This is a genomic window from Streptomyces hyderabadensis (genome assembly GCF_020404845.1).
Lineage (GTDB): Bacteria > Actinomycetota > Actinomycetes > Streptomycetales > Streptomycetaceae > Streptomyces > Streptomyces hyderabadensis.
Genome location: NZ_JAIOJZ010000042.1, coordinates 1 through 56,007 on the forward strand (window position 1 = coordinate 1; position 56,007 = coordinate 56,007).

53 protein-coding genes (1 of these 53 only partly in view) are annotated in these 56,007 nt (G+C 74.5%); 30 read left to right on the forward strand and 23 right to left on the reverse strand.

Going from position 1 to position 56,007, the window contains the following annotated elements; translation table 11 throughout:
* Together K7854_RS27015 and K7854_RS27020 are read right to left on the reverse strand one after the other, a co-directional pair.
* The coding region (locus tag K7854_RS27015) for a beta-1,3-glucanase family protein (protein ID WP_226029149.1) at positions 1-1,165 on the reverse strand (1,165 nt) is incomplete at its 3' end.
* A 257-nt stretch (positions 1,166-1,422) separates the two neighbouring features.
* Entirely contained in the window at positions 1,423-2,304 is an 882-nt protein-coding gene (locus K7854_RS27020; protein WP_226029150.1) for a Gfo/Idh/MocA family protein, read from the reverse strand.
* 810 nt (positions 2,305-3,114) lie between these two features.
* Between K7854_RS27020 and bdeA the strand changes: the two genes are divergently transcribed.
* From bdeA to K7854_RS27065, 9 genes are all read left to right on the forward strand, one after another.
* Positions 3,115-4,044 carry a bis(hydroxyethyl) terephthalate hydrolase gene (gene bdeA / locus K7854_RS27025; RefSeq protein WP_226029151.1) on the forward strand — a complete coding sequence of 310 codons (930 nt, stop codon included), beginning with the start codon at positions 3,115-3,117 and terminating at the stop codon, positions 4,042-4,044.
* A gap of 170 nt (positions 4,045-4,214) precedes the next feature.
* On the forward strand, positions 4,215-7,040 hold the full coding sequence (locus K7854_RS27030) for a helix-turn-helix domain-containing protein (RefSeq protein ID WP_226029152.1): 2,826 nt from the start codon (positions 4,215-4,217) through the stop codon (positions 7,038-7,040).
* 120 nt (positions 7,041-7,160) lie between these two features.
* Positions 7,161-8,444 carry a PucR family transcriptional regulator gene (locus tag K7854_RS27035; protein WP_226029153.1) on the forward strand — a complete coding sequence of 428 codons (1,284 nt, stop codon included), beginning with the start codon at positions 7,161-7,163 and terminating at the stop codon, positions 8,442-8,444.
* A gap of 799 nt (positions 8,445-9,243) precedes the next feature.
* A complete protein-coding gene (locus K7854_RS27040) occupies positions 9,244-10,035 on the forward strand; it encodes an ABC transporter ATP-binding protein (RefSeq protein ID WP_226029154.1) in 792 nt (263 codons plus the stop codon).
* Positions 10,032-10,829 (forward strand): ABC transporter ATP-binding protein, encoded by a 798-nt coding sequence (locus K7854_RS27045; protein ID WP_226029155.1) that lies wholly within the window; start codon positions 10,032-10,034, stop codon positions 10,827-10,829. Before K7854_RS27040 ends, K7854_RS27045 begins: the two co-directional genes overlap by 4 nt.
* Positions 10,826-11,725, forward strand: coding sequence for a branched-chain amino acid ABC transporter permease (locus K7854_RS27050; RefSeq protein ID WP_226029156.1), 900 nt, complete (start codon positions 10,826-10,828; stop codon positions 11,723-11,725). Before K7854_RS27045 ends, K7854_RS27050 begins: the two co-directional genes overlap by 4 nt.
* A complete protein-coding gene (locus tag K7854_RS27055) occupies positions 11,718-12,872 on the forward strand; it encodes a branched-chain amino acid ABC transporter permease (RefSeq protein WP_226029157.1) in 1,155 nt (384 codons plus the stop codon). Before K7854_RS27050 ends, K7854_RS27055 begins: the two co-directional genes overlap by 8 nt.
* Entirely contained in the window at positions 12,869-14,149 is a 1,281-nt protein-coding gene (locus K7854_RS27060) for an ABC transporter substrate-binding protein (RefSeq protein WP_226029158.1), read from the forward strand. The genes K7854_RS27055 and K7854_RS27060 overlap by 4 nt, the downstream gene beginning before the upstream one ends.
* Before the next feature lie 147 nt (positions 14,150-14,296).
* Positions 14,297-15,115 carry an SAM-dependent methyltransferase gene (locus K7854_RS27065; RefSeq protein ID WP_226029159.1) on the forward strand — a complete coding sequence of 273 codons (819 nt, stop codon included), beginning with the start codon at positions 14,297-14,299 and terminating at the stop codon, positions 15,113-15,115.
* A 3-nt stretch (positions 15,116-15,118) separates the two neighbouring features.
* On the opposite strand, the gene K7854_RS27070 is transcribed toward K7854_RS27065, so the two are convergent.
* Both K7854_RS27070 and K7854_RS27075 read right to left on the reverse strand, forming a co-directional pair.
* Positions 15,119-16,039: a helix-turn-helix domain-containing protein gene (locus tag K7854_RS27070; RefSeq protein WP_226029160.1), complete on the reverse strand. Its 921-nt coding sequence runs from the start codon at positions 16,037-16,039 to the stop codon at positions 15,119-15,121.
* 123 nt (positions 16,040-16,162) lie between these two features.
* Positions 16,163-16,390, reverse strand: a complete 228-nt coding sequence (locus K7854_RS27075) for a DUF397 domain-containing protein (protein WP_055421265.1) — start codon at positions 16,388-16,390, stop codon at positions 16,163-16,165.
* Between the two features lie 180 nt (positions 16,391-16,570).
* On the opposite strand from K7854_RS27075, the gene K7854_RS27080 reads away from it, so the two are divergent.
* The 3 genes from K7854_RS27080 to K7854_RS27090 all read left to right on the forward strand — a co-directional run bounded on the left by K7854_RS27080 (position 16,571) and on the right by K7854_RS27090 (position 19,652).
* Positions 16,571-17,098: an ATP-binding protein gene (locus K7854_RS27080; protein WP_226029161.1), complete on the forward strand. Its 528-nt coding sequence runs from the start codon at positions 16,571-16,573 to the stop codon at positions 17,096-17,098.
* A gap of 28 nt (positions 17,099-17,126) precedes the next feature.
* Positions 17,127-17,672, forward strand: coding sequence for a hypothetical protein (locus K7854_RS27085; protein WP_226029162.1), 546 nt, complete (start codon positions 17,127-17,129; stop codon positions 17,670-17,672).
* Between the two features lie 210 nt (positions 17,673-17,882).
* Complete coding sequence (locus K7854_RS27090; protein ID WP_226029163.1) at positions 17,883-19,652, forward strand: ABC transporter ATP-binding protein; 1,770 nt, start codon at positions 17,883-17,885, stop codon at positions 19,650-19,652.
* Positions 19,653-19,706: 54 nt separating this feature from the next.
* Here K7854_RS27090 and K7854_RS27095 read toward each other — a convergent pair whose 3' ends face one another.
* A complete protein-coding gene (locus K7854_RS27095) occupies positions 19,707-20,300 on the reverse strand; it encodes a TetR family transcriptional regulator (protein WP_226029164.1) in 594 nt (197 codons plus the stop codon).
* Between the two features lie 132 nt (positions 20,301-20,432).
* Between K7854_RS27095 and K7854_RS27100 the strand changes: the two genes are divergently transcribed.
* The 5 genes from K7854_RS27100 to K7854_RS27120 all read left to right on the forward strand — a co-directional run bounded on the left by K7854_RS27100 (position 20,433) and on the right by K7854_RS27120 (position 23,104).
* Positions 20,433-20,894, forward strand: a complete 462-nt coding sequence (locus K7854_RS27100; protein ID WP_226029165.1) for a nuclear transport factor 2 family protein — start codon at positions 20,433-20,435, stop codon at positions 20,892-20,894.
* A complete protein-coding gene (locus K7854_RS27105; protein ID WP_226029166.1) occupies positions 20,891-21,736 on the forward strand; it encodes an NAD(P)H-binding protein in 846 nt (281 codons plus the stop codon). The genes K7854_RS27100 and K7854_RS27105 overlap by 4 nt, the downstream gene beginning before the upstream one ends.
* A gap of 115 nt (positions 21,737-21,851) precedes the next feature.
* Positions 21,852-22,115 carry a DUF5133 domain-containing protein gene (locus K7854_RS27110; RefSeq protein WP_226029167.1) on the forward strand — a complete coding sequence of 88 codons (264 nt, stop codon included), beginning with the start codon at positions 21,852-21,854 and terminating at the stop codon, positions 22,113-22,115.
* Positions 22,116-22,282: 167 nt separating this feature from the next.
* Positions 22,283-22,780, forward strand: a complete 498-nt coding sequence (locus K7854_RS27115; protein ID WP_226029168.1) for a hypothetical protein — start codon at positions 22,283-22,285, stop codon at positions 22,778-22,780.
* Positions 22,781-22,888: 108 nt separating this feature from the next.
* Positions 22,889-23,104 (forward strand): hypothetical protein, encoded by a 216-nt coding sequence (locus tag K7854_RS27120; RefSeq protein ID WP_226029169.1) that lies wholly within the window; start codon positions 22,889-22,891, stop codon positions 23,102-23,104.
* Positions 23,105-23,119: 15 nt separating this feature from the next.
* Here the strand turns inward: K7854_RS27120 and tgmB are convergent, their stop codons facing one another.
* From tgmB to K7854_RS27135, 3 genes are all read right to left on the reverse strand, one after another.
* Positions 23,120-24,106 (reverse strand): ATP-grasp ribosomal peptide maturase, encoded by a 987-nt coding sequence (gene tgmB / locus K7854_RS27125; RefSeq protein WP_226029170.1) that lies wholly within the window; start codon positions 24,104-24,106, stop codon positions 23,120-23,122.
* 16 nt (positions 24,107-24,122) lie between these two features.
* Positions 24,123-24,314, reverse strand: coding sequence for a putative ATP-grasp-modified RiPP (tgmA, locus tag K7854_RS27130; protein WP_003978169.1), 192 nt, complete (start codon positions 24,312-24,314; stop codon positions 24,123-24,125).
* 119 nt (positions 24,315-24,433) lie between these two features.
* Positions 24,434-24,754, reverse strand: coding sequence for a YkvA family protein (locus tag K7854_RS27135; protein WP_226029171.1), 321 nt, complete (start codon positions 24,752-24,754; stop codon positions 24,434-24,436).
* Positions 24,755-24,958: 204 nt separating this feature from the next.
* Between K7854_RS27135 and K7854_RS27140 the strand changes: the two genes are divergently transcribed.
* Positions 24,959-26,407, forward strand: a complete 1,449-nt coding sequence (locus tag K7854_RS27140; protein ID WP_226029172.1) for a hypothetical protein — start codon at positions 24,959-24,961, stop codon at positions 26,405-26,407.
* A gap of 76 nt (positions 26,408-26,483) precedes the next feature.
* Here the strand turns inward: K7854_RS27140 and K7854_RS27145 are convergent, their stop codons facing one another.
* From K7854_RS27145 to K7854_RS27160, 4 genes are all read right to left on the reverse strand, one after another.
* The gene (locus tag K7854_RS27145; protein WP_226029173.1) at positions 26,484-28,613 is read right to left on the reverse strand and encodes a xanthine dehydrogenase family protein molybdopterin-binding subunit; all 2,130 of its coding nucleotides are present in this window, start codon (positions 28,611-28,613) and stop codon (positions 26,484-26,486) included.
* A gap of 39 nt (positions 28,614-28,652) precedes the next feature.
* Entirely contained in the window at positions 28,653-29,645 is a 993-nt protein-coding gene (locus K7854_RS27150; RefSeq protein WP_226029174.1) for an FAD binding domain-containing protein, read from the reverse strand.
* The gene (locus K7854_RS27155) at positions 29,642-30,205 is read right to left on the reverse strand and encodes a 2Fe-2S iron-sulfur cluster-binding protein (protein WP_226029175.1); all 564 of its coding nucleotides are present in this window, start codon (positions 30,203-30,205) and stop codon (positions 29,642-29,644) included. The genes K7854_RS27150 and K7854_RS27155 overlap by 4 nt, the downstream gene beginning before the upstream one ends.
* A 115-nt stretch (positions 30,206-30,320) precedes the next feature.
* Positions 30,321-31,481, reverse strand: coding sequence for a hypothetical protein (locus tag K7854_RS27160; RefSeq protein WP_226029176.1), 1,161 nt, complete (start codon positions 31,479-31,481; stop codon positions 30,321-30,323).
* A 195-nt stretch (positions 31,482-31,676) separates the two neighbouring features.
* Between K7854_RS27160 and K7854_RS27165 the strand changes: the two genes are divergently transcribed.
* Positions 31,677-32,471: an SDR family NAD(P)-dependent oxidoreductase gene (locus K7854_RS27165; RefSeq protein ID WP_226029177.1), complete on the forward strand. Its 795-nt coding sequence runs from the start codon at positions 31,677-31,679 to the stop codon at positions 32,469-32,471.
* Positions 32,472-32,482: 11 nt separating this feature from the next.
* Here K7854_RS27165 and K7854_RS27170 read toward each other — a convergent pair whose 3' ends face one another.
* The gene (locus K7854_RS27170; protein ID WP_226029178.1) at positions 32,483-33,541 is read right to left on the reverse strand and encodes a YihY/virulence factor BrkB family protein; all 1,059 of its coding nucleotides are present in this window, start codon (positions 33,539-33,541) and stop codon (positions 32,483-32,485) included.
* A gap of 186 nt (positions 33,542-33,727) precedes the next feature.
* On the opposite strand from K7854_RS27170, the gene K7854_RS27175 reads away from it, so the two are divergent.
* The 4 genes from K7854_RS27175 to K7854_RS27190 are packed head-to-tail and all read left to right on the forward strand — an operon-like array spanning position 33,728 to position 35,911.
* Complete coding sequence (locus K7854_RS27175) at positions 33,728-34,135, forward strand: hypothetical protein (protein ID WP_226029179.1); 408 nt, start codon at positions 33,728-33,730, stop codon at positions 34,133-34,135.
* Positions 34,132-34,917 (forward strand): hypothetical protein, encoded by a 786-nt coding sequence (locus tag K7854_RS27180; protein ID WP_226029180.1) that lies wholly within the window; start codon positions 34,132-34,134, stop codon positions 34,915-34,917. Before K7854_RS27175 ends, K7854_RS27180 begins: the two co-directional genes overlap by 4 nt.
* Before the next feature lie 38 nt (positions 34,918-34,955).
* The gene (locus K7854_RS27185) at positions 34,956-35,480 is read left to right on the forward strand and encodes a roadblock/LC7 domain-containing protein (RefSeq protein ID WP_226029181.1); all 525 of its coding nucleotides are present in this window, start codon (positions 34,956-34,958) and stop codon (positions 35,478-35,480) included.
* Between the two features lie 56 nt (positions 35,481-35,536).
* The gene (locus K7854_RS27190) at positions 35,537-35,911 is read left to right on the forward strand and encodes a roadblock/LC7 domain-containing protein (protein ID WP_226029182.1); all 375 of its coding nucleotides are present in this window, start codon (positions 35,537-35,539) and stop codon (positions 35,909-35,911) included.
* A 67-nt stretch (positions 35,912-35,978) separates the two neighbouring features.
* Here the strand turns inward: K7854_RS27190 and K7854_RS27195 are convergent, their stop codons facing one another.
* Positions 35,979-37,343, reverse strand: a complete 1,365-nt coding sequence (locus tag K7854_RS27195) for an FAD-dependent oxidoreductase (protein ID WP_226029183.1) — start codon at positions 37,341-37,343, stop codon at positions 35,979-35,981.
* A gap of 241 nt (positions 37,344-37,584) precedes the next feature.
* On the opposite strand from K7854_RS27195, the gene K7854_RS27200 reads away from it, so the two are divergent.
* A complete protein-coding gene (locus K7854_RS27200; RefSeq protein WP_226029184.1) occupies positions 37,585-39,054 on the forward strand; it encodes an MFS transporter in 1,470 nt (489 codons plus the stop codon).
* 25 nt (positions 39,055-39,079) lie between these two features.
* On the opposite strand, the gene K7854_RS27205 is transcribed toward K7854_RS27200, so the two are convergent.
* Positions 39,080-39,226 carry a hypothetical protein gene (locus K7854_RS27205; protein WP_226029185.1) on the reverse strand — a complete coding sequence of 49 codons (147 nt, stop codon included), beginning with the start codon at positions 39,224-39,226 and terminating at the stop codon, positions 39,080-39,082.
* 153 nt (positions 39,227-39,379) lie between these two features.
* Here K7854_RS27205 and K7854_RS27210 point away from each other — a divergent pair, with 153 nt between their 5' ends.
* Entirely contained in the window at positions 39,380-39,553 is a 174-nt protein-coding gene (locus K7854_RS27210; RefSeq protein WP_226029186.1) for a CsbD family protein, read from the forward strand.
* Positions 39,554-39,647: 94 nt separating this feature from the next.
* Here the strand turns inward: K7854_RS27210 and csnA are convergent, their stop codons facing one another.
* The gene (gene csnA, locus K7854_RS27215) at positions 39,648-40,490 is read right to left on the reverse strand and encodes a chitosanase CsnA (protein ID WP_226029187.1); all 843 of its coding nucleotides are present in this window, start codon (positions 40,488-40,490) and stop codon (positions 39,648-39,650) included.
* 134 nt (positions 40,491-40,624) lie between these two features.
* A complete protein-coding gene (locus tag K7854_RS27220; protein WP_226029188.1) occupies positions 40,625-43,372 on the reverse strand; it encodes a SpoIIE family protein phosphatase in 2,748 nt (915 codons plus the stop codon).
* A 268-nt stretch (positions 43,373-43,640) separates the two neighbouring features.
* Between K7854_RS27220 and K7854_RS27225 the strand changes: the two genes are divergently transcribed.
* Together K7854_RS27225 and K7854_RS27230 are read left to right on the forward strand one after the other, a co-directional pair.
* Positions 43,641-44,981 (forward strand): glycoside hydrolase family 10 protein, encoded by a 1,341-nt coding sequence (locus tag K7854_RS27225; protein WP_226029189.1) that lies wholly within the window; start codon positions 43,641-43,643, stop codon positions 44,979-44,981.
* 189 nt (positions 44,982-45,170) lie between these two features.
* The gene (locus K7854_RS27230; protein ID WP_226029190.1) at positions 45,171-45,599 is read left to right on the forward strand and encodes an ATP-binding protein; all 429 of its coding nucleotides are present in this window, start codon (positions 45,171-45,173) and stop codon (positions 45,597-45,599) included.
* An 8-nt stretch (positions 45,600-45,607) separates the two neighbouring features.
* On the opposite strand, the gene K7854_RS27235 is transcribed toward K7854_RS27230, so the two are convergent.
* On the reverse strand, positions 45,608-45,973 hold the full coding sequence (locus K7854_RS27235) for an STAS domain-containing protein (protein WP_226029191.1): 366 nt from the start codon (positions 45,971-45,973) through the stop codon (positions 45,608-45,610).
* Positions 45,974-46,148: 175 nt separating this feature from the next.
* Between K7854_RS27235 and K7854_RS27240 the strand changes: the two genes are divergently transcribed.
* Positions 46,149-46,427, forward strand: a complete 279-nt coding sequence (locus tag K7854_RS27240; protein ID WP_226029217.1) for a hypothetical protein — start codon at positions 46,149-46,151, stop codon at positions 46,425-46,427.
* A gap of 42 nt (positions 46,428-46,469) precedes the next feature.
* Here K7854_RS27240 and K7854_RS27245 read toward each other — a convergent pair whose 3' ends face one another.
* Both K7854_RS27245 and K7854_RS27250 read right to left on the reverse strand, forming a co-directional pair.
* Positions 46,470-48,053 (reverse strand): glycerol-3-phosphate dehydrogenase/oxidase, encoded by a 1,584-nt coding sequence (locus tag K7854_RS27245; RefSeq protein WP_226029192.1) that lies wholly within the window; start codon positions 48,051-48,053, stop codon positions 46,470-46,472.
* Positions 48,050-48,667 carry a TetR/AcrR family transcriptional regulator gene (locus tag K7854_RS27250; RefSeq protein WP_226029193.1) on the reverse strand — a complete coding sequence of 206 codons (618 nt, stop codon included), beginning with the start codon at positions 48,665-48,667 and terminating at the stop codon, positions 48,050-48,052. Before K7854_RS27250 ends, K7854_RS27245 begins: the two co-directional genes overlap by 4 nt.
* A 71-nt stretch (positions 48,668-48,738) precedes the next feature.
* Between K7854_RS27250 and K7854_RS27255 the strand changes: the two genes are divergently transcribed.
* Together K7854_RS27255 and K7854_RS27260 are read left to right on the forward strand one after the other, a co-directional pair.
* Positions 48,739-50,337 carry an FAD-binding oxidoreductase gene (locus tag K7854_RS27255; RefSeq protein ID WP_226029194.1) on the forward strand — a complete coding sequence of 533 codons (1,599 nt, stop codon included), beginning with the start codon at positions 48,739-48,741 and terminating at the stop codon, positions 50,335-50,337.
* 70 nt (positions 50,338-50,407) lie between these two features.
* Entirely contained in the window at positions 50,408-51,289 is an 882-nt protein-coding gene (locus K7854_RS27260; protein WP_226029195.1) for a diacylglycerol kinase family protein, read from the forward strand.
* 54 nt (positions 51,290-51,343) lie between these two features.
* Here K7854_RS27260 and catB read toward each other — a convergent pair whose 3' ends face one another.
* From catB to K7854_RS27275, 3 genes are all read right to left on the reverse strand, one after another.
* Complete coding sequence (gene catB, locus K7854_RS27265; protein WP_226029196.1) at positions 51,344-53,623, reverse strand: catalase CatB; 2,280 nt, start codon at positions 53,621-53,623, stop codon at positions 51,344-51,346.
* Positions 53,624-53,757: 134 nt separating this feature from the next.
* Entirely contained in the window at positions 53,758-53,985 is a 228-nt protein-coding gene (locus K7854_RS27270) for a hypothetical protein (RefSeq protein WP_226029197.1), read from the reverse strand.
* A 164-nt stretch (positions 53,986-54,149) separates the two neighbouring features.
* On the reverse strand, positions 54,150-56,007 hold the 3' portion of the coding sequence (locus tag K7854_RS27275; RefSeq protein ID WP_226029198.1) for a DUF2264 domain-containing protein. 35 nt of this gene lie beyond the right edge of the window; only the last 1,858 of its 1,893 coding nucleotides appear in the window; its start codon lies beyond the right edge, outside the window — the gene reads right to left on this strand; it ends in the stop codon at positions 54,150-54,152.

Consider the following 56,007-nt stretch of genomic DNA (forward strand, 5'->3'; position numbering starts at 1 on the left):
CCGTGTCCTGGATGTAGGAGGCGAAGTCGGCCACGTCGTCGAAGGCGAAGCCGTACGCCCTGCCGTCCTCGGTGGCCGCGTGCACCGCCTTGGAGTAGTGGTTGGTCAGCGCGGTCCCGTAGAACGCCGCCGGGTCGGTCGTGGGCTGGTCGGCGGAGGAGACGAGCGTGGACCGGTTGAAGCCCGCGCCGAGGACCGCGGCGACGGGACCGGTCGTGCCGTCGTTGGGGGCGGCGAGGTTGCCGTCGCAGAAGAGCACGTCCCGGGTGGACGGCTTGGCGAAGGACACCTGGGCGGGTCCGTCGAAGGTCAGCCGGTCCCCGCGCACCCGGCCGGTGAAGGTCCCGGCGTTGGTGGTGATCCTCAGGTCCTTGCCGGTGTAGGTGCTCCACACCTCGTCGATGTACGGGGCGAGGTAGTCCTTGGGGAACAGCCCGGCGTCCAGCCCGTGGCCGGGGGCGATCACCCGGGTGTCGTCCACGGCCAGCGGCGCGAACTCCTCGACCTTGCGGACCGCGTCGAAGACGGCCGCCCGGCCGCCCGGACGTATGGTGCCGGTGGTCTGGTCCTGGGCCCCGGTCAGGCGGAGGGCGAGCGGCACGCTGAACATGTCGACCATGGTGGTGTTGCAGAACATCCCGGCGGAGTTGAAGGTGAACTCCGCGCAGTCGTGCAGCACCCCGTAGTTCGGGTCGGACTCGACCCAGCCCGCCGGGTACTGCAGGGCGGCGTTCCCCGCGCCGTCCGCGACGACCTTGAACTTCAGCTTCTCGCCCAGGGACACGTAGATCCGGCCGGAGAGGCGGGGCAGGTTCAGCCTGGTCTCGCCGCTGCCGGCGAGGCCGATCGCGTAGTCGGTGTAGCCGTCCGCGCCGTTGTCGGAGAGGGCCACGGGGGCGACGGTGCCGTCGGGGGTGACCCGCACCTGGCGGCCGTCCACGTTGCCGACGATGTAGACGTGCACGTCGGCGTTGCCGAAGGAGCCGGTGTCGTTGACGACGGTCAGCGGCAGGGCGTCGGCGGCCTCGGCGGCGGGGGCGTCCGAGCCGACGCCCGCGAGGGCGTGCGGGGCGACGGCGGCGGCGACCGGCGCGGCCACCACCGCTCCGCCGAGGGCGACGAGCAGCTTGCGGCGGGCGAGCGGGCGCTGGTGACGAGGAGTCATGTGGGGGGTCTCCAGTGATCGGGGCCGGACAAGGTCTGAGAGCGCTCTCAGGCGTGCGGCGATGGTACGCACCACGGCCGGCCGGGCCAACCCTCCGCGTCCTGCTCCAAAACCGTTGCCCCAGCTGGGACTTGGGGTGCGCGACGTCGTGCGGGAAACGTTTAAGCGGCTTTTAAGGCGCGCTTAAGCAGCGGGACCGGCCGCCCCGCGACACGTCCCGGCCGGTCAGTGCGTCAATGCGTCAATGCGTCAATGGGTCAGCGTGTCAGTACGTCCTCGGCCTCGGCGAGGATCTCGGTGACCCGCAGGCCGAACGCGGCGTCGCACGGATGCGGGCGCCCGCCACCGGCCGCGGAGATCAGGGCGTCCGCGGCCCGCCGCAGCGCGGGCACCGGACCTTCCGTGGTCTCCGGGAGCAGCGTCACCCCGGACCGCCCGCGCAGCTCCACCGTGGCGCCCGCCGCGGCGGGCGGCGCCGTCAGGCTGAGCGTGAGCGTGCTGGAGGCCCCGCCCGTGTGGTCGAGGACCAGATGGACGGTGTCCCCGGGCCCCGGCGCGGCGGCCGACACGCGCACGGCGTCTCCGAGGACCGGCAGCAGCACGGACAGGGCGTGCGGCCCCACGTCCCACAGGGCGCCCTTCTCCCGCCGCCACGGCGAGGCGGCGAACGGACTGTCGCCGCCCCCGAACACCGCGCCCAGCCACTGCGCCCGTGCCGTGAACCAGCCGTCGCCCGCGGCCTGCTCGGTGATCCACGCCTCCGTCTCGGGCTGGAACCGGGCGGTGAAGAAGACCACCGAGGCGACGCCCGCCGCCCGCACCGCCTCCGCCACGGCCCGACCCTGCGCCACCGTCGTCGCGAGCGGCTTGTCGAGCAGCAGCTGGCGCCCGGCCCGCGCCGCGCGCACCGCCAGATCGGCCTGCACCGCCGGGGGCAGGGCGACGGCGACGGCCTCCACGTCGGCCAGCAGCGCGTCGACGTCGTCGTAGGCCCGAGTGCCGTGCCGCTCCGCCAACTCCTTGGCCGCGTCCGGGCGGCGTCCCCACACGCCCACGAAGTCCAGCTCGCCGTGCCCGGCCAGGGCGGGGGCGTGCGCCATGTCCGCCCAGGGTCCGGTGCCCAGCAGTCCGATGCGCATCCCGTCACCTCTCCACGGTGCCGACCCGATGGGGCCCGCCGACGATCCTCCACGACGACCGGCGCGCGACAGCCCGGCCGACGCCGAGCGTGTCACATCGGCGGGGGTCCGGACAGGGCCGGGGCGTCGTCCGGCAGCGGAGCCGGCAGGCCTGGAGGGCGGCCCGGCGGATCGGTGGCACCCCGGCCGGGGGCGGGTTCCCCGGCGGCTCGGGAGCCGGGGACCGGGGTGGGGCGGGCGCTCGGCAGGGACCGGGGTGGGCTTCCGCGTCGTCGAAGGAGTGGCGCGTGCCCGTGCCCCGGCGTCGGGCGCGTGCCCTGTGTGGTGAGGCGGGCTGCCTGCCGTCGGCGTTCCGGCGGATCGGTGGCACTCCGACCGGGAGAGGGTTCCCCGGCGGCTCGGGGCCGGGCGCTCGAGAGGGACCGGAGGCGGGCCCCGAGCCTTCGGAGGGATTGCGCGGGCCCGTGTTCAGGCGTCGCGGGCGGGGCTGCCTGGTCCCGGACGCTGCGCCGGGTCCGTCGTTCCGCCGTGGAGTCTCCTGGCCGTGCCCCGGGCCAGGTCGGCCTCGCGTCCCGTCTCGCGCGGGTGCCGCGGTCCCGAATCCGGCGCTCCGCCCAGGGCCCGTGCCCCCGGCGTCGTACGAGACCGGTGATTCTGCCGATCCCCGCGCCCCTCCCGCCGCTCGACAGTGGCACCGCCAACACATCGGCGAGGCCCGCCCGGTGGATGTCCCGGAGCGCGACCCCACGCGTTCCGGGCCGTGTGCGACCACCGGCCGGCCGCCCGCCACGACCGAGAGGACCACCCCTCGTGCAGCAGAACCCCCACACCCACGCCGCCCCCGGGTCCGCCACCCCCTTCCCCGGCACCCGTCGGCGACTCGCCGGTCTGACGGCCGCCGTGGCCGCCGTCGTCGCGCTCGCCACCCTCAGCAGCCCGAACGCCCAGGCCGCCGACAACCCGTACGAGCGCGGTCCGGCGCCCACCGAGTCGAGCATCGAGGCGCTGCGCGGCCCCTACGCGGTGGCCGACACCAGCGTCTCCTCGCTCGCGGTCACCGGCTTCGGCGGCGGCACCATCTACTACCCGACCAGCACGAGCGACGGCACGTTCGGCGCCGTCGCGATCGCGCCCGGCTTCACCGCGTACCAGTCCTCCATGGCCTGGCTCGGACCGCGGCTGGCCTCCCAGGGCTTCGTCGTCTTCACCATCGACACCAACACCACGCTGGACCAGCCCGACTCACGCGGCCGGCAACTGCTGGCCGCCCTGGACTACCTCACCGAGCGCAGCTCCGTCCGCGGCCGGATCGACAGCAGCCGCCTCGGCGTCATGGGCCACTCCATGGGCGGCGGCGGCACCCTGGAGGCCGCCAAGTCCCGGCCGTCGCTGCAGGCGGCGATCCCCCTCACCCCCTGGAACCTGGACAAGAGCTGGCCCGAGGTCAGCACCCCGACGCTGATCGTGGGGGCCGACGGCGACACCATCGCCCCGGTGGCCTCGCACGCCGAGCCGTTCTACTCCAGCCTGCCCTCCGCGACCGACCGGGCCTATTTGGAGCTGAACGCCGCGACCCACTTCTCGCCCAACACGTCGAACACGACGATCGCGAAGTACAGCGTCTCCTGGCTCAAGCGGTTCATCGACAACGACACCCGCTACGAGCAGTTCCTGTGCCCGCTGCCCCGGCCGAGCCTGACGATCGAGGAGTACCGGGGCAACTGCCCGCACGGCTCCTGACACCGGTTCACTGTGCCGGCGCACGACCGGGACCCGGCCCGGTTGGGCGCCGGCACAGGGCCCGCGCCGCCTGCCCGGGACACAGCCGCAGGTGACAGCGCCGATACCCGGGCGGGCGCCGGCGGACCGATGGCTTCCGCCCCGGGTTACGCGCGCGTAACCTCCGCGGCATGACCGCAGAGACGACCGTACGCTCGGCCGTGCGAGTCCACGGCCAGAGCGACCAACGCAAGGCGCTGCGCGCGCTGTTGGACGCGCTGCCCACCCATGGCGGCCAACTCCTGCTGGCCGGTGAGCCCGGGCTCGGCCGCACCACCCTGCTCCAGTGGGCCGCCCGCTCCTTCCGGGCCGGTCCGGTACTCCACCTCCGCCCCGACGCACGCACGCGCGGCAGCGTCGGGCACCTGCTGGACACCCTGCGCACGGCGGCCGCCGCGGCGCCCGTGCTGGTCTGTGCGGACGACGCCCACCTGTGGGACGCGCCGGCCCGGACCGCGCTCGGCCGCGCGGCGCGGCGCCTGCACAGCGCCGACCGGGTCGGCCTGCTGCTCTCCGTCGCCTCGGACCGCGCGGTCGCCCCGGAGTTCGCCCCGCTGCCCGTGGTCCTCCTGGACCCGCTGAGCCCGCCGAGGGCCGCCGCCCTGCTCGACGACCTGACCGACGGCGCCGCCGCCCCGGCCGTCCGCGAGCAGCTCCTGGCCGAGGCGGAGGGGAACCCGGCCCTCCTCGTCGCCCTCGTACGCCGGCTGTCACCCGCCGAACTGCGCGGCCACCGGCCGCTGCCGCGTCCGCTGGCCGACGCGACGGCCCTCGCCGAGGCCGCGGGCGGCGCGCCGAACGGCCAGTCCGCCCACGCACGGGACCTGCTGCTGACGGTGGCGGCGGCCGGAGAGGCCGCGGACGGCGCGGACGTCGATGCCGGCCTGGTCCACGACGCGCTGCGGCGCCTGCGGCCGGCCCCGGAACCCGACCCCCGTGCGGAACCGCTGCCCGGGCAACTCGTGCTGGCCGGCGACCGGATCCGCTTCCGCAGCCCGCTGGTCCGGCGTACGGTGCACGCCACCGCCGACCCGGAGCGGCGCCGTACCGTGCACCGCGCGCTGGCCGACGTGCGGGAGAGCGGGGGCGACCGGCTCACCGGGCTGCTGCACCACTCGTGGTCCCTGGGCGGCCCGGAGCCCGCTTCCACGTCGGCGGACCGGCACGCGGCGGTGACCGCGGACCGGCTCGCGGCGGTGGCGGCCGACGGTGCGGTGCCCGCCTCGCACCGGCTGCGCGCCACCGCCTACGCCCGTGCCGCCGAGCTGACGGCCGACGGTGCCCGGCGGGCCGAACGGTACACCGCCGCGGCCGAGCAGGCCCTGCTCGCCGGGTGCCCCGAACGGGCCCGCCCGCTGCTCGCCGCGGCCCGTGACCGCGCCCTCCCCGCCGCCGTGCGGGGGCGGGCCGAACTGGTGCGCGGCGTCGCCGAACTGCGGGACGGCCCGGTCGGCGACGCCCACCAGTCCCTGCTGCTGGCCGCGTCCCTGCTCGCCGTGGACGCGCCCGCCGACGCCGCGGCCGCCGCACTGGCCGCCGCCGACGCGGTCTGGGCGGCGGGCGACCTGCCGGCGTGCCTGGCCACGCTGGCCCCCGACCCGCCGCCCCGGGCCGGGAACCCGGCGCACGGGAGCGACGGGCCCGCCGGCACAAGCGCTCCCGCGTCGCACCCGGCCGCCGTCGTACGCGACCACCGGATCGGCATGCGGGCGCTGCTCGAAGGACGGCTGGACCGGGCCGGGGCCCCGCTCCGGCAGGTGGTCGAGCGGGGCAGGACCGAGGTGCGGCCGGAGGCGCTGCTGAGGTCGGCGGCGGCCGCGCTGCTGCTCGGGGACGTGGCGGCCGCCCGCAGCGGCGGAGCCCGCGCCCTGGCCGCCGCGCGGCAGCTCGGGTCGGAGGCGCTGGTGCCGCAGGCACTGGAGTACCTCGCCTACGCCGAACTGCGGGCCGGCCGGCACCCGCAGGCCCGCACCCACGCGGAGGAGGGGCTGCGCACCGCACTGCGGGCGGGGCAGCGCAACACGGCGGCCCACCACCGGGCGGTGCTGGCGCTGGCCGCGTCGATCGAGGAGGAACCGGACGTCGTCGCCCGGCACGTCACGGCCGCGCTGGACACCGCACTTCGGCACGGACTGGCCCAGGCGGCCACCCTTGCCCAGTGGGCGGCGGCCCGCGCCGACCTCGGCCGGGGGCGTCCCTTCGACGCCGCCGACCGGCTCGGACTCCTGGTCCTGCCCGGGCCCGGACGGGGCCACTTCGCGGTGTGGCGGCTGGCCGTGCCCTGCTTCGTGGAGGCCGCGGTGCTCGCCGGACGCCACGAGGACGCCCGTGCGGTCCTCACGGAGTTCGCGGGCTGGGCGGCGTTCGGCGCCGACCCGCAGGCCGCCGCCCAACTGGCCCGCTGCCACGCCCTCCTCGCCCCTGCCGAGCAGGCGGACGACCTCTACCGCCGCGCCCTCGACCGGCACGCCGAGGCGGGCGGCGACTTCGAACGGGCCCGCACCGCGCTGCTGTACGGCAAGTGGCTGCGGCGGCGACGCAGACCGCGCGAGGCCCGCGGCCGGCTCGGTGCCGCGCTGGCCGGCTTCGAGCGCTGCGGAGCCGGTGTCTGGGCCGCACAGGCACGCGACGAACTGCGCGCCCTCGGGGCGGCCCCGCCGGGCACCGGCACCGCGGCGCCGACCCTGCTCGGCCGCCTGACCCCGCAGCAACTGCGCATCGCGCGGCACGTCGCCGAGGGTGCCACCAACCGGGAGGTGGCGCTGGCCCTGGGCGTGAGCACCCGCACCGTCGACTACCACCTGCGCAAGGTCTTCGCCGCGCTCGGCGTACGGTCCCGCCTGGAGCTGGCCCGCGTGGTGGGACAGGCCGAACAGGCCCAGGAGACGCAGGAGGCGCTGGGGGCCCGGGCGGCCCGGCGGGTCGAACAGCATGAAAAGACCGGTGCACAACACTAGGGACCGACCGGACGGTATGCCATCCTTCGGGGCAGGACGAGTCAGGGGGCAGGCCCGGCGCGGCGGGACGGCCCGCCGCGGCGCGGCGCCTCCACAAGCCCTGCCCCGGGGAGGACCGCGATGCAGCACGCCGTACGGTCACGAGCAGCGATCCGCACCGGGCTGACGCCCGTTCCACGCCCGCGGACACCCGGCGTCACGTCGTTGATCGACGCCGACGCCCTGCGGGTCCTGCACCGGGCCGCCCGCGCCCTGCTCGACGACCTTCCCGACCTGACCGACCGGCTGACGGCCCTGCTGCGGGAGCAGGAGCCCGCCTACCGGGCCGCCCTCGCGAAGGACCCCACCGCCACCTGGCAGGAGGCCCACCGTTCCCTGCGGCACAGTGTGGCCTCGCTGCTCGACCCGCGCGGCGCCCGGGACGCGGCCCGCCGCTGCACCTGGCGGATCGGCGCCGCCCGCGCCGAGCAGGGGCTCCCCCTGGACGCCCTGCTGCACGCCTTCCGCCTGGGCGGCTCGCTGGTGTGGCAGCGGCTGGTCGAGGAGACCTCCCGGGCCGCCCCGGAGGACGTACGGCTCCTCGTGCACGTGGCCGCCGACGTGTGGAACTTCGTCGACGAGCACTGCACCCTCGTCGCGGACGCCTACCGGCAGACCGAGTGGCAGCTCGGCCGGCGCCGCGAGAACCGGGCCCGGCTGCTGGCGGCCGGCCTGCTCGACGGCACCGGCCGCATCGCCGACCTGCCCGAGGCCGCCCGGGCCCTCGGCCTCCCGGAACAGGGCCGGTACGTCGTCGTCGCCGTCACCGGCGGGCCGCCGGGCCGGTCCGCGGCCGCCCGCGCCGCCGCCGTACCGGCCGGGAGCCGCGTCCACTGGCACGCCGGGGCGGAGGCCGACTACGGCATCGTCCTGGTCGGCGCCGGCGAGGGGCTCCCGGACCCGCACGAGCCCGGGAGCGAGCCCCCCGTCCCCGTCCCGGGGCTCCGGATCGGGGTCGGCAGCCCGGTCGACGGACTCGCCGCCGTCGGCGACGCCCGCGGGCTCGCGGACACCGCGCTGGCCATCTGCCCCGTGACGGGCGGCACCGTGCGACTGGCCGACCAGCTCCCCGCCGCCCTCGTCGTCTCCAGCCCCGAGCTGGGCCGGGCCCTCGCCGAGAAGGTGCTCGGCCCGCTGCTCCGCCTGGAGCCCGCCGACCGCGAGGTGCTGCTCGACACCCTCACCACGTGGCTCGACTGCGACGGTTCGGCCCAGCGCGCCGGTGAGCGCCTGTACTGCCATCGCAACACGGTCCTCAACCGCCTGCGCCGCTGCGAACAGCTCACCGGCCGCTCCCTCGCCCGCCCGGCCGACGTGGTCGAAATCAGCCTGGCCCTGACGGCCCGACGGGTCCTGTCCGGCTGATCCGGGCGGGGGCGCGCGGGGCCGTGTCCGTGCGGACCCGGGGGTCAGTGGCCGGCCACGGTGTGGCCTCGCCTTTCCCGGCGGCGGGGCCGCGCCCGGCTGCGTCGTCGGGTATGGCTCGGCTCTGACTGGCCGGGCGGGTCCCGTCCGGCTGATCCGGGCGTGGTGGGTGGGGAGCCGCGGGTCGGTGTCTGCGCGGGCGCGGTGGTGCCTGGGGGAGTGCGGGGCGCCGTGTGCACGGGTGCCGGGGGCGGTGGCCTGCCACCGTATGACCTCGACGCAGCCCCGTGTCGCCCCTGCGCCGTTGTGTCGTCGGGTGCGGCTCGGCCCTGACGACTCGGCCTTGTCGCGGGCGGGCTGGGCGCCGAGTCCGGCGCGTGGCGTGTGGGCGGGTGATGTGCGAGGGCGGCGAGGCCCTTGTCGGGCGGGACAGCGCTGCCCTGCCGTCTCCTCCCGTCCTGGGTTCCGGCTGCCCGGGGCCGGGGATCGTCTGTGTCCCGGGGGCGACGTTGCCGGGCGCCGTGCGGCGACGTTCCGTGCCGGAGTCGGTGATTCCCGGATGCCGGTGGGACGAACGGGGCGCGGGGGCCGGGTGGGAACCCGGCGCTCCGCGAGGCGGACGCCCGGGAGCCGGTCCGGCGCCGTCCTCCTGGGCATCCGCACAGACTCACCGCCGCCGGACTGGGACACCGCAGCGTCCCTGCCCGACCACCCTGTACGGCCCCCGGCGTACGTGCTGTCGTGAGCTGCCCCCGTCACCCGTCACCGTGCCCCACCGGCCCGGTACCAAGGAGCCGCGATGCCCGCAGCACCACCGGACGGCGCGCCCGCGCTGCACGTCGAGAGCCTCGACGTGACGTACGGGCGCGCACTGTCCGCCCTCCGCTCCGTGTCCCTGACCGTCCCGCACGGCGCCGTCGTCGCCCTGCTCGGAGCCAACGGCGCCGGCAAGACGACGCTGCTGCGGGCCGTCTCGGGCACCCTGCGCCTGCACCGCGGCGCGATCACGGCCGGCCGGGTCCGCTACGGCGACGCGGTCCTGGACGGCCGGGACCCGGTCGCCGCCGTACGCGCCGGGGTCGTCCAGGTGCCCGAGGGCAGGCGGGTGTTCGCCGGACTCACCGTCGACGAGAACCTGCGGGCCGGCGGGCTCGGCCTCAACCGGCGGGCCCCCGCCCAGGTCCGCGAGGCCAGGGAGCGCGTCTTCACCCTGTTCCCGCGACTCGCCGAGCGCACCCGCCAGGCCGCCGGGCTGCTGTCCGGCGGCGAGCAGCAGATGCTGGCCATCGGCCGCGCCCTGATGGCCGCCCCGCGCCTGCTCCTTCTCGACGAACCCTCGCTCGGCCTGGCCCCGATGATGGTCGACCGCATCGCCGAGGTCGTCCGCGAGATCAACGCCCAGGGCACCGCGGTCCTCCTGGTCGAGCAGAACGCCGGCATGGCGCTCTCCCTCGCCCAGCACGCCCACGTCCTGGAGGTCGGCGAGATCCGGCTCTCCGGCGACGCCGCCGACCTCGCGCGCACGGACGCCGTACGCCGCCTGTACCTGGGCGAGACCACCGACGCCGCCGACGGCAAGGGGGCCGCGTGACCGCCCCCGCCGCCGCACCGCCCGCCCTCGACGTAGCGGGCGTCACCGTGCGCTTCGCCGGTCTCCTCGCCCTCGACGACGTCTCCTTCACCGTCGCCCCCGGCACGGTGCACGCCGTCATCGGCCCCAACGGCGCCGGCAAGTCCACCTGCTTCAACGTCCTGTCCGGCCTGTACCGCCCGACCGCCGGTTCCGTGCGGCTGGGCGCCGCCGAACTGACCCGGCTCGCCCCGCACCGGATCGCCGCCCTGGGCGTCGCCCGCACCTTCCAGAACATCGTCACCACCCAGGGCACCGTCGCCGACAACCTGATGCTCGGCCGGCACGCGCTGTCCCACGCCGGTTTCGCCGCCAGCGCCCTGCGGCTGCCGCGCGCCGTGCGCGAACAGCGCGCCCACCTCGCCAAGGCCCGCGAGATCGCCGAACTCACCGGCCTCGGCGCCCACTTCGACGCACCCGTCGCGCTGCTGTCGTACGGCGACCGCAAGCGCGTCGAACTCGCCCGCGCCCTGTGTCTGGAGCCCCGTGTCCTGCTGCTCGACGAACCCGTGGCCGGCATGAACGCCGCCGAACGCATCCGCATGACCGAGGTGGTCCGGGAGATCCGCGCCGAACTCGGCCTCTCCGTCGTGCTGGTCGAGCACGACATGGGCCTGGTCATGCGGCTCGCCGACGAGGTCACCGTCCTCGACTTCGGCCGGGCCATCGCCCACGGCACCCCCGACGAGGTCCGGCGCGATCCCGAGGTGCTGCGCGCCTACCTCGGCACCACCACGGGGGAGGACGCGGCATGACCGGCTTCCTCGACAGTCTCCTCAACGGGCTGGCCCTGGGCTCCGTGTACGCCCTGATCGCCCTCGGCTTCGTCACCATCTTCAAGGCCTCCGGCGTCCTGAGCTTCACCCACGGCTCACTGCTGCTGCTCGGCGGATACCTCGTCGCCGTCCTCCACGACGACATCGACTTCGCCGGGGCGCTGGCCGTGGCGGTCCTGGTGACGGCGGCCGTGGCCGGGGCGCTGGACCGGCTGGTGCTGCAACGTGTCGGCGGCACCGACCCGCACGCCGCCCACGTCCAGACCATCGTCACCATCGGCATCGACATCGTCCTGGTCACCGACCTCGCCCGGCGCATCGGCGGCGACCTGCTGCCGCTCGGCGACCCCTGGGGCTCCGCCGTGACCGACCTCGGCCCGGTGACCGTGGCCGACAGCCGCATCGCCGCGATCCTGGTGTCCGCCGTCGCCATCGGCGGCGCCTTCGCCCTCTTCCGGTTCACGCCCTGGGGCCTGTCGCTGCGCGCGGCGGCGGAGGACCGCGAGGCCGCCGCCCTCATGGGCGTACGGCTCACCCGCGTACGCACCGCCGCCTGGTGCCTGGCCGGCGCGCTGGCCGCACTCGCCGCCGTCTTCCTGGTCGCCTTCCCGGCGCCCGGCCTGGAACGCACCACCGGGCAGATCGCGCTGAAGGCCTTCCCGGCCGCCATCCTCGGCGGCATGACCTCACCCGTCGGCGCCCTGGTCGGCAGCATGCTGATCGGCCTCACCGAGGCGTTCGTCGCCGGATACCAGTCCGACCTGCACGTCCTGGGCGAGGGCTTCGGCGACGTCGCGCCGTACGCCGTGATGGTGCTCGTCCTGCTGGTGCGCCCCGCCGGACTCTTCGCGGCGAAGGGAGCGGCCCGTGTCTGACCTGCGACCCCACCTGCTCAAGCGCGGCCCGCTCCTGCTGACCGCCCTGCTCCTGTGCGCCCTGCCGTTCTACCTGGACGCCTTCTGGCTGCGCATCGGACTGTTCTCCATGGCCGCGGCCATCGGCGCCGTCGGGCTCGGCCTGCTCAGCGGCACCGCCGGGCAGCTCTCCCTCGGGCACGCCTTCTTCCTCGCCGTCGGCGCCTACGGCTACGTCTGGCTGGCCGGCGAGCCGGGCCCCGGGCTGCCGCCCGCCGTCGCCGCCGTCCTCGCCGTCCTGCTCGCCGGGGCGGCGGGCGGGCTGTTCAGCCCCGTCGCCGGACGCGTGAAGGGCATCTACCTCGGCGTCGCCACCCTCGCCCTGGTCTTCCTCGGCCACCACGTCCTGCTCACCGCGGACTCCGTCACCGGCGGCTTCAACGGCCGCTCGGTGCCGCCGCTGGAGCTGGGCGGCTTCACCTTCGCCGAGTCCGATCCGGAACTCACCGTCCTGGGCGTGCCGTTCGGCGTCGAGGAACGGCTCTGGTACCTGGGCCTCGCCCTGTTCGCCGTCACCTGGTTCACCGCGCGCGGACTGCTGCGCGGCCGTCCCGGACGGGCCCTGGTGGCGCTGCGCGACAGCGAGACCGCGGCGTCCGTGATGGGCGTGCACGTGGCCAGGTACCGCTCGACCGCGTTCGTCGTCTCGTCGATGTACGCGGGCCTCGCCGGCGTCCTGCTCGCGCTCTCCTTCCGCCGCGTGGTGCCCGACTACTTCTCCCTCGCCCTCTCCGTCGACTACCTCGCCATGATCGTCATCGGCGGCCTCGGCTCGGTCGCCGGAGCCACCGCCGGAGCCGTCTTCGTCACCGCGCTGCCCCTGCTGATGACCCGCTACGCCGACCAGCTGCCCCTGGTGGCGGCGCCCGGGTCCGGCGACGGCTCGATCGGCCCGACCGAGGCGTCCCGCTACCTCTACGGCGCGGCGATCGTGGTGATCCTCCTCTACGCCCCCGACGGCCTGCACGGGCTGGCCCGCCGCACCCGGGCCCGGCTGCGCCGCCGGCCGTCCGCGCCCCAACCTCCCGGCACGGGGCCGGTCCCCGCCGCCGCTGCCGCATCCGCCGCTTCCGACACCACCGCACGAGCCAAGGAGCACACCCCGTGAACGTCACGCACCCCAGGCCCCGCACCGCCCGGACCGCCGCCCTGGCCGCGGCACTGGCCGCCGTGCTGCTCGCGGGCACCGCCTGCAGCTCCAAGGCCGACGGCGGGAGCACCGACGACGCCGCCGACGGCGTCAAGTCCGGCCCCGGAGTCACCGAGAAGACCATCAGACTCGGCGCACTGACGGACCTCACCGGCCCCTACGCCACCCTCGGCAAGAGCATCGTGCAGGCCCAGCAGATGTGGGCCGACGAGACCAACGCCGCGGGCGGCATCTGCGGACGCGAGGTGGAGATCGTCGTCAAGGACCACGGCTACGACGTGCAGAAGGCGGTCACCGCCTACGCCGACATCGCCCCGGACGTCGTCGCCCTGCCGCAGGTCATCGGCTCCCCGGTGGTCGCCGCCCTGCTCGACGACATCGAGCGGGACCACATGCTGACCTTCCCGCAGGCATGGGCGGCCAGCCTGCTCGGCCGGGACTCCGTCCAGGTCCTCGGCACCACCTACGACCTCGACATGATCGCCGCCGTCGACTTCCTCACCCGTACCAAGAAGATCGCCAAGGGCGACACGATCGGCCACGTCTACTTCGAGGGCGACTACGGCGCCAACGCGCTGGAGGGCTCCGAGTGGGCCGCCGAACAGGCGGGCATGAAGGTCGCCGGGCAGAAGATCAAGGCCACGGACACCGACCTGACCGCCCAGGTGTCCGCGCTGAGCAAGGCCGGGGCGAAGGCGATCCTGATCAGCGCGGGTCCCGCCCAGACCGCCTCCCTGGCCGGGGTGGCCGCCGCCCGCGGCCTCAAGGTGCCGATCGTCAGCAGCGCGCCCGGCTACGCGCCGCAGCTGCTGAAGACGCCCGCGGCGCCGGCGCTGGAAGCCATGGTCCACGTCGTCAGCGCCGCACCGGCGGTCAGCTCCGACCTGCCGGGCGTCAAGAAGATGGTCGCCTCCTACCAGAAGGCGTACCCGGGCGAGCCCGTCGACTCCGGTGTGCTCTCCGGGTACAACGCCGCCCAGCTGACCGGCGCCGACCTGAAGAAGGCCTGCGAGGGCGGCAGCCTCACCCGGCAGGACGTGGTCAAGGCGCACCGTTCGCAGAAGAACGCCGACACCGGTCTGGGCACCCCGCAGGACTTCACCCTCGTGACCGCGCCGGCCAGCCGGTCCACGTACGTGCTGAAGCCCGACGCCAAGGCGGTCGGCGGCCTGGTCGGCGTGGAGGAGGCCCACGAGGCGCCCGGAGTGGACGCGTACCTGGCCGGGCGCGGCTGACCCGATCGAGTGGCCGTCAACTGAGCTTGGTGACAAGAGGTTTGACGGCCACTTGATCCGGCCTCTGGTTTGGCTGACCACTAGGTCTTTAGGATGTACTGTCTGTCATGCCAGTCCAGTTGGCGCCGGTACGGAGCTGGGGGAACGATGCAAGCCGACAAGCAGCTGTCCACGGAGATCGACGCCAACGTGCCGACGGCGGCGCGTATGTACGACTTCTACCTGGGCGGCAAGGACAACTACGCGGCCGACCGCGCGGCCGTGGGCGAACTCGACAAGGTCGTCCCCAGTACACGCCGGCTGGCGCTGAACAACCGGCGCTTCCTCCAGCGGGTCGTCCGCGTGCTCGCCGAGGACTACGGCATCCGCCAGTTCCTGGACCACGGCTCCGGCCTGCCCACGCAGGACAACGTCCACCAGGTCGCCCAGCGCGTCGCCCCCGAGTCCCGCGTGGTCTACGTCGACAACGACCCGATGGTGCTGGTCCACGGCCGGGCACTGCTCGACCAGAACGACCAGACCGCCGTCATCCACGCCGACATGCGTGCCACCGAGGAGATCTTCTCCCACCCGGACACCCAGCGGCTGATCGACTTCTCGCAGCCGGTCGCCGTCCTGTTCAACTCGGTGTTCCACTGCATCCCGGACAGTGACACCGACGGGCCCAAGGCGGTCGTCCGCCGGGTGAGCGAGCGGCTGGCGCCCGGGAGTTTCGCCGTGATGTGCCAGCTGGTCAGCGAGGACCCCGAGGTGCGGAAGTTCGTCACGGACTTCATGGACCAGGCGACGCAGGGGCACTGGGGCCGGGTGCGTGAGCCCAAGGACGTCGAGGACCTCTTCGAGGGCATGGAGATCCTGGAGCCGGGCCTCGTCGAGGTCTCCACCTGGCGCCCGGACTCCGAGGTGGCGCCGCGACAGCTCACCGACGAGTGGATCGAGTTCGGCGGACTGGGCCGACTGCGCTGACCCCTAGGCGGACGGGTAGCGCATCGCCATCGTCTCGCGCAGCCGCTCCAGTGACGCGCGCGGCGTCAGTGCCTCGTCCGCCAGCCGGTCCAGCACGACCCGGTACTGCTCGGTCTCGTCCTGGTCCTCGAGGAAGTTGGCGCTCCCGATGTGCTCCAGGTAGACCACGTCCGGCAGATCGGCGCCGCCGAAACGCAGGTAGGTGACCGGGATCGCCGGCGCCGACGCGTTCGTCACGTCCAGCGGCACGATCTGCAGCGTCACATGGGGCCGCTTCGCCATCACGACCAGGTGTTCGAGCTGCTCGCGCATGACCTCGCGGCTGCCCAGCACGCGCAGCAGGACGGACTCGTCGATGATCGCCCACAGCTGCGGCGCGTCCCCGCGCTCCAGCAACGCCGCCCGGTGCTTGCGCAGTTCGACGCGGCGCCGGACCTCCGCCGCGGAGGCGTTCGGCAGGCCGCGCTCGACCACGGCCTTCGTGTAGGCCTCGGTCTGCAGCAGGCCGGGGACGTACTGGATCTCGAAGGTACGGATGGTCGCCGCGGCCTCCTGGAGGCCGACCAGGCGCTCGAACCACTCGGGCATCAGACGCTTGTCGTACCGCTGCCACCAGCCCGGTTCGCCCGCGCGCTGCAACAGTTTGAGCAGCACCGAGGCCTCGTAGGGATCGGTGCCGTACCGCTCCAGCAGGGCGCGGACGTCCTTCTCGGCCGGGGGCCTGCGGCCCTTGCCCGACTCGATGCGCGAGAGCTTCGCGGCGCTGAAGCCCAGCGCGCGTGCCGCCTGGTCCTGGGAGAGGCCGGCGTCCTCGCGGAAGCCCGCCAGCTGTACGCCGACGAGCATCTTCAGCAGAGTGGGAGCCGGCTCGGACCGGTCCAGATAGGGTTCGAGACGGGAGATGCGAGGCGACGCGGCGGACATCCTGACTCCCAGCAGACCGGCAGACTTGAAGGAAAGACTATCTCATCCCATCGGCGCCCGCCGCATCCGCCCGTAGAAATCGGGTAGTTGGGCTCCGTTTGAGGCCCACCGCGCCGCCCCGGTCTACAGCAGGTGGTCGAACTCGCCCTCCTTGGCCCCGGCCAGGAACGCGGCCACCTCCGCCGGGGTGTAGACCAGCGCGGGGCCGTCGGGGTCGCGGGAGTTGCGCATCGCGATGCCTCCGTCCACGAGGGCGACCTCGACGCAGTTGCCCTCGGCGTTGCTGTGCCGACTCTTCTTCCAGCAGGCGTCCAACAGGCTGGCCTGCACTCCGTTGCGCACTGGTGGCACCGCGGTCTCCTTGCTGTTCGGGGGAGCGGACCGAGTCGTGCCGGTCCCCGAGCGCCCCCATCCGATTTTTTTCGCGCAATTTCTCGTGCAATTGCACGCGAGCGCTCTAAGCGTGGATAATAGCCGTGGCGTCAACCCCCCGGTTGAGGCCCCGTCCTGACGTCGCATCAGGGAGATGCCGTGCCGTCACCTGCGCATTCAACGCTCCGGCCGCCCGGTGAATCCGTGCCGGAGCCAGGCGCGACGAGGCGCTCCGGAGGGCTCCCGTACACCGGGCGTCCCGCCCTCGGCGGCCGCCCGGCCGCCGCCGCGCTGCGCGTCGCGTGCAGCGGGGAGGGGTTCGCGCGGGCCCGGGTCTTCACCCGGGACACCCTGCGCGGGTGGTCCCTCGACCACCGCGGGGACGACGCGGCCCTCGTGATCACCGAGCTGATCTCCAACGCCGTGACGCACGCGGTGCCGTCGGCGGCGGCCGGCCCGCCGGAGGTCAGGCTCGGACTGGCCCTGGGCCCCGGCGGTCTGACGCTGACCGTCTCCGACCCCGGGGACGACGCACCGGTGTTCAACCCGTCCGACGGCTCCGCTCTCCGGGAGCACGGACGCGGCCTGTGCATCGTCGACGCCCTGGCCGAGGAGTGGGGCTGGACCCCGCGCCCTCCGGCGGGCAAGACGGTCTGGGCCACGCTGTCGACCCGCCCCCTCACCTGACCCGACTGCCGCGGAAGGGCCCCACACCATGCGCAGCGCTCCGACACCCGAGCCGAGCATCCAGCGCACCGACCGTCATGCGTCGCCCGGCTCGCCCCGCACCACCACCCTGCTCGCCGGTCTCGACGGCGTGCCCTGGAGCGACATCCAGGACTCCACCGGCTCGGCGGCGGCCATTCCCCGGCTGCTGCGCAAGGTCGCCCGGGGCGACGCGGAGACCGCCCGCGCCGCCCTCGGAGACCTGCGCAGGCGCATCTGCCAGTACGGGTTCGTCGTCGAGCAGGCGACCGCCGCGACCGTCCCCTTCCTGTGGGAGCTGGCGCAGCGGCCCCAGGTGAGCTGCCGGGCCCAGATCATCCAGCTGCTCAAGAACATCGCCGACGCCCGGCAGTGGGAGACCACCGCCACCGCCTACCCCAAGCTGCTCAACCACCGGGAGAACCCGGTGGCCTGGGAGCGGGCGGCCCGGCAGGCCGTCCGCGCCCGGCGGGACGGCCTGGAGCGACTGCTGGCCGAGGACGACACCGAGATCAGCCGCGCCAGCAGCGAACTCGCCCGCACCCTCGGAGACTGACCCGCCCTCGGAGACCGGCCCGCCTCCGCAGGCCGAGCCCGCACTCCGGGCGACCGAGCCCCGCAGACCGGGACCCGCGCCCTCCACGGGGGAGAAGGCGCGGGTCTCCCTTCCAAGGCGCGGGACGGTGTGGCGTACACCGGTCCGACCGGGTAGGAAAGCGCGGGAAGCAAGCGCTTGCCCCACTCGGTCACCAGGAGGACCACGCCGATGGCGTCGTCGATGGAAAAGCCGCTCGATCATCGCTACCGGGGCGAACACCCGATACGCACCCTCGTCTACCTGTTCCGCGCCGACCGCCGCCGACTGGCCGGCGCGGTCGTCGTCTTCACCGTCAAGCACAGCCCCGTCTGGCTGCTGCCCCTGATCACCGCCGCCATCATCGACACCGTCGTGCAGCACGGCCCGGTCGAGGACCTGTGGACCAGCACCGGGATCATCATGTTCATCCTGGTGGTCAACTACCCGCTGCACCTGTGGTACGTGCGCCTGCTCTACGGCAGCGTGCGCCGCATGGGCACCGCGCTGCGGTCCGCGCTGTGCACGCGCATGCAGCAGCTCTCCATCGGCTACCACTCGCGGGTCAGCGCGGGCGTGCTGCAGGCCAAGGTGGTCCGGGACGTGGAGACGGTGGAGCAGATGGTGCAGCAGACCGCCGAGACCGGGCTCGGCGCGTTCACCGTGCTCACCGGCGGCCTCGTCATCATCGCCGTGCGCACCCCGGAGTTCCTGCCCGTCTTCCTCGTCGTCGTCCCCGCCGCCTCCCTGCTCGTGGCCCGGCTCCGGGCCCGGCTGCGCACCCACAACGAGCACTTCCGCCACGAGGTGGAGGCCCTGTCCTCGCGGGTCACGGAGATGACCCGGCTCATCCCGGTCACCCGCGCCCACGGCCTGGAGCGCAAGGCGCTGCGCCGCATGGACGGCACCCTGGACCGGCTGCTCACCTCCGGGATGCGTCTGGACCTGGTCAACGGCCGCTTCGGCTCGCTGTCCTGGGTCGTGCTCAACGTGGTCGGCGTCCTGGTACTGGCGGGCGCCGCGCTGATCTCGTACTACGACGTCTGGGGCGTCACCGCCGGCGACGTCGTCATGCTCAGCGCCTTCCTGACCACCCTCACCAACTCCACGACGACGCTGGCGGGCCTGGCCCCCGTCATCACCAAGGGCCTGGAGTCCGTCCGTTCGGTCGGCGAGGTGCTGCAGGCCCCCGAACTGGAGGACAACGAGGGCAAGACGGAGCTGACCTCGCTGCGCGGAGCCGTCACCTTCGAGGCCGTCGAGCACCTCTACGAGCACGACGGGCGGCCCGCGGTCGCCGACTTCACCCTCTCCGTCGCACCGGGCGAGACCATCGCCCTGGTGGGCGCGTCCGGTGCCGGCAAGTCCACCGTGCTCAACCTGGTGATCGGCTTCCTGCGGCCGACCTCCGGCCGGCTGCTGCTGGACGGCGTCGACATGAACACCCTCGACCTGCGCACGTACCGGCGCTTCGTCTCGGTGGTGCCGCAGGAGTCGATCCTGTTCGACGGCACGATCCGGGAGAACGTCGCCTACGGCATGGACGACGCCGACGAGGAGACCGTGCGCGGCGCTCTGCGCGACGCCAACGCGCTGGAGTTCGTCGACCGGCTGCCGCACGGCCTGGACACCCTGGTCGGGGAGCACGGGGCGCGGCTGTCCGGCGGGCAGCGCCAGCGCCTGGCCATCGCCCGCGCCCTGATCCGGGACCCCCGGGTGCTGATCCTCGACGAGGCCACCTCGGCACTGGACACCCGCTCGGAGGCGCTCGTCCAGCAGGCGCTGGCCCGGCTGCTGCGCGGGCGCACCACGTTCGTCGTGGCGCACCGGCTGTCCACCGTGCGGGGCGCGGACCGGATCGTGGTGATGGGTGACGGCCGTATCCAGGAGATCGGCACGCACGAGGAACTGCTGGCCGGGGGAGGGGCGTACACCGCACTCCACAGCGGCCAGGTGGCCTGAGCGCGGCGCACTCGCTCCGCGGCCGCCGTGGGCACCCGCCCCGCCGTCCGGACCTCAGGTCCGTGCGGGAGCGGTGCCGAGGACCCGGGCGGTGTAGTCGGCGAGTTGGGCGCGCATCCGTTCGCGGGGCACGCCCGACCGGCCGGCCAGGTGCTCGACGAGGTCGGCGCGTACGGCGGCGAGCAGCGCGTGGGCGGCGAACTCCTCGTCGCCGAGGCCGGGTACCTCCTCCAGCACCGTGCGGAGCAGGGCGTGCCAGTGCTCGTAGTGCCGGGCGCCGTAGGGACTGTCCTGCCCGGTGGCCTCCAGCGCCAGCGCCAGGCCCCGGTTGTCGAGCTTGAAGCACAGCAGGGCGTCGAGCAGGGCGCTCACCCGGCGCTGCGGCTCGGCTCCGGGGCCCAGCGGCGGCGGTCCCGTCTCCACGGCCCGTTCGATCGGCTCCAGCCGGGCCTCGTACAGGGCCTTGACCAGTCCGACCCGGTCGCCGAAGGCCCGGAAGAGGGTGCCCTTGCCGACCCCGGCCGCCGCCGCGACATCGGCCATGGTGACGTCCTCGGGGCTCTCGCAGTCGGTGAACAGGGCGTCGGCGGCGGCGAGGACGGCCGCCCGGTTGCGGGCCGCGTCCTTGCGGGGCTTGCGCTCGGTCACAGGGTCTCCTCGGGTCACGGGGCGGCGCGCGTTGCAAAGCGGACCGTCGGTCCGTATTGTTTGAAGCGGACCGCTGGTCCGCATTCTATGCGACAACGACGCCACGACGGCGCGACCAAGAGGAGCACACCCATGCCCACGCCCACCCCGGCCGGTACGCCCGGCACCCCCGCAGGCCCCGCCGCCGTGCCGGAACTGTTCCGGCACGGACTGCGTCTGCTGCTGGACAAGGACATCGACGCCTGGGTCGGCCTGTGGGCCGACGACGGGGTCATGGAATTCCCCTTCGCCCCCGAGGGGCGGCCCCGGCGGCTGGCGGGGCGGGAGGCCGTCGCCGCCTACATGCGGTCCTACCCCGACCACATCGACCTGCACGACTTCCCCGAAGTGCGCATTCACGAGACGACCGACGCGCGCACCGTCGTGGTGGAGATGCGCGGCGTGGGCCGACTGGTGCGCACGGGCGCCCCCTTCGACATGACGTACATCGCCGTGGTGACCGCCGAGAACGGCCGGTTCACGTCCTACCGCGACTACTGGAACCCGCTGGTGCTGCTGGAACCCGGTGCCGAATTCGCCGGGAGCACCCGATGACCGGCACCGGCACGACGCTGGTCGTCGGCGCCACCGGCACGACCGGCAGCCGTACCGTCGCCCGGCTGGTCGCCGCCGGCCACCCGGTGAAGGCCGCCGGACGGCGCGCGGCCCCGGTGCCGGGCGCGGAGCCGGTCCGCTTCGACTGGTACGACGCCGGCACCCACGACGCGGCCCTCGACGGAGTGGACCGGGTCTACCTCGTCCCGCCCGTGGGCGACCCGGACCCGGCCGCGGTCATGCTCCCCTTCCTGCGCCGCGCCCGTGCCGCCGGTGTGGACCGCGCCGTGCTGCTCAGCTCCTCCGCCGTTCCCGAGGGCGGCCCGGCGGTGGGCGCCGTGCACCGGGAACTGCCCGGCCTGTTCGACCAGTGGGCGGTGCTCCGGCCCTCCTGGTTCATGCAGAATTTCACCGGCGACCACGCCCATGCCGTCGGCATCCGCCGGGACGGCATCATCCGGACCGCCGCCGGGCGCGGCCGGGTGGCCTTCGTCGACGCCGACGACATCGCCGCCGTCGCCGTGCACGCCCTCACCGACGACCACGCCCCCGGCACCGACCTGGTCCTCACCGGTCCCGAGGCCCTCGATCACGACGAGGTCGCCGCCGTCCTCACCCGGGTGGCCGGCAGGCCGGTCGTCCACCGCGGGGTGACCCCCGAGGAGTTGGCCGCCCGCCTCACGGGCGTGGTGCCGCCCGACTTCGCGGCGCTGCTGGCCGACCTGGACCGTGCGATCGCCCAGGGGGCCGAGGACCGCACCACCGACACCGTCCAGCGCATCACCGGCCGTCCGCCGCACGGCTTTCGGGAGGTGGTGGAACGGGAGTGGGCGCAGCGGTGAACGACGCCCGCGCGGCGGAGTCGGAATCCGGTCAACAGCGAGCCGGGACGCCCGTGGTGCGAATGCTTCGGCAGGGTCGGGGCATACGCAGCCACAACCGAGAGAGGGGCGTTTCGTGCTGGAACCGGACCCGAAGGCCGTCAGGGAGCTGCTGACGCGGTACGCGTCGCTGCGGATCGATCAGGCGGAGAGGCCGCGGCAGACGACCGCACGGGAGCTGGCGGACGTCAGCTACACACTGTGCGTGATGATGGCGACCACCAGCGTCCATGACGCGGTGGCGAAGGCGGACGCGCTGCTGCTCGCCAAGGGGCGGACGGCGCCACCGGCGCGTCCGGCCGAGGCGAACGGGGAGAGCGGCCTGTCGCTGGCCGTGTGACACCCGGGGCACCGGGAACGGCGCGCCGCAGGTCGTGCCGGGTGGGGGCCCTGGCGAGAACCCGTCGGAAGCTGTCGTTTCCGCCTCTGTGCGATCACTCGCCGGGTTCCTAGCGTTGCCTTCCAGCACCGCACGCCGAACGATCCCGCCTCCCGGAGCCCCGAACGATGACCAAGTTCCTGCTGTCCCTCCACGTCCTGGCGGCGATCGTCGCCGTCGGGCCCGTCACCGTCGCGGCCAGCATGTTCCCGGCCGCCGTCCGCCGGGTGCCGGTGCCCGAGCCCGTCGGGGGAGGGGCCGGGGACGGCGGCGGGGCGGGCGCCGGGGACGTGCGCACCGTCCGGCTGCTGCACCGCATCTGCCGGGTGTACGCCGGTCTCGGCATCGCGGTGCCGGTCCTCGGCTTCGCCACCGCCGTCGCCATGGGGGTCCTGGGGGACGCCTGGCTGACCGCGTCCGTCACCCTCACCGCGGTCGCCGCCGGGCTCCTGGCCGCCTTCGTCCTGCCCCGCCAGGAGGAACTCCTCGACCAACTGGCCGACGGGAAGCCCGTCGAGCGGGACCGCACGGTCCGGCTCGCCATGTTCACCGGTCTGTTCAACCTGCTGTGGGCCACGGTGACCGTCCTCATGATCGTGCGGCCCGGCTCCACGACCGGCGCCTGAGCGGCCGTTCACATCCTGGCGGAATGCGCACCACCACGTGAACGGGCGCCTAGACTGCTCAGTCGCGCCTCCGGACGGAGGCGGACGACACGAAAGGCACGTTGACGGGTGTTCCAGGATTCCCCCATCTACGACCGACTCGTCGCCGAACGCGGTGACGTCCCCGAGCAGGTGCGGCGGGACGCCGAGCGCGTGAGCAGGGAACTGGAGGTGGTCATGCGTCCGTTGGGCGCCCCCGGGCACCTGCCGGGCGCCGAGCGCCGGCCGTCCCCGGGCACCGGCTGGCAGCGCACCGCGCTGCTGCCCGGCCCGCGCCCGCACTGACGGGCGCACCGGACCTCACCCGGCCGCCGCCGCGCCGGGGCCGCCCGCGTCCACCGGGTCCGCGGCGCCGGGCCGGGCCAGCCACTCGGCGATGGTGCGGGCGATCGGCTGACCCGTGTCCACCTCGACGAAGCCGAACTGCCCCGACTGGTTGCACTCCAGGAACCACCAGGTGCCGTCGCCGTCCTCGGCGAAGTCGAGGGCGCCGTAGGCCAGTCCCGCCGCCCGGAGGTAGGCGCGGACCTGCTCGGCCACCCGCGACGGCACCTCGGCGGGCCGCCACGGCTCGCCCGAGGCGGTGAAACGGACGTCCACCTCGTCGGGGTCCAGGCTCGCGAGTGCCGTCTTGCGGGCGGCCAGCAGCGTGTCCCCCACGGCGGTCAGCCGGATGTCGGCACGCTTGGCGACCCGGCGTTGCAGCAGCGTCGGGCCGTGCGCGACGGCGGAGAAATCGGCCTCGGGCGGAACCCTGCTGGTCGGCACCGCCAGGGGCGGATCCTGCGGATGGGCGCCCGAGACGGGCTTGACCACCAGATCCGGGTAGCGCTCGGCGAACTCGCGGGCGGCCCGCGGGAACGTCGTGATCAGCGTCGCCGGCACCGGCAGGCCGCAGCGCTGGGCGAGACGGAGCTGCCAGGGCTTGTACCTGGCCCGGTGCGCGGCGTCCGGCTGGTTCATCCAGCGGGCCCCCGAACCGCGCAGCATGCCGTACAGCGCCTGGCCGGCCTCCTCGGTCAGCCACGCGGACGGCTCCGCGGCCCGCGTGGCCGCGCCGCCCGGCCTGCGCACCCAGACGGACCGCAGCCCGCCGATGCTCACCAGGCGGCCCCCCGAGGACAGATGGCCCCGGAAGGAACCGTGCACGAACTCGCCGGAGAGCGCGACGGAGTCGGTCAGGTCGGCGGGATCCATGCGGACCACCGGCACTCCCGACGCGTTCAGGTGCACCACCACCATGTCGGCGGTGACGTCCTCTTCACTGGTCAGGATCAACACGGTCATTCTCGACGACCCGTGTTCAGTCGTCGAAGTGAGTCTTCGACCCCGCGGTGGAGGTCGTGGTCCCCAGTTCTCTCAGCAGCGCGTGGTCGCAGGCGGCCACCCGCCCGTCGAGGAGCACGTTCAACTGCAGCCCGGAGTCGTAGACGTACGGAGTCGTCGCTTCCAACTCCACTGCGGGCCGTGCGTAGTTGAGCGCGAACGGTTGCATCGTCTCTCCCTAGTCGGTGCTGCGCCGATCAGACGACGGCCCCATTGCGCCGTCATCTGGTCCGCCGACTTCCTTCGGCTTCCAGAGACTTATACGAATCGAACGGGTGATTGGTTTCCTTACGCTGCGTAACCACCGGGCGGGCGGGTGCCCCGCCGCCCGTCCGCGGGGCCGTGCCGTCCGCCGATCGAGCCGCGCGCGGAGCGCAGCGCCAGCAGCAGCACGCCGACGTCGTCCAGGTAGACCGGATCGGGCAACAGGTCCGCCGGGAGCACCAGATAGAGGACGGCGCCCCAGAAGACCCAGCGCGGGCCGGTGGGCAGACCGGCCCGCCTGAGGTCCCGTCGGGTGCGCACCAGGCGCACCAGGACCGCGAGAGCCGCCGCGAGGACCAGCGCCGCGAGCAGCACCGCCACGACGATCACTGTGGTCGTGTCCACGGCCCCTCCTTCGGCGGCGCGGTGGGCGCCTCCCTACCCGGATGCCCGCTCGCGGTGGCGGCAAGACCCGCGGACGGGGTCTCTCATCCCTGTGGCCCACCGAAGTGGCACGACGCGGCGGACGTGCCTAGTAATGGCAAGCACACAGCGCGAGTCGCATGTCGGGGACGCAGGGCGGCCGCACCCCCACCACACGGAGAGATCATGACCACCGGCTCTTCCACACCCCGCTCGCCCGAGTACTCCATATCCGCGCTCGACCTGCCCACCGGCGAGACGACCACGACCACCGGCACGGCGCGGCCACCGGGCGCGGAACCCGCGGCCCGGACGCCCGCCGACCGGGCGTCCGCCGATCCGGCCGCGGCCGGGCAGGAGGGCGACCTCTGGGACGTCGACTTCGACGACGCCGACCTTCCGGAACTCGATCCCGACCCCGACCTGCCCGTCTCCGACGCGGAGCCGACGCCCGACGCGGCGCCGGACGCGGAGCCGGACGCGGAGCCGGACGCGGATGCCGAGGGCGTCGACGGAGCGGCGCATGCGTACGGCGATCCGGTCGGCGATCTGGTGCGCGCGGCCGTGGCCGACCGCCCGCTGGACGAGGTCGTCGACCTGATCACGACGCTGGAGCGGTCACCGCAGTACGCACAGGCCACGATCGACGCGCTCCGCGCGGTCGGCGTGAACCGGTCCGTCGAGGACGTCACCCGGCTGGCCGGCCTGCTGACCCGGCCGCCGCGCCCGTCCGACAGCGCCGACGAGGCGATCCGGGCCGCGGCGGAGTGCCGCTCCGTGGAGGACGTCACCCGGCTGATGGCGCTGCTGCACCGCACGCCCCTGGAACCGCACTGCGGGCAAGAGGCCGTGCGCGCCGCCGCCACCGGCCGTCCCGTGGAGGAACTGGTCCAGCTGATCGGCCGGCTCGCCGAGGACGGACAGGTACGCCCGGAGCGGCCCGACGCCCGGGGGCTGCGGGCCGCCCGGGACGCGGCCGACGAGCACGACGGACCCGAGACCGCCGCCCGGTCGGCGGGACGCGGCGGCGCGGCGCCCGGCGGAGCGGACCGCCGCGGCCGTGAACGCCGCAGGCCGCCACGGCCGTTCCGCCGGGGACGGGAGCGCGACGAGTCCCGCGCGGGGCGCCGTGCGCAGCCCGCCGGGGCGCGAGAGGGCGAGAAGGCCCGTGCCGCGCGCGAGCGCGACCGCGCGGCACGGCGGGCCGCCCGCGGTCCGGCCTGGCCCGCCTGGCTCACCGTCGCGGTCCTGGCCGGGTGCGGCGTGGCCTACTTCCCGCTGCACCGCGGCGACGCCTCCGCCCAGGCCTACGGGGTGGCGCTCGGCCTGTCCGCGCTCTGCCTGGTGCTGGCCCTGCTGCTGACCGTGCGGCCGGCCGTACCGCTGCTCGCGGCGGCGGTCGTGGGCCCGGCGGCGCTGGCCGCCGCCAAGCTCTACGGCAGCGCCACCCCCTCGGCGCGGGTGTCGCCGGTCACCGACCTCACGCTGGCACCCGTCTGGATCGCGGTCGCGGTGGCCGTGGCCGCCTCGCTGGTCGCTCTGACGGCGCTGTGCGTGCGGGTGGCCGCACAGGACTCGGCCCGGCGCCGGCCCGCCCGCCGCGTGCCCGTGTCGAGCCGTACGGCCGCGGACTGACCGCCGGCCGCCACCCGCGGCGACAGCGCGTGGTCCGCGCCGGAGGACGAACCGGCGCGGACCACGCGGTTTGCCGTCAGACGCCCAGCATGCCCGCGGGATGCTCGTGGGCGAGCAGGGCGGTGAGCACCCGGTCCGGAGTGAGGGGCAGTTCGCGGAAGCGGATGCCGGTGGCGTGGTGGACGGCGTTGCCCACGGCGGCCGCCGAGCCCACGATCCCGATCTCACCGATCCCCTTGCTGCCCATGGGGTTGAGGTGCTCGTCCTCCTCGTCGACCCAGTGCGCCTCGACGTCCGTGACGTCCGCGTGCGCGGGCACGTGGTAGGAGGCCAGATCGCGCTCGACGAAGTCGCCGAACTCCGGGTCCACCGTGCTGTCCTCGGTCAGCGCCATGCCCAGGCCCATCGTCATGCCCCCGATGAACTGGGAGCGGGCCGTACGCGCGTTGAGGATGCGCCCCGCGGCGAAGACACCCAGCAGCCGCGTCACCCGCACCTCGCCGGAGACGGTGTCCACGGTCACCTCGGCGAAGTGGGCGCCGAACGCGTGCCGGGCGAAGGGGCTCTCCGCGTCCGCCGTCCCGGAGGTGTCGGCCTCGGCCGCCACCCCCTCCGGCGGCAGCGGTCCCGCGTGCTCCGCGAGCCGCCCGGCCAGCCGGACGCAGGCCTCGTGGACGGCCGACCCCCAGGACGCGGTGCCCGAGGAACCCCCGGCCATCGGGGCGAATCCGATACCGCTGTCGGCGACTTCGACCCGCACCCGGTCCAGCGGGGCGCCGAGGGCGTCGGCCGCGATCTGCGCGAGCACCGTCCGGGCACCCGTGCCGATGTCGGTCGCGTTGACCCGCACCAGGAACCCGCCGTCGGGCAGGGCGCGTGCGGAGGCCACGCACGGGGAGACCAGCACCGGGTAGGTGGCCGAGGCCACCCCGCTGCCGATCAGCAGGGGCCCCGCCGCCCGGGAACGGGGCCGGGGATCGCGGCCCTCCCAGCCGAAGCGCCGGGCGCCCTCGCGCAGACACTCCACCAGGTGCCTGCTGCTGAAGGGCCGTCCGCTGTCCGGCTCGCTCCCCGGTTCGTTGCGGATCCTCAGCTCCACCGGGTCGACGCCGAGTTCGCAGGCCAGCTCGTCCATCGCGGACTCCAGGGCGTACATGCCGGGACACTCGCCGGGGGCCCGCATCCAGGAGGGCGTGGGAACGTCCAGCGCCGCCACGCGGTGGACCGTACGCAGGGCGGGAGCGGCGTACATGACCCGGGCGGGGACCGCCGCCTGCTCCACGAACTCCTTCACCCGCGAGGTGTGGGTCGTCACCTCGTGCACCAGCGAGGTGAGCCGTCCGCCGCCGTCCGCGCCGAGGCGCAGCCGGTGCAGGGTCGGCGCGCGGTGCCCGACGACGGCGGGCAGGTAGCGGCGCGGCAGCGCGACGGTCACCTGCCGGCCCGTCTCCCGTGCCGCCATCACCGCGAGCACCACCTCGGGGCGCGGTGTGCCCTTCGAGCCGAACCCGCCGCCCACGTGCTCGGCGCGCACCGTGATCCGGTCCTCGGGCAGCTCGAACAGGCGTGCCAGCTCCTTCCGCACCGCCGTGGTGCCCTGGCTGGAGCAGTGCACGAAGAGCCGGTCGCCGTCCCAGTGCGCCGTGCTGGCGTGCGGCTCCATCGGGTGGTTGTGCAGCGGCGGCACCCGGTACTCGACGTCCACCCGCGTCTCGGAGTCCGCGAAGGCGCCGTCCGGGTCGCCCTGGTCGGTGACGGCCGGGAAGCCCCCGTTGGCCGAGTCGGGGATGTACGCCCCGGAGTGCGCGGCGGTCAGCGTCACGTCGTGCGGCTCGGTCCGGTAGCCGATCCGGACGGCGGCGGCACCGGCGCGGGCCGCCTCCAGCGTCTCGGCCACCACCACGCCCACGAACCAGCCCCGGTGCGGGACGTGCGGGCTCTGGAGCACGGCCAGCGTCGGATCGTCCGGGGCGCCGAGCCGGGGCGCGTTCTCGTGCGTGAGCACCGCGAGGACGCCGGGCAGCGCCAGCGCCGGCCCGGCGTCGACGCCCGTCACCCGGCCCCGTACGACCGTGGCGGGGATCGGCCAGGCCTGGGCGCGGCCCGGCGCCGGGTACTCGGCGGCGTACCGGGCGGTGCCGGTGACCTTCTCCCGCCCCTCCCGGCGCTCGACGGGAGCGCCCAGGACGGCATCGGTGGCGGTCATGGAGTCCTCCTCGTGGACGCCTCGGTGGTCAGGTCGTCGTCAGGGCGTGGCGGGCGGGGCGAGCCGGCCCAGCACGTCCAGGGCCAGCCGGCGGGCCAGCGGCACCTTGTAGGCGTTGTCGCGCAGCGGTTCGGCCGCGGCCAGCTCCAGGTCGACGGCGTACTCGAAGGCCGCCGCCGTGGGCGCCGCGCCCACCAGCGCGTCCTCGGCCCGCCGCGCCCGCCAGGGCCGGTGCGCCAGCGCCCCGAAGGCGATCCCGGCCCGCTCCACCACCCCGTCCGCGAGCTGCAGCACGACGGCGACGGAGGCCAGCGCGAAGGCGTACGACGCCCGGTCGCGGGCCTTGCGGTACGCCGAGGGCAGCCCGGCCGTGGCCGCGGGCAGGACCACGCCGGTGATCAGCTCGCCGGGGTGGATCTCGGTGTCCCGCTCCGGGTGCAGCCCGGGCAGCCGGTGGAAGTCGGCGGCGGGCACGCTGCGGGTGCCCTCGGGGCCGTGCAGCTCCACGCGCGCGTCGAGGGCGGCCAGCGCCACCGCCATGTCCGAGGGGTGGGTGGCGATGCACTGGTCGGAGTGGCCGAGCACCGCATGGTCGCGGTGCACGCCCTCCAGCGCGCCGCAGCCGCTGCCGGGCTCCCGCTTGTTGCAGGGCTTGGACACGTCCTGGAAGTAGGGACAGCGGGTGCGCTGCAGCAGGTTGCCGCCGGTGGTGGCGGCGTTGCGCAACTGCCCGGACGCACCGGCCAGCAGCGCCTGGGAGAGCGCGGGATAACGGTCGCGCACCGCGGGATGGGCCGCCAGGTCGCTGTTGCGGACCATCGCGCCAACCCGCAGCGCGCCGTCCGGCAGCTCCTCCACGGTGTCCAGCGGCAGCCGGGTGACGTCGACGAGGGCGGCGGGCGTCTCCACGCCGAGCTTCATCAGGTCGACGAGGTTGGTACCGCCGCCGAGGTAGCGGGCGCCGGGGTGGTCCGCGAAGGCCTCGGTGGCCTCCTCGACGCTGCCGGCGCGTACGTAGGCGAAGGGCTTCACGGGATCACGTCCTCGACCGCGTCGGCGATGCGCGGATAGGCACCGCACCGGCACAGGTTGCCGCTCAGCCGCTCCCGGATCTCCTCGCGGCCCAGCGCGACCGGTTCCCCGGAGGGCGTCGCCGGGTCGGTGACGTGGGAGGGGTGCCCGGCCGCGGCCTCGGCGAGGGCGCCGAGGGCGGAGCAGATCTGGCCCGGGGTGCAGTAACCGCACTGGAAGGCGTCGCGGTCCAGGAAGGCGCGCTGCAGCGGGTGCAGTTCCTCGCCGTCCCCGGCGAGCCCCTCGACGGTGGTGACCTCGCAGCCGTCGAGGGCGACCGCGAACAGCAGGCAGCTGTTGACGCGCCGCCCGTCGACCAGGACCGTGCAGGCGCCGCACTGGCCGTGGTCGCAGCCCTTCTTGGCGCCGGCGAGATCGAGGTCCTCCCGCAGCAGGTCCAGCAGGACGCGGCGGTGGTCGACGGTGAGGGTGTGCGGTTTGCCGTTGACGCGGAGCGTGGTCTGCGAACGGGAGGACTCCGGTGGGCGGGAAGCGGGGGCGCTGTCGTGCTGGCTGTCCATGGCGTCGATGACCTTCCGGGACGGGCCGTGCTCCTGTGCCGTCCGCGTATCCACCTCGCGCCGGATGACACGTGAGGGTGCCCTCACCCGGCGGCGCCCCGGCGGCGACCGGTCGTCAGTCGTCGGTCGCCGCGGTCCCGGGAGGCTCCGAGGTGTCCCGGGCGGTGGCGTCCGGGCGCGGCGTCCGGCCGGAGCCCCTGAACCGCTCCAGGGTGCGGGTCAGGCCCCGCAGGGGAGAGGGCGACGGCGTCCGGGACGGGGCGGGACCGGCCGGTGCGGCCCCGGCGGAGTCCCGGTACACGGCAAGGGCCTCGGCCGCGCGTTCCGCCGCCTCCCGGTACAGGTCGCGGGACTGGGTCATGGCCTCCAGCGCCTCGGCGTACATCTTCACCAGCTTGCGCTCGCGCTCCAGCTCCTCCTCCAGCGTCAGCAGCCGCCAGTCCTCCCGCAGCGAGCCGAGGGCCGCCACCGCGTCGTCGGGCAGCGGCCTGGGCAGCGCCGCGAAGGACGTCACCGCGGCGATCAGCTCGGCGGGCTCGGAGCCGTCCAGGTAGACGGTGCGCACGGAGAAGTCACCGGCGGCGTAGTCGGCCGGGGCCGGAGTACCGGGCAGCACCACGGCGCCGCCGCGCGGCACCTGCACCCCGAAGTCCTCCAGGGCCCAGTTCACCACCCGCAACTGCTGCGGTGCGGCGCGGTGCTCGACCACCCGGTGCCGCAGCCCCGGCGGCAGCCGCTGCGCCAGCGGCACCCGGCCGCGGTGGTCCGGGGTCATGGCCTCGTGCACGACGACGTGGATGTTCCAGGAGCTGCGCCCCGCCTCCTTGAGCAGCCTGCGCACGGCCTTGTCGTCGTCCGGCAGGGTGTTGAGGCCCCGCAGGCGCAGGCCGGTGGCGGCGTCCCGGTCCCAGGTGACGTCCGGGTCGTCGGGCCAGAACACGGTGGCGGGCGAGGGCCAGCCGAGGTCCCAGGCCTCCTCGGCCTCCGCGAGCAGCGTCCAGTCCTGCCCGCCCGCCGAGGCGGGCTCCAGGATCAGCCGGGCCCGCACGGTCACGGCGCCGGGGGCCTTCCAGCGCGCCTCGAAGATCCGGTCGGCGACGGCGCCGTCGGGCGCGGGCTCGTCGGGCGGCTCCAGGAAGTCGTCGACGACGTGGTCGTCCTTGAGCCGCTGCAGCCGGTGCCGGACGGTGTCCTCGGCCGCGGAGCCGACATGGCGGCCGCGAGCGGCCCACAGCGTGGGCGGATGCGTGGGGCGGGCGGTGGGAGAGGTCGGCATGGGTCCATCGGGCAGCAGGGGCACGGACGTAGGCAAGTATCGTCGCCGCAGGTCAACCGAGAGCACCGGGGGGTCCGCCGACCGGGCGTGCCGCGGCGCGGCGCACGGTGCGGCCGGCCGGGGCGCGGGTGCGACGTGGGCGAGGGTGGGCAGGAGCAACCCGACCGACCGTACGGCACGACAAGGAGCGACCTGATGAACCTCGACCTCGGCGGACGCACCGCACTGGTGACGGGCTCCTCACAGGGCATCGGCGCGGCGATCGCCGCCGGGCTGGCCCGGGCCGGCGCCACCGTCGGCGTCAACGGGCGCGACGCCGGCCGCCTGGCGGAGAGCGTCGAGAGGCTGCGGACCGAGGTGCCGGACGGCACGTTCCTGCCGGTCGCGGCCGACCTCGGCACCGAGGAGGGCGCCGAGCGGGCCCTGGCGGCGCTGCCCGACGTGGACGTCCTCGTGAACAACCTCGGCGTCTTCGGCGCCGCGCCCGCGCTGGAGATCAGCGACGCCGAGTGGCGCCGCTACTTCGAGATCAACGTCCTCGCGGGCGTCAGGCTGACGCGCGCCCATCTCCCCCGGATGAGGGACCGCGGCTGGGGCCGGGTGCTGTACATCGCGAGTGACTCGGCCGTCGTGATCCCGGCCGAGATGATCCACTACGGAGTCTCCAAGACGGCCCTGCTCGGCGTCGGCCGCGGCTTCGCCAAGGAGGCCGCGGGCAGCGGCGTCACGGTGAACTGCGTCATCGCCGGGCCCACCCACACCGAGGGCGTCGAGGACTTCGTGTACCAGCTGGTCGACCGCGACCTGCCCTGGGACGAGGCACAGCGGGTCTTCATGCGCGAACACCGCCCGCAGTCCCTGCTCCAGCGGCTCATCGAGCCGGAGGAGATCGCCAACCTGGTGGTGTACCTCAGCTCCCCGCTCGCCTCGGCCACCACCGGCGCGGCCGTCCGGGTCGACGGCGGATACGTCGACTCGATCCTGCCGTAGCGCCACCGCCCTCAGTCGTCCTCGGCCGCGCGGCGCCGGTCCGCCTCGTTCCAGGCCCGGGTGTCGCGCGGTTCGACGTACGGCTCCTCCTCGGGCGGGTGGCCGCCGTCGATGACCCGCTGCCGGGCCAGCTCCGCGTCGAACTCCAGGCCGAGGAGAATGGCCAGGTTCGTCACCCAGAGCCACACGAGGAAGATGATGACGCCGGCCAGGGTGCCGTACGTCTTGTTGTACGAGCCGAAATTGGCCACGTAGAAGGCGAACCCCGCGGAGGCCAGCAGCCAGATCAGCAGCGCGACCAGACTGCCCGGGGAGACCCACTTGAAGCCCTTGACCCGGGCGTTCGGCGCGGCCCAGTACAGGATCGCGATCATGAAGGTGACGAGCAGGACCAGCACCGGCCACTTGGCGATCGACCACACGGTCAGCGCGGTGTCGCCGACACCGAGCGCGGTGCCCGCCTGCCTGGCCAGGCTTCCGGTGAACACCACGATGAGCGCGCTGACCACCGCGAGCACGAGCAGCACCACGGTCAGGGCCACCCGCAGCGGCAGCACCTTCCACACCGGGCGCCCCTCGGGCATGTCGTAGACCGCGTTGGCGGCGCGGATGAACGCGGCCACGTAGCCGGACGCCGACCAGACGGCGCCCAGCAGACCGACCACCGCCAGCACGGAGCCCAGGCCCGCCTTGGCCTGCAGTTGCTCCACGGCGTTCGTGATCACGTCCCGCGCCGAACCGGGCGCGAGCTTCTGCACGTTGTCCAGGACCTCCTGGGTGGCGGACTCGCCGGCGATGCCGAGCAGCGAGACCAGCACCAGCAGGGCCGGGAACAGGGACAGGATGCCGTAGTAGGTCAGGGCGGCCGCCCGGTCGGTCAGCTCGTCGTCCTTGAACTCGGCGAGCACCCGCCGGGACAGCGCGGACCACGAACGGCCGGGCAGTTCGGTGGGGGAGTCGGGCGCCGAGTGCTCGGTGGCGGCGTCGGGACCGTAGTCCGCGTCCGCCCGCCCGTCGGCCGGCGCGTCCTTCGTGTGCTTCCCGCTGCGGGGGAGGTGGAGTCGGGCCATGTCCTGCGGGTTGCCAGTCTCCGCGAGCGCACGCACCTCACCGGCCCGCAGTGGGCCGAACACCGCAGTATGCCCGAGCGCGCGCACGTTCCTCTGGAAAATGCCAAAGCACTCACCGGATGCATGCACTTTCCGTAGTGTCGTCGTCACGTTCGCGGTACTGCCGTGCAGGGGAGGGGATCCGGCGTGCCCGGAATCGACGAGAGTCTGCTGGAAGCCATGCGACTGCCGGGCGCGCGCGGCGCGTCCCTGGTCGACTGGATCAGCGGGCTCGCTCTCGGCGCCGTCGGCGAGGCGCCGGGCGGCGACTGGGAGGCGACGGCCGCGGAGACGGCGGAGCTGGGCCGGCACGTCGCCGAGAGCGGCTCCCTGGCGGCGGGCGGCCCGGCGGGCGGCGCCGTCGAGCCCGGGAAGGAACCCCCGGTGGAGGACCTGATCGCCACCACCGGCGACGCCTACCACCTGCTCAGGTTCGTCAGCACCCCGTTCGACAGCACCGTCTTCCTCCATCTGTGGCTGGACCGCAACGACGGGAACCTCGCCCTGGCCCGCATCCGGCTGGCCGAGCTGGCGGACCGGCTGGTGCTCGGATGACCCGAGTGACGACCACCTGGGCCACGCACGGGACCACGTCCGACGCGCTCGGCGCCCTCGCGGCCGAAGGGGCGACCGGTGCCCTGTCGGGTGAGCGGGGCATCGTCTACCTGTCGGCGGGCCGTGTCGTGCACGTCGAGTCGGCCTTCACCCCCGACCTCGGCGCGCTGCTCACCCGCAGCGGCGCGGTCCCGCCGGACGGCTGGTGGGACGCGGTCGACCGGGGCGGCACCCAGCACCGGGTCGGCCACCGGCTCGTGGACAGCGGCAGGCTCGCCGCGGGCGCTCTGGAGGTCTGCCACCTGGGTGCGCTGTTCGACGCGGCGTACTTCGTCCTGGCCCACGACACCCGCGCGCGGCGCTTCCGGCCCGGCGCGGTGCACTGGCTCGGCCCGGTCCGTTCCGTCCCGGTGGACGTCGTCGTCCGCGAGTCCGGACGCCGACGCGAGCTGCTGGACCGGATCTGGCCCGACCCCGCCGTCGACACCCTCCCGCTGGCCCGGGTACCGGGCACGGACTCCGACGAGCTGCCCGGGCGGCGCGGCCGCACCCTGGCCCAGGTCGACGGCGTACGCACCGCCGCGGAGATCGCGTCCGCGCTCGCCTGCCGCACCTATCACACCCTGGTCGAGCTGCGGCGCCTGGCCGCCGACGGACTCGTCCGTGCCGCGCCACCGGCCGCCCCGCCCCTGCCGCCCGGCCCAGAACCGCGTGCGGTCGCGTGGGACGACCCCGACACGGCCCTGCTGCGACGGCTGCGAGACGCCTTGGAGGCCCTGTGATCCGCGCGCGCCGCCGGCGCGACGAAAGGAGACTGCTCATGGCCGTCGAGAGCGACGTCCTGGACGAACTGCACCGACTGCGCAACCGCGTGCCCCAGCTGACCGGGTCGCTCGCGGCGACCGTGGACGGACTCGTCCTCGCCCACGACGCGCCGGGCACCGAACCGGAGGGCCTCGCCGCGCTCACCGCGGCCGCCCTCGGCGTCGCGCACCGCATGGCCGAGGCCACCGCGCGCGGCGGCTTCCGCGAACTGCTGCTGCGCGGGGCCGACGGCTACGTCGCGACGTACGCCGCCGGTCCGGCCGCCGTGCTCACCCTGCTCGCCGACGGCCGGGTCAATGTGGGCCGGCTGCACCTGGAGGGGCGGCGCAGCGGCGCGCGGATCGGGGAGCTGGTCGCCGCCGGCATCGGGTCGGAACGCGGCCGCGCCCCGGCCGCCGAGCCCGGTGCCGCGCTCCCCGCCCAGCCGGTCCGCCCGATCGGCACCCTGCCGGTGCGCACGCCCCAGCGGCCCGCACACCAGCCCGCTCCCGGGGCCGGCGGCCGCCACCGGCCGACCTGATCCACCCCTCGCGTACCGACCCTCGTGTACCGAACACGTCCGGAAAGGAAACCACCATGGCCAACCTGGAGACCTCGCTCAAGGAATGCCTCAGCTCCATCGACGGTGCCACCGCCGTCGCGCTGGTCGACTACACCAGCGGCATGGCGCTCGGCACCCTGGGCGGCGGCAAGGACTTCAACCTGGAGGTCGCCGCCGCGGGCAACACCGACGTGGTGCGGTCCAAACTGCGCACCATGGAGCACCTCGGTCTGAAGGACGAGATCGAGGACATCCTGATCACCCTGAGCAGCCAGTACCACATGATCCGGCTGCTCAAGGGCCGCGGCGGCAACGGGTTGTTCCTCTACCTGGTGCTGGACGCGGGCCGCGCCAACCTGGCGATGGCCCGCCACCAGCTGCGCCGCATCGAGAACGAACTGGAGGTCTGAGCCCGCCCGTCCGTTCGCCCCGCGCGGACCGCGCGGGGCGAACGGCGCGAACGGATCACGCGTCGGCTCAGGCGCCGCTCTCGCGGAGCATGTCCTCGCGCTCGACGTACTTCACGCGCTCCCGGCCCTGCGGCTCGCCCTGCGCCTTCTCCGCGGCGTCGAGCTTGTACCAGCCGTCCCAGGTCGTGTAGCGGATGTTCCGCTCGGCGAGGAAGGCGTCCACCGCCTCCGGAGCGGGCGAGGCGGGCGTCTGGAGGCGGCCGCCCGCGTAGTCGTCCAGCAGGTTGGCCACCGTCTCGTTGGCGTCGCCCTTGGTGTGGCCGATCAGACCGATCGGGCCGCGCCGGATCCAGCCGGTGACGTACGTCGACTGCAGGTGCTCACCGGACTCCTGGACGACCCGGCCGCCCACGTCCGGCACCGTGCCCGTCTCGAGGTCCCAGGGCAGCTTGGGCAGCTGGTCGGACAGGTAGCCGACGGCCCGGTAGACCGCCTGGACGTCCCAGTCCTTGAACTCGCCGGTGCCCTTGACGTTGCCCGTGCCGTCCAGCGCGGTGCGCTCGGTGCGCAGGCCGACCACCTTGCCGTCCTCGCCGAGGATCTCCGCGGGCGACTCGAAGAAGTGCAGGAAGAGCTTGTGCGGGCGGTCGCCGACGTCCCGGATCGCCCAGTTCTCCAGCGTCTTGGCGACCATGTCGGCCTGCTTGTTGCCGCGCCGGGTCGCGATCGAGCCCTCGTCGTAGTCGATGTCCTCGGGGTCGACGATCACCTCGATGTTGGGGGAGTGGTCCAGCTCCCGCAGCTCCATCGGGCTGAACTTCGCCTGCGCCGGGCCGCGGCGGCCGAAGACGTGGACCTCCAGCGCCTTGTTGGCCTTCAGGCCCTCGTACACGTTCGGCGGGATCTCGGTCGGCAGCAGCTCGTCCGCGGTCTTGGCGAGCACCCGGGCGATGTCCAGGGCGACGTTGCCGACACCGAGGACGGCGACCTTCTCGGCCTCCAGCGGCCAGGTGCGCGGGAAGTCGGGGTGGCCGTCGTACCAGGCGACGAAGTCGGCCGCACCGTACGAGCCGTCGAGGTCGATGCCGGGGAGGGACAGCGCCCGGTCCGCCGTGGCGCCGGTGGCGAAGATCACACCGTCGTAGAAGGCGCGCAGATCGTCCAGGCTCACGTCGGTGGGGTAGTTGACGTTGCCGAAGAGGCGGATCTGCGGCTTGTCGAGCACCTGGTGCAGGGCGGTGATGATGCCCTTGATCCGCGGGTGGTCGGGCGCGACGCCGTAACGGATGAGTCCGAACGGGGCGGGCATGCGCTCGAAGATGTCGATGGAAACACCGGGGTCGGCGGCCACTTCGGACTTGAGCAGGGCGTCGGCGGCGTAGATCCCGGCCGGGCCGGATCCGACGATGGCTACCCGCAGAGGGCGGGGCATGTTCAGGTTCCCTTCGAGCGGTGACAGATCGACTCTTCGGGAAGCCTAAGCTAAGGCAAGCCTAAGTCGGTACGCGGGTCCGGTCTATGAGGTCATAAGGACACCTTATGGGATCTCATGGTTCTGGTTTGGGGGGCCGGGCGGGCGTCCCGCCGGGCGCGGGTTTGAAGCCCTGGCCACGGGTGACGCAGGCGTGGGGACCGAGTGGTGTGTCCCGTGCCGACTCGCGAGGGGAGCCCGTGTGCAGCGTCCGGACGACAGCTTGGACCCCAACCGCTGGCGGGCCCTGTGGGTGACCCTGGTCGCCGGTTTCATGACCCTGCTGGACGTCACGATCGTCGCCGTGGCCCTGCCCTCCATGCAGCGGGGGCTGCACACCTCACCGGCCTCCGTGCAGTGGGTCGTCTCCGGCTACGCGCTCGCCTTCGCCCTCACCCTGGTGACCGCGGGCCGGGTCGGCGACGCGTTCGGCAGGCGCCGGGTCTTCCTCGCCGCCCTGGCCGCCTTCGTGCTCTGCAGCGCCGCGGCGGGGGCCGCGCCCGGCATCGGACTGCTGGTGGCCGCCCGGCTCGCCCAGGGCGTCGCCGCGGGCAGCATCGCGCCGCAGAACTCGGCACTGATCCAGCAGTTGTTCCGGGGCGCGGAACGGGGGCGCGCCTTCGGGCTGTTCGGCGCCACCGTGGGCGTCTCCAGCGCCGTGGGACCCGTCGTCGGCGGTCTGATCCTGGCCCTGGCGGGCCCCGAGGGCTGGCGGTGGATCTTCTACGTGAACGTGCCGGTCGGCCTGGTCGCCCTGTTCCTCGGCTTCCGCCTGCTGCCCCGGGTGGAGCCCGGCGGCCGGGGGCGGCTCGACCCCGTGGGCGTGGCGCTCCTGGGCGCGGGCATCCTGGCGCTGATGCTGCCGCTGGTCCTCGCCGAGGGCGGCGGCCTGACCGAGGTGTGGTGGCTGTTCCCGGCGGGGGCGCTGGTGCTCGTCGCCTTCGCGCGGTGGGAGCGCCGGGTCGCCCGGCGGGGCGGTCAGCCGCTCCTGGAGCCGGGACTGCTCACCGAGACCCGCGGCTACGCCACCGGCGCGGGTCTGGGCGCCCTGTACTTCGTGGGGTTCAGCGGCGTGTGGCTCGTCTTCGCGCTCTTCTTCCAGAACGGCCTGGGCTACTCACCCCTGATGTCCGGCCTGGCGGTGACCCCGTTCGCCGCCGGTTCGGCCGTCGCCGCCGCCGTGGCGGGCCGGCTGGTGGAACGGCTGGGGCGGCTGCTGACCGTGTGGGGACTGGTCGCCGTCATGGTGGGGCTGGGTGCCACCGCGCTGCTGCTCTGGCTCGCGCCCTCCGGCCCGGCCCCCTGGCTCGCCGCCCCGGCGCTGCTGCTCGGCGGACTCGGCAGCGGCTGTGTGATCTCCCCGAACATCACCATGACGCTGCGCGACGTGCCGGTGCGGATGGCCGGGGCCGCCGGGGGAGCCCTGCAGACGGGCCAGCGGCTGGGCGGCGCCGTGGGTACCGCCGCGCTGCCGGGACTCTTCTACCTGACGCTGAACGCCACCCACGACGACTACCACGAGGCCGTCGCCCTGTCGGTGGGCACCGGCGTCGCCGCCATGCTGTGCGCGCTGACCGTCGCGGTCCGCGACTGGCACCGGGACCGCCCCGGCGACGACCGGACCTGCCCGCCGGAGACGTCCCACAGCCACACCCACGCCGGCCAGAACTGACCGCCGCTCGCGCGTCCGGTGGCGCTCAGCGGCGCTTGCCGAACCTGCGCAGCATCTCCTGGGCCTGTGCGCGGCGGCGCGGGTCCGCGGCGGCCCTGCGCACCTGCTCGGCCGCCCGGCGCCCCTGCGGGCTGCGCGCGAACCGCTTGATCCGGTCCAGTACTCCGGCCATGACGTTCCTCCGAGTTGACGACGGACCTGCCTTGCCCGTGCTCGTACCCGGCGTCCGGCCCGGCACCCCTGCCCGCGGTCCGCGCGTTTGGGCCCGCCGCACGGGGGACCCGCCGGGCAGGACATGCAACCGAACGCCGAGAGGTGAGCCACCGTGGCCGGCAACCAGAAGTCCAAGGGGAAGATGGAACAGGCCAAGGGGAAGGCCAAGGAAGCGGCCGGCCGGGCCGTCGGCAACGAGAGGATGACGGCCGAGGGCCGCGCCGAGCGGTCCAAGGGCGACGCCCGGCAGGCCAAGGAGAAGGGCAAGGACGCGTTCCGGCACTGACCGGAACACGCAACCGGCGGCACACGGGCCGCGGAACCCGGCGTACGGCCGGTTCCGCGGCCCGTTCCCGCAGGGGCGGAGCCCGGGGACCGGGTCAGCCGATGTGGTAGGCGTCCCCGTACACGTGCCAGTCCAGCGGCGGCTCCAGGTCGAGGTTGCCCTCGTCCAGGAAGACGCGCTGCGCCGTGTCCACCCGGCTGGTGTCGCTGTGCGCCTCCTCCTGCTTCATGGCCCACACCCGCTCGTCGAGGAAGGCGTGCAGGTAGGCGACCTCGTCGCCGCCCCGGGCCGGCGGGCGGGCCCGGCCGAGGGCGCGCTCGCGGATGCTGCCGAAACCGAGGTCGCCGCCGTCGCCGTGCATCACCATCGCGTCGTAGTACGCGAACTGCCCCAGCGTGCGCAGCCCGTCCTCCTTGCCGCGCCGCACGGCCGGGTCGAAGTACACCCGGTCGCGCTCGTCGTCCTGCGCCCGGCGGAACTCCGGGTCCGCGTCGGCGGCCTGGCGCCAGTCGTCCGGGAAGCCGGGGTCGAGGCCCTCGTGCGAGTCGGAGCCGTCCACCCGGCGCAGCGCCGGCAGATAGGGCGCGAGGAGGTTCCCGGGACTGCGCCGGGCGTACAGCTCCACCAGGTCGAGCATGTCGCCGGTGCCGGAGCAGAAGCCGATGATGCCGGCGGTGTAGCCGCGGCCGTCACCGATGTCCTCGATGTACCGGTACTGCGCCTTCCAGTCGAGCGAGGAGTTCTCCGCGCTCGACACCAGCTGCATGGCGATCTCCTTCTTCGCCGGGTCGTCGAGACCCGTCGCGCGCGCGGACCGTGCCGCGGCCCGCGAGGGGGTGAGCAGGGGGACTGTCGCCAGGGACGCGCATGCCATGGCGAGCACGGTACGGCGCGAGGGGCCTGCGGGGCGCGCCGGGTCGGGGAAGGGGTGCCTCACGGGATCTCCAGGGGTGAGGGAGTGGGGGGATGGGAGTGCGGGCACTGATAGGAAAGTTTCCTACCAGAAGCTGGGCGTGCCCGGCACCCGTCGTGCACGAGATCGGTACGGAACGCAGGGCGGCCCCTCGCCCGTCAGGGCACCGGCTGCTCCGCCCAGATGACCTTGCCGGCCGGCGTGTAGCGGGTGCCCCAGCGCTCCGCGAGCTGGGCGACCAGGAACAGTCCGCGCCCGCCCTCGTCCGTCATGGCGGCGTAGCGCAGGTGCGGGGAGGTGCTGCTGCTGTCGAACACCTCGCAGATCAGGCTGCGGTCGCGGACCACCCGGACGTGGACGGTCTCGCCGCCGTACCGGATCGCGTTGGTGACCAGCTCGCTCAGGATCAGCTCCGTGGTGAACGCCAGTTCGTCCAGGCCCCACTCGTCCAGCCGCCGGGTCACCTGGGAACGGATCTCGGCGACCGCCGCCGGATCGTTCGGGACGTCCCACTCGGCCACCTGGTCCGGGCCCAGCATCCGGGTACGGGCGACCAGCAGGGCGATGTCGTCGCCCGGCCGGTCCGGGAGCCGGGCGTCCAGGACGGTCCGGCAGGTCTCCTCCGGCGTCTCGCCGGCCGTCTCCAGGGCCCGGCGCAGCTGTTCCAGCCCGACGTCGATGTCGTGCGCGCGGTCCTCGACCAGCCCGTCGGTGTACAGCACCAGCCGGCTGCCCTCCGCCAGCCGCAGCTCCGTCGTCTCGAACGGGAGGCCGCCCAGTCCCAGCGGGGGCCCCGCGGGCACCTCCGGGAACTCCACGGTGCCGTCGGGCCGGATCAGGGCCGGCGGCGGATGCCCCGCCCGGGCGAGCACGCAGGAGCCGGCGACCGGGTCGTAGATCGCGTAGAGGCAGGTCGCCCCGGTCACCGGGGCGCTGCTGTCGTCGGCCGCCTCGTCCTGGTCGATCCGTCCGACCAGCTCGTCCAGCAGCCCCAGCAGTTCGTCGGGCGGCAGGTCGAGGGCGGTGAAGTTGTGCACCGCCGTGCGCAGCCGGCCCATGGTGGCGGCGGCGTGCAGTCCGTGCCCGACGACGTCGCCGACCACGAGCGCGACCCGGGCCCCGGACAGCGGCAGCACGTCGAACCAGTCCCCGCCGACCCCCGCCTGCGCCGGCAGGTAGCGGTAGGCCACGTCCAGTGCGTTCTGCTCGGGCAGCCTGCGGGGCAGCAGACTGCGCTGCAGGGTCACCGCCATGCTGTGCTCGCGGGTGTAGCGCCGGGCGTTGTCGATGGAGACCGCGGCCCGCGCGACCAGTTCCTCGCCGAGCGCCAGTTCGTCCTCGTCGAAGGGCTCGGGCTTGACCGAACGCCAGAAACTCACCACCCCGAGCACCAGGGTCCCGGCCCGCAGCGGGACGGTGATCAGCGAGTGGACGCCGTACTCCACCACCTGTGCGGAGCGCTCGAAGTCCTGGGCCTGCCAGCCGGGGGCCGCGTCGAGGCAGGGCTCCAGGACCGCCCGGCCGGTCCGCAGCGTGCGGCCCTGCGGGGACGAGTCCACGTAGCGGATGTGCCGGCCCACCGGGTAGAGCGGAACCTCCTCGGTGATGCCGCTGAGCGCGGCTCGGCGCAGCGGTGTCACGCCGCCGGGCTGGCCGCCGGCCAGCACGGTGTCGAACAGGTCGACGGTGACGTAGTCCGCGAACCGGGGCACGGCCAGCTCGCCCAGCTCCTCGGCGGTGCGGGTGACGTCCAGACTGGTCCCGATGCCCACCCCGGCCGCGTAGAGGATGTCCAGGCGTTCCCGGGCGGTCTCCGCCCGGCCGGACAGGGCGCGCAGCTCGGTGGAGTCACGCAGCGTCGCGACGCTGCCGGCCGGGCCGCCCCGCACGTCCGTGGGGCGCAGGTTGATGGCCAGCAACCGGTCCTTGACCAGGTGCACCTCGTCGGTGGCGGCGTGGCCGGAAACCAGCAGCTCCGCCAGGTCGGAGGGCAGCCCGAGCGCGCCGACGTGCCGGCCCTCGGCGTCGGGGGGCAGGGCGAGCAGTCGCCGCGCCTCGTCGTTGGCGAGCAGCAGCCTGCCCTCGCCGCCCACGATGAGCACGCCCTCGCGGACGCTGTGCAGGACCGCGTCGTGGTGTTCGTACATCCGGGTCATCTCGTGCGGCCCCAGGCCGTGCGTCTGCCGCAGCAGGCGACGGCTGACCAGGGCCGTGCCCCCGGTCGCCAGGGCCAGACCGACGGCCGCCGCGATCAGCACGAGGGGCAGCTGGCGGTCGGCGACCCCGCCGACGTTCTCGGTCGTGATGCCCGCCGAGACCAGGCCCACGACCGTGCCGTCGGGGTCCTCGACCGGCACGATGGCCTGGACCAGCGGGCCGATCGTCCCCTCGATCTCCTCGGTCACCGTCCGGCCGGCCAGCGCGGGAGCGATGTTCCCGACGAACTTCTTGCCGATGCGGTCCGGCTTGGGATGGGTGTAGCGGATCCCCTCGGCGTCGGTGACCACCACGAAGTCCACGTCCGTGGCCTTGCGCACCGCCTCGGCGCGGGGCTGGAGCACCGCCGTGGGGTCGGGGCCGCGCAGTGCCTGGAGGATGCCGGGGGAGTTGGCGAAGGTCTCGGCCACGGAGGCGGACCGGTTGCGGGCCTCCACCGTGCTGTCGTGGCGCACCTGGAGCACCAGCGCGACCGCCGCGGCCACCACCAGCAGCAGCACGATGACCACGTTCATCACGAAGACCTGGCCCGCCACGCTGCGTCCGGACAGCGCCGAGCGCAGCGCCGAGGCAGGCCGCCTCGCGTCCCCTCCCCGCCGTGACCGGTCCGCGTCCTGCCGGTGTCGGGCGTGCGGGCCGCCGGGACGACGGGGTGACCGTTCTCCCGATCGACCCATCAGTCGGACCATGTGCCCATGTCTACACTGCCGGGCCCGTCGAGGCGAGGGGCGTTCCCCGTGACCCGTGGGCCCGGCGGGCAGGCGGGGCGTCCTGGTGCGTCCGTCCGGGTGGCGGCGCGAGCGGTGCTGACGGGGCGTTGACCCGGCGGGCGGGAGTCCGTAATCTCCTCCGCGACATTCGGAAATCGTACCGAAACTTTCGATCCTCCTCCGGACGGGTTCGGCGGCTTCCGCCCTTCCGAACGGCACCGCACACCGATTCAGGGAACGGGATGACATGAGCATGACTGTGAGACGTCTGTCGAGAGCGGCCGCCGCCGGTCTCGTGGCCGCGGCCGCGCTGACGGCCGCGGCCCACTCCGCCGAGGCCGCCGACACGCTCGGGTCCGCGGCGGCCGGACAGGGGCGCTACTTCGGCACCGCCGTCGCGGCGAGCCACCTCGGCGAGGCCGACTACGCCGCCACGCTGGACCGCGAGTTCAGCTCGGTGACGCCGGAGAACGAGATGAAGTGGGACGCCACCGAGCCCAGCCGGGGCACCTTCACCTTCGGCTCCGCCGACCGGATCGTGGACCACGCCCAGGGCCAGGGGATGAACGTGCGCGGGCACACCCTCGTCTGGCACTCCCAACTGCCCTCCTGGGTGGGCTCACTGGGCGCCGCCGACCTGCGCACCGCGATGAACGACCACATCAAGGGCCTGATGGGCCACTACAAGGGAGAGATCCACAGCTGGGACGTCGTCAACGAGGCCTTCCAGGACGGCGGGAGCGGCGCCCGGCGCAGCTCGCCCTTCCAGGACAAGCTGGGCGACGGATTCATCGAGGAGGCGTTCCGCACCGCCCGTGCCGCCGACCCGGCCGCCAAGCTCTGCTACAACGACTACAACACCGACGGCGTCAACGCGAAGAGCAATGCCGTCTACGCCATGGTCAAGGACTTCAAGTCCCGCGGCGTGCCCATCGACTGCGTCGGCTTCCAGTCCCACTTCAACAGCAACTCCCCGGTCCCCGCGGACTACCGGCAGAACCTCCAGCGCTTCGCCGACCTCGGCGTGGACGTGCAGATCACGGAGCTGGACATCGAGGGTTCCGGTTCCGCGCAGGCCGCCGACTACACGAAGGTCGTCGAGGCCTGCCTCGCGGTGAGCCGCTGCACCGGCCTGACCGTCTGGGGCGTCACCGACAAGTACTCGTGGCGCAGCAGCGGCACCCCGCTGCTGTTCGACGGCAACTACCAGGAGAAACCCGCCTACGACGCCGTCCTGTCCGCCCTCGGCGGCTCGGGCGGCCCGGGAGAGCCCGGCGAGCCGGGCACCGCTGCGTGCACGGCCACGTACACCAGGACCGCGGACTGGAACAGCGGCTACAACGGCCAGGTCACCATCACCGCGGGCGGCGAGCCGATCAGCTCCTGGACCGCGACCGTCACCCTGCCCGCGCAGCAGTCCGTCTCCTCCCTCTGGAACGGCACGCCCACCTGGAACGGCAACGTCATGACGGTGCGGCCGAGCTGGAACGGCACGCTGGCGGCTGGCGCGTCGACCAGCTTCGGGTTCACCGTGGCGAAGAACGGCAGCGACGCCGTGCCCGCGGTCGGCACCTGCACCGCCTCCTGATCCGGTCTTCCCGACCCGGCCGTCCGGGCCGGCCGCCCGCGGGCGCGGTCGGCCCGGACCCGTTCAAAAAGCGGCGCGTCCAGCGGAAGTTGGGGCAAAGGGTTCGTGGGCAGCGTCCTGGTGCGTATCGTGAGGACCGGGGACCTTCGCTCCCTCCACTCGGCCCCGGACCGGACGGTGAGGCTCGGTATGAATCCGGCGCACGGACCCGACACCGCGGATGCCTCCGGCGTGTCCGCGGTCGTCGAGTTCAGGGGCGGATCGGCGATGATCCCCGCCTCCAGGGACGTCGTGCACGGCTTCGTCGCGCGACTCGCCGAGCGGGGCCTGGACCTGACGGACGCCTTCCTGGACGCCGCCCGGCTGGTCGCCACCGAGCTGGTGACCAACGCGCTGCGGCACGCGCCCGGCCCCTGCCGGCTGGAGCTGACCCTGGTGGGCGACCGGGTCGAGTTCGCGGTGTCGGACACCGGGGACGCCTTCCCCACGTTCCTGCCCCGGGACCCCGTGCGGGTCGGCCGGCACGGACTGGAGATCGTGACCCGGCTGTGCGGCGAGGTCATCACCAAGCCGCACGCGACCGGTAAGACGGTCTACGCACGCCTGCCGCTGGCCTGATCCGCCGCTCAGCCGGCCAGGGCCTGCTCCGCGCTCGGGTAGCAGGGAATCAGCGCGTCGACCCCCACCAGCCGCAGCACGCGTGCCACGGCCTCGCGCGGCGCGGCGAGCCGGAGCCAGACGCCGCGGGACTCGGCGGCCCGGTGGGCGCAGATCAGGACGTTGATGCCGCTGGAGTCCAGGAACCCCACCTCGTCGAAGTCCACCACCGTGCCCGGCGCCGACTCCACCGAGTCCAGCAGGACCTCGCGCAGCTGACTGCTGCCGTCGAGATCGACCTCGCCGGCCAGGGTCACGAGGATGATGCCGTCGCCCGTGGTGGTGCGGGTGATCAGCAGCCGCTCCGGTACTGCCGTTCCCTCGGTCTCCGCCACGCTGACCTCACCTCTCGTGTGCGCCGCATATGCCCCGGCCGTCGCCGGTGGCTTGATGTTAAGGCTCCGCACGGCCCGCGTGGAGCACTTGGGCGGACCGGAACGCGCCGACCGCACCGGCCGCCAGGTGCTCGGCGCGCGCGACGGCGCTCCTCTGACTACGGTCGGAGGTGTGGTGGCACACACATTCGAGGAGCTCGTGCAGAAGCGCCGCGCGGCGGACCTGGCACAGCACCGGGTCGAGGAGCTGCGCGACTCGTACGGGCCTCCCACGCAGCATCGGTGGACCCCGCGGCAGTCGGACACGTACGAGACCGCCGTACGGGCCTGGCGCGACCTGGACCGGGACGCGCGGACCGCGATGGCGGAGTACGTGAAGGAGGGAGGCCAGTCCCGGCACAAGATCGAGGCGAAGCTCCGCAAGGCCGTCCAGGAGGACGACCGGAGCACCTGACCGGACGGACACCGCCGCGGACCGGCCCGGCGCCGGGCGGACCTACCCCCGGTCCGCCGTGACCTCGCCGACGAGGTCGCGCACGGCGCTCAGGGCCGCCGCGCGGTCCTCGGGGACCAGGCCGATACGGGTGCGTCGGTCGAGCAGGTCGGCCTCGTCGAGGGCGCCCTCGTGGCGCAGCGCCCACACCAGCTCGGCCCCGGTGACGGGGTGGCCCGGCAGCACCCGCTCGGCGAGGCGGGGATCCCGGGCGGCGAGGGCGTGGACCGCGGGTGCCTCGGTGCCGTACCGCCGGACCAGGCGGCGCGGTGCCCGCACCTCGGCCAGGGCGTGCGGTGCGGCGGCGCCGACCAGGGGCAGCGCGGCGGTGCGGGACGGGCCAGCGGCCAGCCCGCGGACGGCGACGGCGGCGTCCACGGCGTCCTCGGCCATGCGCCGGTACGTGGTGAGCTTGCCGCCGACCACGGTGACCACGCCCTCGGACGAGGTGAGCACCGCGTGCCGGCGCGAGACGTCCGCCGTACGGGGCCCGGCGCCGGGCCGGTCCGACGGTGAGGTGTCGAGCAGGGGGCGCAGACCCGCGAAGGCGCCCACCACGTCCTGGCGGTGCACCGGCGCCTCCAGCACCGAGCCGAGCACGTCGAGCAGGAAGCCGACGTCGGTCTCGGGCACCTCCGGCACGTCCGGCACGTCCCCGTCCACCGGCTCGTCGGTGAGGCCGACGTAGACGCGGCCGTCGCCCTGGGGCAGGACGAGGACGAAGCGGTTGGTCTCGCCGGGGACCGGCACGTGCAGGCCGGCCGGGAGCGGGCCGAGCCGCTCGGCGCGCAGCACGAGGTGGGTGCCGCGGGAGGGGCGGATGCGGATGCCGTCCACCAGGCCGTCCGCCCACACCCCGGCGGCGTTGACCACCGCACGGGCCCGGATCAGGCCCTCCTCGCCGGTCGTCTCGTCGCGTACGCGGGCGCCGGAGCCGGTCAGCTCCAGGGCCCTGACCCGGGTCAGGATCCGCGCGCCGCGGGCCGCCGCGGTCCGGGCCAGCGCCGTCACCAGCCGGGCGTCGTCGGTGAGCCGCCCGTCCCAGGAGAGCAGGCCGCCGCGCAGCCGGTCGGTGCGCAGCGCCGGAGCGAGGTGCCGGGTCTCCACCGCGGACAGCCGGCGCGGCGCGGGCAGCGTGGCCCGTGCGGTGCGCGCCGCGAGCCGCAGGGTGTCCCCGGCCCGGAACCCGGCCCACGCCAGCGCGCCCTGGCCGCGGGAGACCAGCGGGGTGAGCGGCAGGACGAACGGCTGGGCGCGCACCAGGTGGGGTGCCGTGCGCTCCATCAGCACCCCGCGCTCCACCGCGCTCTCGTGCGCGACGTCGAGCTGGCCGGAGGCGAGGTAGCGCAGGCCGCCGTGGATGAGCTTGGAGCTCCAGCGGGAGGTGCCGAAGGCCAGGTCGTGCGCCTCCACGGCGACGACGCTCAGGCCCCGGGCGGCGGCGTCCAGCGCGGCACCGGCGCCGGTCGCGCCGAGCCCGACGACCAGGACGTCCACGACGGGGCCGCCGACGGTGTCGCCCACCTCGCGCGAGCGCCGTGCGGCGGACAGGGAGGCCCCGGCGGCGGGGCGGCCGGCGGGGCTCATGGCGTGAGGGTCCTCTCCAGGATGGTGCGCAGCTCCGCGAGGAGAGCCGCCGGGGCCAGCCCGGCGTCGTCCTCGTCGGTCATGGTCCGCAGCGACAGCGCGAAGGACTGCACCACCAGCAGCACCGACCGTGCCTGCCGCCCGGTGTGCGTCCGGCGCACCGACCCGTCGGCGTGGCCCTCCTCCAGCGCCTCGGCCAGCAGCCCCAGCAGGGCCTCCTGGCTCGCGCCGCGCCGGTCGAGGACGTAGGGCAGGAGCAGCTCCGGATCGACGTCGACGATCTTGCGGAACAGGGGGTGCGCCCGGAACGCCTCCACCCCCGCCACCAGGCCCTCGACGATGCGCGCGCGGGTACCGGTGTCCGGGGCCGGTGCGGGGATCGCGCCGGTGGCCACCGCGATCCACTCCCGGGTCATCAGGTCGCCGACCAGGGACCGCACGTCCGGCCAGCGCCGGTACAGCGTCATCCGGGAGACGCCGGCCCGGCGGGCGACGTCGGTCATCGTCGTGCGCCGCACCCCGACGGCCAGCACGCAGTCGCGTACGGCGTCCAGCACCGCGTCGTTGTCCGAGGAGGTCTGCCTGCTCGAATGGTTGTGACGGTTAGGCGTCATGTGTAACAGTGTAACGCCCCGTGGGACGGTGCGTACGGCATCCCTCGAAGCGACCGTGAGGACGACAGGCCATGGACATGCTGTGGAACGGCTGGGGCGACCCGGCCAGGGCGACGCCGCTGCCCGACTCGGTGACCGGGCTGCTGCGCGAGCTGCTCGGCGTCACCCCCCGCGCCGCCGCCCCTCTCCCGCTGGAGGAGATCCAGGTACCCGCCTCCGCACTGGGCCCGGACGCCCGCCGGGCGCTGGAGGCCGCCGTCGGACAGCGCGCCCAGGACGTGCGCACCGACGCGGAGAGCCGGATCCGGCACACCCGCGGCAAGTCCACCCCCGACCTGCTGCGGATCCGCGCCGGCGACGTCGCCGACACCCCGGCCGCCGTCGTCCTCCCGGACGGTCACGACGAGGTGCTCGCCGTGCTGGCCGCCTGCGCCGAACACGGCCTGGCCGTCGTGCCGTTCGGCGGCGGCACCTCGGTCGTGGGCGGCCTCGCCCCCGGACGCGCGGGCGCGTTCGTCGCCCTCGACCTGCGCCGCATGAACCGCCTGCTCGACCTCGACGAGGTCTCCCGCACCGCCACCCTCCAGCCCGGCCTGCGCGCCCCCGAGGCGGAGGCGCTGCTCGCCGAGCGCGGCTACACCCTCGGCCACTTCCCCCAGTCCTACGAGTGGGCCACCATCGGCGGCTTCGCCGCCACCCGCTCCAGCGGACAGGCCTCCGCCGGCTACGGCCGCTTCGACGAGATGGTCCTCGGCCTCACCCTCGCCACCCCCACGGGCACCCTCGACACCGGCCGCGCCCCGCGCTCGGCGGCCGGACCCGACCTGCGCCAGCTCGTGCTGGGCTCGGAGGGTGCCTTCGGCGTCATCACCTCCGTCACCGTGCGGGTACGGCCCCTGCCCGCGGTCCGCCGCTACGAGGGCTGGCGCTTCACCTCCTTCGACGAGGGCGCCACGGCGCTGCGCCGGCTCGCCCAGGACGGACCGCGCCCCACGGTGCTGCGGCTGTCCGACGAGACCGAGACCCTGATCGGCCTCGCCCAGCCGGACGCCATCGGCGCCTCGCCGGAGCGCCAGGGCGCGGGATGCCTGGCGGTCGTCGGCTTCGAGGGCACCGAGGAGGACACCGCGCACCGCCGGGAGGGCGCCGCCGCCGTCCTGCGCGAGGGCGGCGGCACCTTCGCCGGGGCGGAGCCCGGTGAGCGCTGGGCCCACGGCCGCTACTCCGCGCCGTACCTGCGCGACTCCCTGCTCGACGCCGGGGCGCTCGCCGAGACCCTGGAGACCGCGGCCACCTGGTCCCGCCTCCCCGCCCTGTACGCCGCCGTCCGCGAGGCACTCACCGCCACGCTCACCGAGGCCGGCACCCCGCCCCTGGTCATGTGCCACATCTCGCACGTCTACGAGAACGGCGCCTCCCTCTACTTCACCGTCGTCTCCGCCCAGGGCGAGGACGCCGTGGCGCACTGGACCCGGGCCAAGCACGCCGCCAACGACGCCATCCTCGCCGCGGGCGGCACCATCACCCACCACCACGCGGTGGGCACCGACCACCGTGACTGGTACGTCCGGGAGGCGGGCCCCCTCGGCGTCGCGGCCCTGCGCGCCGTCAAGCGGAGCCTGGACCCCGCCGGGCTGCTCAGCCCGGGTGTGCTGCTGCCCGCCGACTGACCCCGGCGCACGCACGCACCCACCCCGTGAGACAACAGTCCGGCCACACCCGTCAGCCCGGAGGACACCGATGCGCCAGTTCACCGCCGTCGTCAACCCCGCCGCGGGCGGCGCCACCTCGGCCGCCGCACTCCTCGGGGTGGCCCGCCTGCTGCGCGAGGCGGGCGCCGGGCTGGAGACCGAGTACAGCCACAGCCTCGCGCACGCCCGTGAACTCGCCCGGCGGGCGGGGGAGCGGGGGCGGGTGGTGCTCGCCGTCGGCGGCGACGGCATGGCGGGCGGGATCGGCGGCGCCCTCAGCGGTACCGGCACCCTGCTCGGGCTGGTCCCGGCCGGACGCGGCAACGACTTCGCCCGCGCCCTGAAGCTGCCCACCGAACCGGCCGGACTGGCCGAGGTGCTGCTGCACGCCGAACCCTGCCCGGTCGACACCGTCGAGGTCACCTCCGCCGTCCACGACCGCACCGTCGTCCTCGGCAGCGTGTACGCCGGTGTCGACGCGCTCGCCAACCGGCACGCCAACCACGCGCGGCTGCTGCGCGGCGCCGCCTCCTACTACGCGGGCGCGGTACGGGCGGTGGCGGGCTGGCGGGCGACCGGCTACCGGGTCACGGTCGACGGCGAGGAGCACCGGTTCCGCGGCTACACGGTGGTGGCCGCCAACTCCGGCTACTACGGCTTCAACCGCCTCGTCGCACCCTCCGCGCGCGTGGACGACGGGCTGCTGGACGTGGTGATGATCCACGACGCCCCGCGGCGGCTGTTCTTCGCGCTGATGAACGAACTCGCCACCGGCGCCCACGTGCACCGGCCCCAGGTACGCGTCCTGCGCGGCCGGGAGGTCCGCATCGAGGCGGACCGGGCGATACCCTACGGCGCCGACGGCGAGGTCGAGGCCGTCGTGCCCGTCACCGCCAGGGTGCTGCCGGGGGCGCTGCGCGTCCTGTGCTGAACACACCGCGGGGCCGGACGCCCGCAACGGCGCCCGGCCCCACGGTCCGTCGGTTCAGCCCCGCGGTGTGGTGAAGCGTTCCCACACCCGGTGCGAGCCCATCAGCTCCGTCACCCGCTCCAGGGCCGCGGTGCCGGAGTCGGCGACGATCACACCGGGGGCGTCGGCGGGCACCCCGGATGCCTCCAGGGCCGGCTCGCCGCCCGCCCACACACCGATCGCCTTGCCGTGCCGGAACGCCTCCGACAGCAGTAGGCTCACCCGCGGGTCGATCGTCCCCGGCCCGGCGGGCGCCGGTCCGGCCTTGTAGTCCCGCGGCGTGTAGGCGTCGCCGCCCATGTCGGGCGTCCCCGCGATCAGCACCGCGTCGAACTCGACCGACCGCGCGGTGACATAGCTGCGCTGCACGGTCAGCGCGGCGTCACCGGAGCCCAGGGTGCCGCCGGTCGGCGCCACCACCAGCGGCACCATCCCGGCGTTCAGCACCGCCTCGCGCACCGCGCCGACGCCCTCCAGGTCGGCCCCGCCGGTCACGATGCCGATCACCCTGCCGTCCAGCGGCCAGACGCCGCCCACCTGGGACAGCGCCGGGCTGGGCGCGACGTCGGCCAGCGGCACGGTCGGCTCCGGGGCGGGCAGGCCGAGGCCCTCGGCGACGCCCGCGCACAGCTCGGGGTCGATGTTGGCCAGGACCTGCAGCGTCCGCTCCCGGATCGCCTGCTCGTAGCACTTGCCCAGCTCGAAGGTGTAGGCACCGATGATGTGCTCGCGCTCCACCGGGCTCATGCTCAGCCAGAACCGCCGCGGCTGGCTGAAGTGGTCCGCGAACGACTCGGGGGCCTCCCGGACCTTGCGCCCCTCCGGCACCCGCACCGGAGCCTCGACGAAGGCGTTCGTGTCCGCGCCGGCGGTGAACGGGCAGCCGCCGTCCAGGGAGTTGGGCCGGTAGGGCGCCACACCGCGGTGCACGGCCGTCTGGTGCATGCCGTCCCGGAGCATGTCGTTGACCGGCGCCTGCGGCCGGTTGATCGGCAGCTGCGGGAAGTTGGGGCCGCCCAGCCGCGTGATCTGCGTGTCCAGGTACGAGAACAGCCGCCCCGCGAGCAGCGGGTCGTCGGTGACGTCGATGCCGGGCACCAGGTGCCCGACGTGGAAGGCGACCTGCTCGGTCTCGGCGAAGAAGTTGGACGGATTGCGGTTCAGGGTCAGCAGGCCGACCGGCTGCACCGGCGCCAGCTCCTCGGGCACGAAGTTGGTCGGGTCCAGCAGGTCGATGCCCTCGAAGGTCTGCTCCGGGTTGTCCGGGAAGGTCTGGATGCCCAGCTCCCACTGCGGGTGGGCGCCCGCCTCGATGGCGTCCGCCAGGTCCCGGCGGTGGAAGTCCGGGTCGACGCCGTTGATGATCTGCGCCTCGTCCCAGACCAGCGAGTGCACGCCCAGCTTGGGCTTCCAGTGGAACTTCACCAGCGTCGTGGCGCCCTCGGCGTTCACCAGCCGGAAGGTGTGGACGCCGAAGCCCTCCATCATCCGGTAGGAGCGCGGGATGCCCCGGTCGCCCATGAAGAAGATGGTGTGGTTCGTCGCCTCGGTGTGCAGCGACACGAAGTCCCAGAAGGTGTCGTGGGCGCTCTGCGCCTGCGGGATCTCCCGGTCCGGGTGCGGCTTCGCCGCGTGCACCACGTCCGGGAACTTGATGGCGTCCTGGATGAAGAAGACCGGGATGTTGTTGCCGACCAGGTCGAAGACGCCCTCACTGGTGTAGAACTTCGTCGCGAACCCGCGCGTGTCCCGCACCGTGTCCGACGACCCGCGCGAGCCGACCACCGTGGAGAACCGGGTGAACACCGGCGTCTCCACGTCCGCGGCCAGGAAGGCGGCCTTGGTCACCGAGGCCGCCGTGCCGTAGCTCTGGAAGACCCCGTGCGCGCCCGCGCCCCGCGCGTGCACCACGCGCTCCGGGATGCGCTCGTGGTCGAAATGCATGACCTTCTCGCGCAGATGGTGGTCCTGGAGCAGGACCGGGCCGCGCGGACCGGCCTTCAGCGAGTGGTCGGTGTCGTACAGCCGGGTCCCCTGAGCGTCCGTCAGGTAGCTGCCGGACTGCGCCACCCGGGCCTGGTCGGCGCCGGTGGGCTGACCGGTCGGCGACACGGTGTCCGGGCCGCTCTGGTCCGGCTTCGGGGGCAGCGGCTCGCGCGGCTCGGTGGGCTCGGCGACGGACGGCGACTCGGGGCCGGGCCGGCCCGGAATCCCGTCCGGCGGCCCCCCGGCCTCGCCGTGCAGGCCCTCGGTCACCTTGTGGACTGCTCGCTTGAGGGGATTGGCCTCGCTCATCGGCCTTTCTCCGTTCTGGGCGGGCCGCTGCACGCGCCCGGTCGTGTTCGAGTACCGACTGCCGTGGTGGGCCGTGACCGCGTACCCAGTGTTCGGGACTCAAGGCATGGGTGCGAGCAACGGGGGCGGCCGGCTCAGGTGATGGTCTGTCCGTCATGGGTGCCGCCCCGGCAGAGCGACGTGAAGGAGCCGGTCCCGTCCCCGTCCGCCGAGATGACGATCACTCCGCCGCCCCGGATGCACTCGCTCGCCGTCACCTCGCCCGGCAGGCTCGCGGCGCCCGGCACCGAGGCCTGCGCTCCGGTGGCACACAGGACCGACACGGCCAGGGCCGCGAGCAGGGTGCACGACGACTTGCGCATGGGGACGGCTCCTTCTCACCGGTGCCGTCCCAGCGTCACCGGCCCCGGCGCGGCACGCCACCGGGGGCGCGCGCACGGGGGAGCGCGCACCACGGAGTCCGCATCACACGGGGGAGGGCCCCGACCGCGGCCGCGGTCGGGGCCCTCGAAGCGCCGGACGGAACCTAACCCTCCGTGTGCGTCACGCCCGCCGGCTCGAACGACACCCGGGTGCGGGCGCCGTCGGCCCAGACCACCTCCACGCCGTCCGCCCCGGGCACCACCTCGGCGACCGCGTCGGCCGCCGGGACGCTCACCGGTTCACCGGTCAGCGCGGCCAGCGCGACGTGCAGCGAGGTGCCGCCCGCCGGGCCGGACAGCCGGGGCAGCTCCGCCCACGGCACGTACGCGGTGCCCTGCGGGGCGCGCACGGTCTCCGCCTCGCGCTCCCAGCCGTAGAGGCCGTGCAGCGCGGAGACCAGGGGCTCCTCGGGACCGGTGGCCCAGCCGGTGTGGGTGACCCGCGCCCCGGCCGGCGCCCCGACCACCCGGTGCACCCGCAGCTCGTACGGCCCCCGCGCCACCGTCACGCTCTCCACCCGCAGTCCCGGCACCATCGGAGCCCCGGCCACGAAGACGGGCCGGTGCCAGGAGGCCGCCCAGCCCCAGCCGTCGCCGTGCCCCGCCCCCAGCGGGTGGACGCGGCGCCGCACACTGGATCGGCCGCCGACCTCGACGGACAGGTGGTTGTCCGCCACGTTCTCCCGGGCCGTGGGACCCGTCCGGGTCGAATAGGCCTGCCGGCCGTAGTGCGGGTCGTCCTCGGCGGCCGACTCGCCCTCGTGCGGCCGGACATGGTCGCTGCCGTGGTTGTGCAGCCGTACGATCCCGTCGCCGCGGGTCGCCTGCAGCAGCAGTCCGGGCGCGGGCAGGGCCAGGACGCGGTCGGCCTCCTCCACCGGCGCGGGCTGCTCCGGCGCCGTCCACAGCGGATGGTCCGCCGGGGCCAGCAGCGACACGAACGCCTTCGACGCCCAGTACGGGGAGGCCGGGCCGGAGTACAGCTGCAGCGTCGCCTCGTGCGGCCCGTGCCAGCCCAGGCTCAGCACCCCCTCGTCCGTCAGCGCCCCGCGGTCCACGAAGTAGCGCAGACTTCCGCTGACCAGCCGCCGCGAGGCGCCCGGCGGCAGCGGGGTGTGTCCGGTCAGCGCGCCCAGGCCCACGGCCGCCGACGCGGCGAAACGGTAGGTGAGCGAGCGGCCGAAGTGCAGCGGCGCCCCGTCCGCGCCGAACATCAGCGCGAAGCCGTCGAGGTGGGCGCGCAGCCGCTCCCCGTACCGGGCGAGGGCGTCGGTGTCGCCGCCCAGGTGCGCGTCGAGCACCGGGTAGAGGTGCAGTGCCCAGCCGTTGTAGTGGTCGAAGGCGCGGCCGTCGCCGTCGGCGTACCAGCCTTCGCCCCGGTACCAGCCCTCCAACAGCTCCAGCGCCCGCTCCCGGGCCGCGGCCGTCTCCGCGTCGCCGCGGCCGACCGACTCCAGGAACCCGGCGACCGTGTACGGGAACAGGTACCAGTTGTTGGGCGCCGGAACGTGCCGCAGCGCCCCGCGCAGCCACTCCTCCACCCGGTCCTGGACCCCGGAGTCGAGGTGCTTCCAGAGCCAGGGCGCGGTCAGCCGCAGCCCGAGCGCCACCGAGGCCGACTCGACCATGGGCTGGCCCTGCACGTCGTGGTCGAGGATCAGCGGCCAGGACTCGGTGTCCGCGCGGCCGGGCGTGCGGGTGCCCGACGCGAGGCCCTCGGCATAGCGGTCCAGCCAGCCGTGCGGGTCCGCGCCGTCCGCACCCGCGACGCGGAAGCCCGCCGCGAGGAAGGTCCGCGCGAAGCCCTCCAGGCCGTCGGAGCGCACCCCCGAGCGCGAGGGCCGGCCCGGCAGGTCGAGCAGGGCGCGGCCCGGGGTGCTCCACCGCCACGCGGCCCACAGCAGCCCGTCCGCGACGGCCTCCCAGTGGGCCCGGGTGTATCCGGTGTACGGGCTCGACGCA

What these genes read in the sequence shown, in the direction of transcription:
- K7854_RS27020 (WP_226029150.1), bottom strand. Translation starts at nt 2,304, where the DNA reads ATGCGCATCGGACTGCTGGGCACCGGACCCTGGGCGGACATGGCGCAC.
- K7854_RS27030 (WP_226029152.1), top strand. Translation starts at nt 4,215, where the DNA reads ATGACCGCAGAGACGACCGTACGCTCGGCCGTGCGAGTCCACGGCCAG.
- K7854_RS27035 (WP_226029153.1), top strand. Translation starts at nt 7,161, where the DNA reads ATGCAGCACGCCGTACGGTCACGAGCAGCGATCCGCACCGGGCTGACG.
- K7854_RS27040 (WP_226029154.1), top strand. Translation starts at nt 9,244, where the DNA reads ATGCCCGCAGCACCACCGGACGGCGCGCCCGCGCTGCACGTCGAGAGC.
- K7854_RS27050 (WP_226029156.1), top strand. Translation starts at nt 10,826, where the DNA reads ATGACCGGCTTCCTCGACAGTCTCCTCAACGGGCTGGCCCTGGGCTCC.
- K7854_RS27065 (WP_226029159.1), top strand. Translation starts at nt 14,297, where the DNA reads ATGCAAGCCGACAAGCAGCTGTCCACGGAGATCGACGCCAACGTGCCG.
- K7854_RS27070 (WP_226029160.1), bottom strand. Translation starts at nt 16,039, where the DNA reads ATGTCCGCCGCGTCGCCTCGCATCTCCCGTCTCGAACCCTATCTGGAC.
- K7854_RS27085 (WP_226029162.1), top strand. Translation starts at nt 17,127, where the DNA reads ATGCGCAGCGCTCCGACACCCGAGCCGAGCATCCAGCGCACCGACCGT.
- K7854_RS27090 (WP_226029163.1), top strand. Translation starts at nt 17,883, where the DNA reads ATGGCGTCGTCGATGGAAAAGCCGCTCGATCATCGCTACCGGGGCGAA.
- K7854_RS27100 (WP_226029165.1), top strand. Translation starts at nt 20,433, where the DNA reads ATGCCCACGCCCACCCCGGCCGGTACGCCCGGCACCCCCGCAGGCCCC.
- K7854_RS27105 (WP_226029166.1), top strand. Translation starts at nt 20,891, where the DNA reads ATGACCGGCACCGGCACGACGCTGGTCGTCGGCGCCACCGGCACGACC.
- K7854_RS27115 (WP_226029168.1), top strand. Translation starts at nt 22,283, where the DNA reads ATGACCAAGTTCCTGCTGTCCCTCCACGTCCTGGCGGCGATCGTCGCC.
- tgmB (WP_226029170.1), bottom strand. Translation starts at nt 24,106, where the DNA reads ATGACCGTGTTGATCCTGACCAGTGAAGAGGACGTCACCGCCGACATG.
- tgmA (WP_003978169.1), bottom strand. Translation starts at nt 24,314, where the DNA reads ATGCAACCGTTCGCGCTCAACTACGCACGGCCCGCAGTGGAGTTGGAA.
- K7854_RS27140 (WP_226029172.1), top strand. Translation starts at nt 24,959, where the DNA reads ATGACCACCGGCTCTTCCACACCCCGCTCGCCCGAGTACTCCATATCC.
- K7854_RS27145 (WP_226029173.1), bottom strand. Translation starts at nt 28,613, where the DNA reads ATGACCGCCACCGATGCCGTCCTGGGCGCTCCCGTCGAGCGCCGGGAG.
- K7854_RS27155 (WP_226029175.1), bottom strand. Translation starts at nt 30,205, where the DNA reads ATGGACAGCCAGCACGACAGCGCCCCCGCTTCCCGCCCACCGGAGTCC.
- K7854_RS27160 (WP_226029176.1), bottom strand. Translation starts at nt 31,481, where the DNA reads ATGCCGACCTCTCCCACCGCCCGCCCCACGCATCCGCCCACGCTGTGG.
- K7854_RS27165 (WP_226029177.1), top strand. Translation starts at nt 31,677, where the DNA reads ATGAACCTCGACCTCGGCGGACGCACCGCACTGGTGACGGGCTCCTCA.
- K7854_RS27170 (WP_226029178.1), bottom strand. Translation starts at nt 33,541, where the DNA reads ATGGCCCGACTCCACCTCCCCCGCAGCGGGAAGCACACGAAGGACGCG.
- K7854_RS27180 (WP_226029180.1), top strand. Translation starts at nt 34,132, where the DNA reads ATGACCCGAGTGACGACCACCTGGGCCACGCACGGGACCACGTCCGAC.
- K7854_RS27185 (WP_226029181.1), top strand. Translation starts at nt 34,956, where the DNA reads ATGGCCGTCGAGAGCGACGTCCTGGACGAACTGCACCGACTGCGCAAC.
- K7854_RS27190 (WP_226029182.1), top strand. Translation starts at nt 35,537, where the DNA reads ATGGCCAACCTGGAGACCTCGCTCAAGGAATGCCTCAGCTCCATCGAC.
- K7854_RS27195 (WP_226029183.1), bottom strand. Translation starts at nt 37,343, where the DNA reads ATGCCCCGCCCTCTGCGGGTAGCCATCGTCGGATCCGGCCCGGCCGGG.
- K7854_RS27205 (WP_226029185.1), bottom strand. Translation starts at nt 39,226, where the DNA reads ATGGCCGGAGTACTGGACCGGATCAAGCGGTTCGCGCGCAGCCCGCAG.
- K7854_RS27220 (WP_226029188.1), bottom strand. Translation starts at nt 43,372, where the DNA reads ATGGTCCGACTGATGGGTCGATCGGGAGAACGGTCACCCCGTCGTCCC.
- K7854_RS27225 (WP_226029189.1), top strand. Translation starts at nt 43,641, where the DNA reads ATGAGCATGACTGTGAGACGTCTGTCGAGAGCGGCCGCCGCCGGTCTC.
- K7854_RS27230 (WP_226029190.1), top strand. Translation starts at nt 45,171, where the DNA reads ATGAATCCGGCGCACGGACCCGACACCGCGGATGCCTCCGGCGTGTCC.
- K7854_RS27245 (WP_226029192.1), bottom strand. Translation starts at nt 48,053, where the DNA reads ATGAGCCCCGCCGGCCGCCCCGCCGCCGGGGCCTCCCTGTCCGCCGCA.
- K7854_RS27250 (WP_226029193.1), bottom strand. Translation starts at nt 48,667, where the DNA reads ATGACGCCTAACCGTCACAACCATTCGAGCAGGCAGACCTCCTCGGAC.
- K7854_RS27255 (WP_226029194.1), top strand. Translation starts at nt 48,739, where the DNA reads ATGGACATGCTGTGGAACGGCTGGGGCGACCCGGCCAGGGCGACGCCG.
- K7854_RS27260 (WP_226029195.1), top strand. Translation starts at nt 50,408, where the DNA reads ATGCGCCAGTTCACCGCCGTCGTCAACCCCGCCGCGGGCGGCGCCACC.
- catB (WP_226029196.1), bottom strand. Translation starts at nt 53,623, where the DNA reads ATGAGCGAGGCCAATCCCCTCAAGCGAGCAGTCCACAAGGTGACCGAG.
- K7854_RS27270 (WP_226029197.1), bottom strand. Translation starts at nt 53,985, where the DNA reads ATGCGCAAGTCGTCGTGCACCCTGCTCGCGGCCCTGGCCGTGTCGGTC.